General features: G+C 66.8%; 46 protein-coding genes and 1 pseudogene. 23 read left to right on the forward strand and 24 right to left on the reverse strand.

Annotated elements, in window-relative coordinates:
* Window positions 1-348: 348 nt before the first annotated feature.
* Window positions 349-1,572 carry an acyl-CoA dehydrogenase family protein gene (locus FHP25_RS35220; RefSeq protein WP_147851720.1) on the forward strand — a complete coding sequence of 408 codons (1,224 nt, stop codon included), beginning with the start codon at window positions 349-351 and terminating at the stop codon, window positions 1,570-1,572.
* A gap of 208 nt (window positions 1,573-1,780) precedes the next feature.
* Here the strand turns inward: FHP25_RS35220 and FHP25_RS35225 are convergent, their stop codons facing one another.
* From FHP25_RS35225 to FHP25_RS35240, 4 genes are all read right to left on the reverse strand, one after another.
* Window positions 1,781-3,277 (reverse strand): DUF3987 domain-containing protein, encoded by a 1,497-nt coding sequence (locus FHP25_RS35225; RefSeq protein WP_147851683.1) that lies wholly within the window; start codon window positions 3,275-3,277, stop codon window positions 1,781-1,783.
* A 331-nt stretch (window positions 3,278-3,608) separates the two neighbouring features.
* Window positions 3,609-3,941, reverse strand: coding sequence for a hypothetical protein (locus tag FHP25_RS35230; RefSeq protein WP_147851684.1), 333 nt, complete (start codon window positions 3,939-3,941; stop codon window positions 3,609-3,611).
* Window positions 3,942-4,848: 907 nt separating this feature from the next.
* The gene (locus FHP25_RS35235; RefSeq protein ID WP_147851685.1) at window positions 4,849-5,601 is read right to left on the reverse strand and encodes a Bax inhibitor-1/YccA family protein; all 753 of its coding nucleotides are present in this window, start codon (window positions 5,599-5,601) and stop codon (window positions 4,849-4,851) included.
* An 817-nt stretch (window positions 5,602-6,418) separates the two neighbouring features.
* A complete protein-coding gene (locus FHP25_RS35240; RefSeq protein WP_147851686.1) occupies window positions 6,419-6,622 on the reverse strand; it encodes a cold-shock protein in 204 nt (67 codons plus the stop codon).
* A 470-nt stretch (window positions 6,623-7,092) separates the two neighbouring features.
* On the opposite strand from FHP25_RS35240, the gene FHP25_RS35245 reads away from it, so the two are divergent.
* The gene (locus FHP25_RS35245) at window positions 7,093-8,118 is read left to right on the forward strand and encodes a fatty acid desaturase family protein (protein ID WP_231712592.1); all 1,026 of its coding nucleotides are present in this window, start codon (window positions 7,093-7,095) and stop codon (window positions 8,116-8,118) included.
* Window positions 8,115-8,462, forward strand: coding sequence for a DUF6481 family protein (locus tag FHP25_RS35250; RefSeq protein WP_147851687.1), 348 nt, complete (start codon window positions 8,115-8,117; stop codon window positions 8,460-8,462). Before FHP25_RS35245 ends, FHP25_RS35250 begins: the two co-directional genes overlap by 4 nt.
* 90 nt (window positions 8,463-8,552) lie before the next feature.
* Here FHP25_RS35250 and FHP25_RS35255 read toward each other — a convergent pair whose 3' ends face one another.
* Window positions 8,553-9,233 (reverse strand): hypothetical protein, encoded by a 681-nt coding sequence (locus tag FHP25_RS35255; protein ID WP_147851688.1) that lies wholly within the window; start codon window positions 9,231-9,233, stop codon window positions 8,553-8,555.
* 487 nt (window positions 9,234-9,720) lie between these two features.
* Here FHP25_RS35255 and FHP25_RS35260 point away from each other — a divergent pair, with 487 nt between their 5' ends.
* Window positions 9,721-11,124 carry a DUF1254 domain-containing protein gene (locus FHP25_RS35260; protein ID WP_147851689.1) on the forward strand — a complete coding sequence of 468 codons (1,404 nt, stop codon included), beginning with the start codon at window positions 9,721-9,723 and terminating at the stop codon, window positions 11,122-11,124.
* A 46-nt stretch (window positions 11,125-11,170) separates the two neighbouring features.
* The gene (locus FHP25_RS35265) at window positions 11,171-12,253 is read left to right on the forward strand and encodes a DUF1254 domain-containing protein (RefSeq protein ID WP_147851722.1); all 1,083 of its coding nucleotides are present in this window, start codon (window positions 11,171-11,173) and stop codon (window positions 12,251-12,253) included.
* Between the two features lie 160 nt (window positions 12,254-12,413).
* On the opposite strand, the gene FHP25_RS35270 is transcribed toward FHP25_RS35265, so the two are convergent.
* From FHP25_RS35270 to FHP25_RS35280, 3 genes are all read right to left on the reverse strand, one after another.
* Window positions 12,414-13,649 carry an MFS transporter gene (locus FHP25_RS35270; protein WP_147851690.1) on the reverse strand — a complete coding sequence of 412 codons (1,236 nt, stop codon included), beginning with the start codon at window positions 13,647-13,649 and terminating at the stop codon, window positions 12,414-12,416.
* Between the two features lie 142 nt (window positions 13,650-13,791).
* Window positions 13,792-14,724, reverse strand: coding sequence for an MBL fold metallo-hydrolase (locus FHP25_RS35275; RefSeq protein ID WP_147851691.1), 933 nt, complete (start codon window positions 14,722-14,724; stop codon window positions 13,792-13,794).
* A 118-nt stretch (window positions 14,725-14,842) separates the two neighbouring features.
* On the reverse strand, window positions 14,843-16,348 hold the full coding sequence (locus FHP25_RS35280) for a carboxylesterase/lipase family protein (protein WP_178134032.1): 1,506 nt from the start codon (window positions 16,346-16,348) through the stop codon (window positions 14,843-14,845).
* Between the two features lie 302 nt (window positions 16,349-16,650).
* Between FHP25_RS35280 and FHP25_RS35285 the strand changes: the two genes are divergently transcribed.
* On the forward strand, window positions 16,651-17,634 hold the full coding sequence (locus tag FHP25_RS35285) for an SMP-30/gluconolactonase/LRE family protein (protein WP_147851723.1): 984 nt from the start codon (window positions 16,651-16,653) through the stop codon (window positions 17,632-17,634).
* A 353-nt stretch (window positions 17,635-17,987) separates the two neighbouring features.
* Here FHP25_RS35285 and FHP25_RS35290 read toward each other — a convergent pair whose 3' ends face one another.
* Complete coding sequence (locus FHP25_RS35290) at window positions 17,988-18,863, reverse strand: DUF4743 domain-containing protein (RefSeq protein ID WP_147851693.1); 876 nt, start codon at window positions 18,861-18,863, stop codon at window positions 17,988-17,990.
* A gap of 102 nt (window positions 18,864-18,965) precedes the next feature.
* On the opposite strand from FHP25_RS35290, the gene FHP25_RS35295 reads away from it, so the two are divergent.
* Entirely contained in the window at window positions 18,966-19,235 is a 270-nt protein-coding gene (locus tag FHP25_RS35295; RefSeq protein ID WP_147851724.1) for a type II toxin-antitoxin system Phd/YefM family antitoxin, read from the forward strand.
* Window positions 19,232-19,618: a type II toxin-antitoxin system VapC family toxin gene (locus FHP25_RS35300; RefSeq protein ID WP_147851694.1), complete on the forward strand. Its 387-nt coding sequence runs from the start codon at window positions 19,232-19,234 to the stop codon at window positions 19,616-19,618. The genes FHP25_RS35295 and FHP25_RS35300 overlap by 4 nt, the downstream gene beginning before the upstream one ends.
* A 617-nt stretch (window positions 19,619-20,235) precedes the next feature.
* On the opposite strand, the gene FHP25_RS35305 is transcribed toward FHP25_RS35300, so the two are convergent.
* The gene (locus FHP25_RS35305; protein ID WP_147851695.1) at window positions 20,236-20,631 is read right to left on the reverse strand and encodes a hypothetical protein; all 396 of its coding nucleotides are present in this window, start codon (window positions 20,629-20,631) and stop codon (window positions 20,236-20,238) included.
* Between the two features lie 192 nt (window positions 20,632-20,823).
* Window positions 20,824-20,973 carry a hypothetical protein gene (locus FHP25_RS42760; RefSeq protein ID WP_178134033.1) on the reverse strand — a complete coding sequence of 50 codons (150 nt, stop codon included), beginning with the start codon at window positions 20,971-20,973 and terminating at the stop codon, window positions 20,824-20,826.
* A gap of 85 nt (window positions 20,974-21,058) precedes the next feature.
* On the opposite strand from FHP25_RS42760, the gene FHP25_RS42765 reads away from it, so the two are divergent.
* Together FHP25_RS42765 and FHP25_RS42770 are read left to right on the forward strand one after the other, a co-directional pair.
* Complete coding sequence (locus FHP25_RS42765) at window positions 21,059-21,259, forward strand: hypothetical protein (protein WP_178134034.1); 201 nt, start codon at window positions 21,059-21,061, stop codon at window positions 21,257-21,259.
* Between the two features lie 96 nt (window positions 21,260-21,355).
* Window positions 21,356-21,526: a transposase domain-containing protein gene (locus tag FHP25_RS42770; protein WP_178134035.1), complete on the forward strand. Its 171-nt coding sequence runs from the start codon at window positions 21,356-21,358 to the stop codon at window positions 21,524-21,526.
* A gap of 98 nt (window positions 21,527-21,624) precedes the next feature.
* Here the strand turns inward: FHP25_RS42770 and FHP25_RS35315 are convergent.
* Window positions 21,625-22,820, reverse strand: a pseudogene (locus FHP25_RS35315) (ISAzo13 family transposase).
* 708 nt (window positions 22,821-23,528) lie between these two features.
* On the opposite strand from FHP25_RS35315, the gene FHP25_RS35320 reads away from it, so the two are divergent.
* Window positions 23,529-23,834, forward strand: a complete 306-nt coding sequence (locus tag FHP25_RS35320; RefSeq protein ID WP_178134036.1) for a winged helix DNA-binding protein — start codon at window positions 23,529-23,531, stop codon at window positions 23,832-23,834.
* 14 nt (window positions 23,835-23,848) lie between these two features.
* Here the strand turns inward: FHP25_RS35320 and FHP25_RS35325 are convergent, their stop codons facing one another.
* On the reverse strand, window positions 23,849-25,042 hold the full coding sequence (locus FHP25_RS35325) for an MFS transporter (RefSeq protein ID WP_147851697.1): 1,194 nt from the start codon (window positions 25,040-25,042) through the stop codon (window positions 23,849-23,851).
* Window positions 25,043-25,079: 37 nt separating this feature from the next.
* The gene (locus tag FHP25_RS35330) at window positions 25,080-26,204 is read right to left on the reverse strand and encodes a CaiB/BaiF CoA transferase family protein (protein ID WP_147851698.1); all 1,125 of its coding nucleotides are present in this window, start codon (window positions 26,202-26,204) and stop codon (window positions 25,080-25,082) included.
* Window positions 26,205-26,312: 108 nt separating this feature from the next.
* Here FHP25_RS35330 and FHP25_RS35335 point away from each other — a divergent pair, with 108 nt between their 5' ends.
* Complete coding sequence (locus FHP25_RS35335) at window positions 26,313-27,575, forward strand: aconitase X (RefSeq protein ID WP_147851699.1); 1,263 nt, start codon at window positions 26,313-26,315, stop codon at window positions 27,573-27,575.
* Complete coding sequence (locus FHP25_RS35340) at window positions 27,572-28,006, forward strand: aconitase X swivel domain-containing protein (RefSeq protein WP_147851700.1); 435 nt, start codon at window positions 27,572-27,574, stop codon at window positions 28,004-28,006. The genes FHP25_RS35335 and FHP25_RS35340 overlap by 4 nt, the downstream gene beginning before the upstream one ends.
* A gap of 159 nt (window positions 28,007-28,165) precedes the next feature.
* On the opposite strand, the gene FHP25_RS35345 is transcribed toward FHP25_RS35340, so the two are convergent.
* The 4 genes from FHP25_RS35345 to FHP25_RS35360 form a co-directional block, all read right to left on the reverse strand.
* On the reverse strand, window positions 28,166-28,666 hold the full coding sequence (locus FHP25_RS35345; protein ID WP_147851701.1) for a RidA family protein: 501 nt from the start codon (window positions 28,664-28,666) through the stop codon (window positions 28,166-28,168).
* A 24-nt stretch (window positions 28,667-28,690) separates the two neighbouring features.
* Entirely contained in the window at window positions 28,691-29,089 is a 399-nt protein-coding gene (locus FHP25_RS35350; RefSeq protein WP_147851702.1) for a c-type cytochrome, read from the reverse strand.
* Between the two features lie 10 nt (window positions 29,090-29,099).
* Window positions 29,100-30,701: an NAD(P)/FAD-dependent oxidoreductase gene (locus tag FHP25_RS35355; RefSeq protein ID WP_147851703.1), complete on the reverse strand. Its 1,602-nt coding sequence runs from the start codon at window positions 30,699-30,701 to the stop codon at window positions 29,100-29,102.
* Between the two features lie 279 nt (window positions 30,702-30,980).
* The gene (locus FHP25_RS35360; RefSeq protein ID WP_147851704.1) at window positions 30,981-31,766 is read right to left on the reverse strand and encodes a class II aldolase/adducin family protein; all 786 of its coding nucleotides are present in this window, start codon (window positions 31,764-31,766) and stop codon (window positions 30,981-30,983) included.
* A gap of 188 nt (window positions 31,767-31,954) precedes the next feature.
* Here FHP25_RS35360 and FHP25_RS35365 point away from each other — a divergent pair, with 188 nt between their 5' ends.
* Together FHP25_RS35365 and FHP25_RS35370 are read left to right on the forward strand one after the other, a co-directional pair.
* Window positions 31,955-32,866, forward strand: a complete 912-nt coding sequence (locus tag FHP25_RS35365) for a protein-L-isoaspartate O-methyltransferase family protein (RefSeq protein WP_218578836.1) — start codon at window positions 31,955-31,957, stop codon at window positions 32,864-32,866.
* Window positions 32,867-32,982: 116 nt separating this feature from the next.
* Window positions 32,983-33,273 (forward strand): GIY-YIG nuclease family protein, encoded by a 291-nt coding sequence (locus FHP25_RS35370; RefSeq protein WP_147851706.1) that lies wholly within the window; start codon window positions 32,983-32,985, stop codon window positions 33,271-33,273.
* A 452-nt stretch (window positions 33,274-33,725) separates the two neighbouring features.
* Here FHP25_RS35370 and rpsD read toward each other — a convergent pair whose 3' ends face one another.
* Window positions 33,726-34,340, reverse strand: a complete 615-nt coding sequence (gene rpsD, locus FHP25_RS35375) for a 30S ribosomal protein S4 (RefSeq protein ID WP_147851707.1) — start codon at window positions 34,338-34,340, stop codon at window positions 33,726-33,728.
* 314 nt (window positions 34,341-34,654) lie between these two features.
* Complete coding sequence (locus tag FHP25_RS35380; RefSeq protein WP_147851708.1) at window positions 34,655-35,647, reverse strand: Bug family tripartite tricarboxylate transporter substrate binding protein; 993 nt, start codon at window positions 35,645-35,647, stop codon at window positions 34,655-34,657.
* Window positions 35,648-35,813: 166 nt separating this feature from the next.
* Between FHP25_RS35380 and FHP25_RS35385 the strand changes: the two genes are divergently transcribed.
* From FHP25_RS35385 to FHP25_RS35395, 3 genes are all read left to right on the forward strand, one after another.
* On the forward strand, window positions 35,814-36,185 hold the full coding sequence (locus FHP25_RS35385) for an EthD domain-containing protein (RefSeq protein ID WP_147851709.1): 372 nt from the start codon (window positions 35,814-35,816) through the stop codon (window positions 36,183-36,185).
* Between the two features lie 16 nt (window positions 36,186-36,201).
* Window positions 36,202-36,570 (forward strand): rhodanese-like domain-containing protein, encoded by a 369-nt coding sequence (locus FHP25_RS35390; protein WP_147851710.1) that lies wholly within the window; start codon window positions 36,202-36,204, stop codon window positions 36,568-36,570.
* 226 nt (window positions 36,571-36,796) lie between these two features.
* Window positions 36,797-38,005, forward strand: a complete 1,209-nt coding sequence (locus FHP25_RS35395; RefSeq protein ID WP_231712595.1) for an ABC transporter substrate-binding protein — start codon at window positions 36,797-36,799, stop codon at window positions 38,003-38,005.
* 430 nt (window positions 38,006-38,435) lie between these two features.
* Here the strand turns inward: FHP25_RS35395 and FHP25_RS35400 are convergent, their stop codons facing one another.
* A complete protein-coding gene (locus tag FHP25_RS35400; protein WP_218578837.1) occupies window positions 38,436-40,169 on the reverse strand; it encodes an AMP-binding protein in 1,734 nt (577 codons plus the stop codon).
* Window positions 40,170-40,191: 22 nt separating this feature from the next.
* Window positions 40,192-43,533: a carboxyl transferase domain-containing protein gene (locus FHP25_RS35405; protein WP_147851712.1), complete on the reverse strand. Its 3,342-nt coding sequence runs from the start codon at window positions 43,531-43,533 to the stop codon at window positions 40,192-40,194.
* A 132-nt stretch (window positions 43,534-43,665) separates the two neighbouring features.
* Here FHP25_RS35405 and FHP25_RS35410 point away from each other — a divergent pair, with 132 nt between their 5' ends.
* Both FHP25_RS35410 and FHP25_RS35415 read left to right on the forward strand, forming a co-directional pair.
* A complete protein-coding gene (locus FHP25_RS35410) occupies window positions 43,666-44,169 on the forward strand; it encodes a MarR family winged helix-turn-helix transcriptional regulator (protein WP_178134038.1) in 504 nt (167 codons plus the stop codon).
* A 65-nt stretch (window positions 44,170-44,234) separates the two neighbouring features.
* Window positions 44,235-45,860 carry an AMP-binding protein gene (locus FHP25_RS35415; RefSeq protein ID WP_147851714.1) on the forward strand — a complete coding sequence of 542 codons (1,626 nt, stop codon included), beginning with the start codon at window positions 44,235-44,237 and terminating at the stop codon, window positions 45,858-45,860.
* A gap of 160 nt (window positions 45,861-46,020) precedes the next feature.
* Here FHP25_RS35415 and FHP25_RS35420 read toward each other — a convergent pair whose 3' ends face one another.
* Together FHP25_RS35420 and FHP25_RS35425 are read right to left on the reverse strand one after the other, a co-directional pair.
* Window positions 46,021-47,196, reverse strand: a complete 1,176-nt coding sequence (locus FHP25_RS35420; protein ID WP_178134039.1) for a leucine-rich repeat domain-containing protein — start codon at window positions 47,194-47,196, stop codon at window positions 46,021-46,023.
* Between the two features lie 87 nt (window positions 47,197-47,283).
* Window positions 47,284-48,120, reverse strand: a complete 837-nt coding sequence (locus FHP25_RS35425) for an enoyl-CoA hydratase/isomerase family protein (protein WP_147851716.1) — start codon at window positions 48,118-48,120, stop codon at window positions 47,284-47,286.
* Window positions 48,121-48,219: 99 nt separating this feature from the next.
* Here FHP25_RS35425 and FHP25_RS35430 point away from each other — a divergent pair, with 99 nt between their 5' ends.
* The 3 genes from FHP25_RS35430 (at window position 48,220) to FHP25_RS35440 (ending at window position 50,990) form a co-directional block, all read left to right on the forward strand.
* Entirely contained in the window at window positions 48,220-49,260 is a 1,041-nt protein-coding gene (locus FHP25_RS35430) for a threonine aldolase family protein (protein WP_147851717.1), read from the forward strand.
* A 105-nt stretch (window positions 49,261-49,365) separates the two neighbouring features.
* Window positions 49,366-49,890: a hypothetical protein gene (locus FHP25_RS35435; RefSeq protein WP_178134040.1), complete on the forward strand. Its 525-nt coding sequence runs from the start codon at window positions 49,366-49,368 to the stop codon at window positions 49,888-49,890.
* A gap of 248 nt (window positions 49,891-50,138) precedes the next feature.
* Complete coding sequence (locus FHP25_RS35440; protein WP_178134041.1) at window positions 50,139-50,990, forward strand: xanthine dehydrogenase family protein molybdopterin-binding subunit; 852 nt, start codon at window positions 50,139-50,141, stop codon at window positions 50,988-50,990.
* The last annotated feature ends 70 nt before the right edge of the window (window positions 50,991-51,060 follow it).

The following is a 51,060-nucleotide window of genomic DNA, read 5'->3' on the forward strand; positions in this document are numbered from 1 at the left end:
GATTCGGAACTTGCCCGCACAAGCCACACCGGATTCGAATCTGTCGCCACCAAACCCTCAGCCCCCGCCCGCGAGCCGACTCGCGCTGCAACATCTGTGCTCAAATTAGCCCGCTTGCGGGAGAGGGGTTATGGTTTCGCGTCGCGGACCCTTGTGCAGCGGCTCGAAATCGGGTTTCGCGGACCGAAGGGACGATTCACGCAGCCAAAAATGATCGTTCATATGGCCGGGCGAACGGCCTACAGTCGCGCGCGGCGAGACAGAGGCATTGGCCGGGGCCTGCCCATCGGGGGCGGGCCGGGCGGCGTCGGCCAGACGCGCCAGAAAGAGGAGACGGAAACGATGGCGATGGATTTCGAATATTCGGATCGCACCAAGGACCTGCTGGAGAAGCTCGGCAAGTTCATGGACGAGGTGATCTACCCCGCCGAGGAGGTGTACCAGCAGCAGCTCGACAGCGCCAAGGACCGCTGGCAGCTGCCGCCGGTGATGGAGGAGTGCAAGGCCGAGGCCAAGAAGCGCGGCCTGTGGAACATGTTCCTGCCGAAGGACCGCGACAGCGGCGACACGCACGGCACGATGGGCCTGTCGAACCTCGACTACGCGCCGATCTGCGAGATGCTGGGCCGCTCCTCGATCGCGTCGGAGGCGACCAACTGCTCGGCGCCCGACACCGGCAACATGGAGGTGTTCGCGCGCTACGCCTCGCCGGAGTTGAAGAAGCAGTGGCTGACCCCGCTGCTCAACGGCGAGATCCGCTCGTGCTTCGCGATGACCGAGCCGGCGGTGGCCTCGTCCGACGCCAAGAACATCGAGTCGCGCATCGAGAGCGACGGCGACCACTACGTGATCAACGGCCGCAAGTGGTGGTCGTCGGGCATGGGCGACCCGCGCTGCAAGGTCATCGTGTTCATGGGCAAGAGCGACCCCAACGCGCCGGCCTACCGCCAGCAGTCGATGATCGTGGTGCCGCGCGACACGCCCGGCATCAAGATCGTCAAGATGCTGCACGTGTTCGGCTATGACGACGCCCCGCACGGCCACGCCGAGGTGATCTACGACAACGTGCGCGTGCCCAAGGCCAACATCCTGCTGGGCGAGGGCCGCGGCTTCGAGATCGCGCAGGGCCGCCTCGGGCCGGGCCGCATCCATCACTGCATGCGCGCCATCGGCGTCGCCGAGCGGGCGCTGGAGATGGCGATCAAGCGCGCCAAGAGCCGCGTCGCGTTCGGCCAGCGCGTGTCGGAGATGGGCGTGACGCGGGCGATCATCGCCGACTCGCGCATGGAGATCGACATGGCCCGCCTGCTGGTGCTGAAGGCGGCGTGGGCCATGGACAAGTACGGCAACAAGGAAGCGCGCCAGCAGATCGCGATGATCAAGGTGGCGGTGCCCAACATCACCAGCAAGATCGTCGACCGCTGCATCCAGCTGCACGGCGCTGGCGGCGTCAGCCAGGTCTTCAAGCTGGCCAGCATGTACGCCCATCAGCGCACCCTGCGCCTGGCCGACGGCCCGGACGAGGTCCATCGCGACCAGGTCGGCCGCATGGAGATCGCCAAGCACAACTGAGCTATCCGGCTTCGCATCAACGCGAAAGGGCCGCCACGAGCGGCCCTTTCTTCGTATGGGCTCCTGCCTTGACAGAAACGACAGAAACCGGTTTTGGCCCTGATTGCAGCGGCTTGGCCGCATCCGTCGTGCCCGACAGGAACTGACAGAAACCGACAGAAACCCTGTCGTCGTTGGCGCCCAGTCACCAGCAGCACAATGTCCTGCATCAACACCCCACATGAACGTCCGGCCGATGCAGCTCCGGATTGACGGCCCATCGCAACGGCGGCCGACCGCCTGAGCTGCTCGAGGCGATCTCGACGGGGCGTAGCCAGCCGCCCGTCACGAGCGACTCGGCGATGCGCTGGGTCTCCGCTGCGCTGCAGCTCAGGCCGAGCGCCTTGCGGCGCAACGTCGTGCGCGAGATCTCCGCCGTGCCCTGCCGCTGCAGCCAGCGCAGCGCCCGCTGGGCCTTGCTCTCGCGTGCATCGCCACCGGCCGTCCGGAACGCCGCCTGCGCATGCGACCAGAGATAGCCCTGCCATAAAATGGATGCCGCCTCGACCGCCCAGGCGGGCACGCTGTCCGGCTCCGCCGTGCCGGACGGCCTGCCGGCCCAGTCGAGGAACGTCAGCACGCCGGCGAGACGCAACACCAGACCAGCGCCTTTCCCCCACCAGCCGGCCTCACGTCCTTCGCGCTCGCCGGCTTCAGCATGGTGCATGCGCCTGAAGCCGTCGAAGGCGGCCAGCGCGCTGGGCGCCAGCGGCAGATCGCGTCTCTCCTCCGGCATGTCGCGCAGGCGCGACAGCGCCTTGAGAACCGCCGTGCCGTCGGGCAGCACCATGTCGGTCAACGCGTGAAATGGCGGCGATTGTGGCCAAGTGAACAGGAATCGCGCCGCCAGGCTGTCCGTGTCGTCATCGCCGTCGAGGCTCGACGACAGGGCTTCCGGCCGGATCGTGCCCAGGATCGACACGGCAGGATGAACGAACTCGTCATCGAGCCACTGGTGGCTGCGGTCGGCCCTGAAGGCCGTCGCCGACCATGCCGCCAGCCAGAACGGGCGGTCACGACGGGTTGCAGCGCTGCGCACCATGTCGACGAGCCAGGGGCCGTGCTGGTCGCGCGCCAGCAGAGCACCGCGCGGCGTGCCGGTCATGACGTCGACCACTGCCCGGATGGCCACATCGCTGATGGTGATCCTGCGCGGCACGAACGGTGGCGGCAACGATTCAACGCGGCTCCCGGGCTTCATCCAGCCATCTACTATGGCTTTCGCTTCGGCCGCGTGCCGCTTGCGCGCCGCTGCGTTGATCGACTCCAGCTGCTGCTCCAGCACCGCCATCAGGCGCAGCGCCGTCTGCGCAGCCGGCGTCTTGCCGGACGACGCCGACCCGACCAGGACCGTCCACAGGATGCACGGCTCCGCCCAGGACGGCACGGGCGCTACATACCGGGCAACCCCGATCAGGCTGGCGGCCGCCGTCGCCAGCGACAGCGCGACATGATCGACCGACGCGCCCGCAGCGCGCGCAGCCGCCTCGACCCAGGCGCGCCAGAAACCAGGCAGCACGTCTGCCGGGAACGACGGCAGGTCGCCACGTCGGCTGTCGAGCAGCGACAGGTCCGGCTCGGGCCATGTCTTGTCGACGCCACCGGCACTGGAACCCGGCGCCAGTGGCGGTTCGGCCGACTGCTCATCCACCGGCACCGCAATCATCCGCTGTACCTCCGCGTCCGCGTGGTGGCTGCCAGCGCCACGACTCGACCACGCATGCACAGGTATATAGCTCGTTCCCGTTTCAAGAACAAGAACAATTCGTAAACGAGCGTTATGTTATCGGGGCAGCTTCAGTTGCGGTCCGCATCCATGCGCCGACAGGCGATCTCATCGGCCAGATCCACATCCGCAGACTTGCACCATCCGGCTAACACCGCCCGCCGGGCCGCCAGCCGCACAGGATGGTGCCGATCGGCAAGGCAATGGTGATCGGCAACATGTCCAGAGGCTCAGCACCGGCGCCCTGCAACACTGATGGATTGTCAACCAGTCAGGCCGGCAGGATGCTCGTGCTTTCGCTGGCCGCAGACAGCCCACAGCACCATGCTTTGGCCGCCGCGAGATTCGCCCTCAGGCCGAGGTATCGCCCATCGCAGTAGCAGCCATACTTGCCCGCGAGGGGAGAAGCGCTTGGATATGCGACAATCCGGTAGGTTTCGCCGCTCATGACTGCCGTTTGATCACCGTACTGGTCAGCCCAGGCGACGGAGGGCCGAGCAGCATTGCTATCGCTCGATGACAGCATCTTCGTGTCGTCGCCGCGGTCGAGCACGGTCTCAGCAGAGCATACCGTGCAAACAAAGGTCTGCAGTTCCCACGGCATACCTCTCCTGGGATGTGTATGTCGGCCAGCAAACATCGTTTTGGCGCCGCACCGCTCGCAGGCCGGGCGGATTGGAGTAACGCCGATAGGAAGTCGCATGTGTTTCCCGTCCGTGCCGGCAGGTGAGAGCGTGTGGTCTCTCAGCCGCAGCACCAGTTTCCGTCGTTGCCAATAACACCCCGGACCGCGGTGGATAGCGATCGCAACATCAGGTTGAAGCTTCCAGTCAGACTGCTTCCCGCCGCGCGCGTCGGTCACCCGGATAGCCAGCTGTCCCGACCGCAGCAAGCGCCGCTCGAAAGCTCACGAACAGACTGGCTGGCGAAGAACAGGCGTGACGTCGACTGTATCAGCAGACATGGGGACGAATCTGCGCATTGCGAGGATTATTCGTTCAATATTCTGCATTGGCTCGGCCTATTCGCTCGTGCCGTCTACACCGCGTTGTCGACCGTTCATGGTGCCCCGCTTTAGGCGGAGGGTTCAGAGACGAGATACGATGCCTCGAATTTGAGACATGGTGGGCATGGTTCCTCCGGTTGGCAGTGTTCAAAACGGTACAGCGCGAGCGCCGCTCATCCCTCATTCTCGCAAGGAGAGGTGAGGCCGGCAGGCGTACTGTCCCCGTGCGACGACGAGATTCCGATGCACGCAACGACTGACAATCTCGCTGGTGTTAGGGCTGATGCTGGGGTCCGGTCTCCTTGGCCTACATTTGGCGGAACAGGCCGCGGCTCGCTGGCCAGACCCGCATCAGCTGCCAATCATGATCCGCAGGTGACCCTCGCTCGCAGGCTTGCTGAATGTCGGACCACCGTCTCACGACGACCTAGAGCACGTTGCGCGAATGTCACGAATAACCATCCGGGCCTTGCCTCGCGGGTGATTGGCTTGCATGCTGAGCCACCTAGCGCCGCTGGCCCAGGAAGCTCATCAGGAACTGGAACAGGTTCACGAAATCCAGGTAAAGGCTGAGCGCTCCGAAGATCGCGACCTTCTGGGCCGCCTCGTTGCCCAAGGCCTCCGCATACTGTTCCTTGATCTTCTGAGTGTCGAAGGCAATCAGGCCCGAGAAGATCAGGACGCCGGCGGCCGAGATGACGAAGCTCACTATGCCGGACGGCCAGATCATGTTGACGATGCTGGCCAGGATCAGCCCGACCAAGCCCATGAAGAAGAACTTACCTACGGCCGTGAGATCACGCTTGGTAGTGTAACCATAGAGGCTGAGCGCACCGAACGCGGCGGCCGTCACGAAGAACGTCCGGGCGACCGAGGCCCCCGTGTAAGTAAATAGCAACAACGACAGGCTGACGCCCATCAGGGCCGTGATCGCCCAGTAGACTGCCTGCACCGATGTCACGCCCATCTGAGGGGCGCGGAAGGAGGTCAACAGCAAGAGGCCGAGTGGCGCGAAGATTGCGACCCACCCCAGCATGTTGAGACCGACGACGCGATTGCCCGGAGCTACCTGGAAGAACACATCCGCCAAGTCGGGCAAGCTGAACAGCGCGTACGCCACGGCGCCCGAGAGCGCCAGCCCCGCGGCCATGTAGTTGTAGACGCGCACCATGTGGGCGCGCAGGCCGGCATCGAACGTGGCCTGATTGGCCGTGTCCGATCCGCCGCGACTGGAGATTTTGATGTTTTCGTTCGCCATGCGCTCGCCTCCGAGGGCCTCGTTGAGGATCGACGACGAGGGCAACCACCGCAGCACAAGTGGGCATGCACATCGCCCGAATCAACGATAGAGCCGCATTGCGCATGTGAAATCGGCCGACCAGCTGCAACGCGCCCGACGTGAACCGTTTCGCCATCCACGGCTGCCGCACAATGCGCCGCGCCTCGAGCGACGCCTGCCACGGGACAGATTTCTCATCCGCCCACGGTGATCCAGGAAGGACGACGTGCAACGCCGTGCCATCACGATGGCTTGATCGAAACGCGCAACAGGGCCCGACAACCTCGTCGCCCGGCACCGTTCCATCCATGTCAACCGAGGCACGCAACCACCCGCGCTTGCATGATCTGCCGGCGTATGCGAGCACCCGTGCCCGGTGACCCACTCGTGCCGGCCGACCGCACAAGGACAAGCCATGGTAGCGGTTGGCAGTGCGAGAACAACTCAGGCACCGACGCAGCTAACCTGTTGGCGGGGATGACATTGAGCGCGACTGCCAAGTTCTCAAATTGGTCCGCTCACGCGCCGTGCTGGCAAAGCTGGTAAGGGTGCGGCATCGCGATCTGGCTGTGTCGATGCTGTTCGCGACACCCTTGTACTGACCATCCAGGTAGCAGCCATACCTACCCGCCAGCGGCGAACTGGCCGGATACAGGACAATACGGCATCGTCGTCCATTGAGGATGGCATTGTGGGTGCCGTGCGCAACTTTCCAGCGGATGGTATCAGCCATGACACCTCAACCCGTCGGCGTGTCGACTGTTCATGGAGCGCGGTGCAATCGACCTGCCGCGGCTTACGCCAATTGCAGGTTCACCGCCGCCAAGTTTCCGTCCTCGGTATTCACGTCGAAGCTCACCCTCTGGCCTTCGTCGAGCGCTCCCACGGCCGCCCCTGCCACGGCGCTGATATGGAAAAAGACATCGGCCGATCCATCGGCAGGCTGGATGAACCCATAGCCCTGTTGAGCATTGAAGACCTTCACTGTTCCGGTCGTCATAGCGATCTCCTGAGGCAAGAAGCAATCCAGGCCGGCCCGACGATGGGGCGGCCCGAAACAATCCGTATGCTTAGGAACTCGGAGAACAGGCCCGCGAACGGCGAGACCGACAGAACCGGCCGAAGCGCCGATTGTCAGCAGGGAGAACATGGCTATCGCATTGTCAATGTTCAATGGCAGAAGTAGCAACCCGCCGCTCAGCGCGTGTAATTTTCCGGGCCCGGCGTATTTATTTTCTGATTTCTACTGCGGGATGCGGCAGTAGTGACTATCTACGCTGTGGGCTTCTGCTGCTTGACATCAAAAATTCAAGATTGATGGTCGTCATCAGCCTTTGAGCGGCAGCTTCAACGCCTGGCTGAAGACCGCCCGTCGAAAGCAACTCGTTGACTGACATCGCCACAACACCCCCGCCGTTGGCGGCCGCCCCTTCCCCACGACCGGTCACGACCGGCCCTACCACCGATGCAGTGGCCAAGGCCACTGATCTTGCGGCGCTGCGACAAACGTTATCGTCCCACCAGACGGCCAGTCCGGCACGCAGCCTGGGTCAGATCGCCTCGTCATTCCTGCCCTTCCTCGGGCTGTGCGGGGTGATGTACGCCACCCTTGGCGTCTCGTTCTGGCTGACGCTGGCGCTTTCGGTGCCGGCCGCCGGGTTCCTGGTCCGCATCTTCATCATCCAGCACGATTGCGGGCACGGCGCGTTCTTCCGCTCCCGTACCACCAACGACTGGGTCGGCCGCCTGTGCAGCCTCGCGACACTGGCGCCCTACGCGAACTGGCGGCGCCAGCACGCAGCCCATCACGCCAACTGGAACAACCTCGACCGGCGGGAAAGCGGTGAAGACATCTACTCGGCTTGCCTGACCACGCACGAGTACCGGCGACTCAGCCCGTTGCGGCGCGTCCGGTACCGTTTCCTCCGGCACCCGGCCGTCGCGCTGATCATCCTGCCGCCGCTGGTGTTCCTGCTTGTCTACCGCTTTCCGTTCGATACGCCAGCGCACTGGCGGCGAGAGCGCCTTTCGGTTCACGCCACCAACCTCGTGCTGGCGGCGGCCATCGTCGGGCTCGGTCTCGTTGTCGGTTTCGGGGCCATGGCGCGGGTCCAGCTTCCGATCATGGTCATTGCCTCCGTCATCGGCGTCTGGCTGTTCTCGGTGCAGCATCGCTTCGAGGCGGCGCACTGGTTCGTGCGCGACGAGTGGTCAGTCGCCGGGGCGTCGCTGCGCGGCACCTCCTATCTGCGCCTGCCCGCCATCCTGCAGTGGTTCACCGGCAATATCGGGTTCCATCATGTACATCACCTCAATCCGCGGATTCCCAATTACCGCCTCGCGGCCTGCCATGCGGCGAGTCGCCAGCTGCAGCAGGCACCGACCCTGACACTGCGCGATGCGCTCAAGGCCGCGGCCTACTGGCTCTGGGATGATGCGCAGGGACGCATGGTGCGGTTCCGCGACTGCCCGACCAATGGAGATCGACAGCGATGAGGGACAGAGAAACGAGCCTGGCCGAGCGGTTGACCACGGCGGCCACGGCAACGCAGGCCCGCCTCCTCAGGGCACGTGCCGGCGATCCGTCTACAAGCCCCGGCTTCGCGCGACAGCAGGAAGCCCGCCGCGCAGCAGCGATGGCACGCGACGTCCGTATCGCTGAACGCAAAGCCGCCAGACGCGCCGCTGAGGCGCTCGCGGCGGCGGCGCGCGCCGCCGCGACAGCGGCGCAGCGGGCGGCGCACGACGCGGAAGCGAAAGCCCGCGATGCCGCGCTCGAGGCCGAGCACAAGGCAGCAAGGGACGCCCGCTATGCGGCGCGCAAGGCGCGCGGAAAATAGTGCGGCGGGCTCCGGAGGAACGTGTCGCCCCAATTGCCTCCGTGACTGCCCGGATACTTCCGTTGGCTGTCATCCCGAACGCGGCGGGCGTCAGAAGATCGCGATGCGCGGGGACGGCGTGTAGGTGTGCGTCTGCCGGCGCCCCTGGGTCAGGGCGGCGCGCAGGGCGCGCATCTGGTTGTTCTTGACCGGCACGCCGCGGCTCTTGGGATTGCCCATGTCGGAGGGCTTGATCCTGGCGTAGAGCGGCATGCGGTGCACGTCGGTGGCCAGCTTCCAGATGTCGAGGTCGCTGATGCTCACGCCAAGACCCGTCGGCTGGTGCAGGCTGTATTTCTGGATGACCTCGCCCATGGCGACGACCAGCCGGCCCAGGGGACCGGCGCCCTTGGCCGAGGCCGGGAACGGCCCCGGGTTGGCGAGGTGCATGTAGGTGAGCTGGGCGAGGTAGCCCGCGACCTCGTCGTTCAGGCGCGGCACGGCCAGCGCGTTGATGTCGGCAATGGCGTGCGTGCATTCGTGCAGGATCTGGGCGCGGTCGGCGAGGCCGAGGGGCCCGTTCCCCTGCTGGGTCTCGATGGTGTTGAGACGCCCGTCATAGTACGCGACCGGGTCCTTGCCGGGAATGACCCCGATGTCACCGTCGCGGATATACTCGGCGACCTTGCCGTACTCGCGCGCGTTCACGAAGATCTCGCCGATGGAGAAATTCATCCGGCTGAGAAGCGGGTCCGCAAGGACCGCGAGGACATCGTCCCTGGTGATCGGCATGCACGCCTCCCCTCGGCAGTGGTGAGGATCGCCGGCCTTCGGCGAGACACCATTGGAGACGACGGTGCTAACGAGCGCGTGCCCCACCCTATTCCGTGCGCCACGCGCAGCGTGCCATTTGTTCTGCTGATCGCGGCGATAAGGGTTTCTTTCGGCAGGGCTGCGGCTGTCCGCCTCCCTTCCCGCGCATGCGCAGGGCTGTCCGGGGAAAATGTCCGGTAGAATCTGGCACTTTCCGCTGCAGCAACGCTTCATGGTGAGCTTGTCGAACCATGAAGCGTCTCGCACCAGCCGCCGTGCGCGGCCTTCATGGTTCGACAAGCTCACCATGAAGGCTTTTTCCCCGGGCAGCCCTGCGTGCAGGCGGGGCCACGATCGGTTCGTGTTTCGGATAGTTCCGGACAGGCCCACCGCCTAGCGTCGAGCCGGTTCGGCCGCCGTTCCGCGGACCCGGATCCATCACACGGCGGTTCCGGGGGAGCGCTTCATGAAACGACGACAGACGCTTCTCGGTGCGTCCGCGCTGCTGATCAGCCCATCCGTGGCGCCGGGAAGCGCCCGGGCCGTCACCCCGGACGAGGCCCGGGCCATTGCCAGGGACGCCACCATCTACGGCTTCCCGCTGGTGGACAGCTACCGCATCCAGCATTCCTACTTCGTGGACCGCGGCAATCCCGAATTCAAATCATCGTGGAACACGCTCACCAATACCGCGCGGGTCTACACGCCGCAGGACAAGGCGATCCAGACTCCCAACTCGGACACACCCTATTCGTTCGTCGGTGCCGACCTGCGTGCCGAGCCGCTGGTGCTGACGGTGCCGGCCGTCGACAAGGGCCGGTACTATTCGCTGCAGTTCATCGACATGTACACGTTCAACTTCGCCTATGTCGGCAGCCGCGCCACCGGCAACGATACCGGCAGCTATCTCCTGGCGGGGCCTCGCTGGAAGGGCACTGCCCCAAAGGGCGTCAAATCGGTGATCCGGTCGGAAACCGATTTCGTGTTCGTGCTCTACCGGACGCAGCTCTTCAATGCGGACGACATCGAGAACGTCAAAAGGATACAGGCCGGCTACAAGGTCCAGGCCCTGTCGCAATTCCTCGGCCAGCCGGTGCCCGCTGCCGCGCCGGCGGTCGACTTCATCAAGCCGCTCAGCACCGAGCAGGAACGCACCTCACCCGACTTCTTCGCCATCCTGAACTTCATCCTCCAGTTCTGCCCCACGCACCCCTCCGAGCAGGCGCTGATGGCGCGCTTCGCGAAGCTCGATATCGGCGCAGGCAAGACCTTCGACGCCAAGGCTCTCCCCGCCGAGACGCGCAAGGCCGTCGAGGACGGCATGGCCGACGCGTGGAAGGCCTTCGGCGAATACAAGGCGACCCAGCTCGATACGGGAAAGCGCACCAGCGGCAGCGGCTTCGGCACGCGTGCCTTCCTGAAGAACGACTATATGAGCCGCATGGCCGGGGCCGCGCTCGGCATCTACGGAAACGCGCAGGACGAGGCGATCTATCCGGTCTACTTCGTCGACTCCGCAAAGCAGAAGCTCGACGGTGCCCATCGCTACACGCTGCGCTTCGCCCCGGGCCAGCTGCCGCCGGTCAATGCGTTCTGGTCCCTGACGCTCTATGAGCTGCCGGCGAGCCTTCTCTTCGCGAATCCCCTGAACCGGTACCTGATCAATTCGCCCATGCTGCCCACGCTCAAGCGCGATGCCGATGGCGGCATCACGCTCCACATACAGAACGAGGCGCCCGGCACCGGCAAGGAAGCGAACTGGCTGCCGGCGCCGAAGGGGCCGTTCTTCATGGCCATGCGCCTGTACTGGCCCAAGCCCGAGGCATTGAAAGGCACGTGGAAGGCACCGGCGCTGCAGCGCTTGACCTGACGTCGGCAGGGAGAACCGCATGAATCTCGTACCCGGACGCGTCGCGATGACAGCGCCCAACCATCGGCGCGACCCGGCTCGATCGAAACACGCTCTCGCCGCTGTCGCCCTGTCCGCCGCCTTGATCGCGACCGGCGCCGCGACCGCGCAGCAGCCCGCCGCGCCGGCTCCGCCGGGCAATCCCCTGCCCGTCACCGTCGACAACTTCGTCCGCGCCGAATCCGATACGTATATCGCCCGGCTGGCTGGCGAGGCAGGCCTCGGCAAGCTCGCGCATCGTCGCGAGCCCGCTTCGATCGACAACCAGACCGTCATCCGCCTCAACCGCGACACGCTCTATTCGTCGGCGGTGTTCGATCTTGACGCCGGACCGGTGACGATCACGCTGCCCGACGCCGGCAAGCGCTTCATGTCGATGCAGGTGGTCAACCAGGACCATTATGTCCCCGAGATCGTCTACGGCGCCGGCAGCTACACGCTCACCCGGGCCAAGGTCGGCACCCGCTACGCCTTGGTCGGCATCCGTACGCTGGTCGATCCGGCAAGCCCGGCGGATGTCCAGCAGGTCCACAAGCTGCAGGATCAGATCAAGGTCGCCCAGAAAGCCCCCGGCCGTCTGGAGCTGCCGGCATGGGATCCGGCCAGCCAGAAGAAGGTGCGCGACGCCCTGCTGGTCCTGGGATCGACGATGCCCGATTTCAAGAAGGCATTCGGCTCGAAGGCGCAGGTCGACCCGGTGCGGCACCTGATCGGGACGGCGCTGGGCTGGGGCGGCAACCCCGACAAGGACGCCACCTACCTCAACGTCACGCCGGCGAAGAACGACGGCACCACCGTCTACCGGCTCAAGGTCAAGGATGTGCCGGTCGACGCCTTCTGGTCCATCAGCCTCTACAACGCGCTGGGCTACTTCGAGAAGAATCCCTACAACGCCTACACGCTCAACAACCTCACGGCGAAGAAGGATGGTGACGGCTCGATCACCATCCAGTTCGGCGGCTGCGACGGCAAGTCCGCCAACTGCCTGCCCACGGTCAGCGGCTGGAACTACACGGTGCGCCTCTACCGTCCACGTGCCGAGATCCTGAACGGCAAATGGAGCTTCCCGCAGCCGCAGCCCGTGCCGTGAGCCACAGGGATTCTGGCATACGGCTCTGCCGTCATCCCGAGCGCAGCGAGGGATCTCCCGCGGCAAGGCGCACGGTGCGCCATTCGCGGGAGATCCCTCGCTGCGCTCGGGATGACAGAAAGGAGGGCGGCAGGGCGTTGCGACATATGCGCAGGGACCACTATGCAGCTCTCAGCACTGGCGGCGGCTGCGACGGGCGGATCAGCGCGAACGTGATCTGGATGATGCCGCCGGCCAGCCCCAGCGCGACGCCGATGCGCCAGGCCATCGTGTAGGAGCCGAGCGCGTCGTAGAGCAGCCCTCCCCCATAGGCGCCGAGGAAGCTGCCGAGCTGGTGAATCATGAAGGAGAGCCCCTGGATCATCGCCTGCCAGCGCAGCCCGAACATCTCGACAACCGCACCTGCCGTCAGCGGGCTCACGCCCATCCAGAGGAAGCCCATGAGGGCGCCGAACAGCAGCGTGGACCCGGGTGTCGCCGGCAGCATGAAGTACCAGGCGATCGTCAGCGACCGCAGGATGTAGATCGAGCCCAGCAGCGCAAGCTTGTTCCAGCGCTGGCCGGCCCAGCCGAAGAACAGCGAGCCCAGCACGTTGAAGCCGCCGATCATGCCGAGCGTCTGCGCGCTCAGCATCGGATCGAGGCCGCAGATCTCCAGATAGGACGGCAGGTGCGTGGTGAGGAACACGAGCTGCATGCCGCAGACCATGAAGGCGCAGCTCATCACCACGAAGGAGATGTTGCCGAACGCGGTCTTCACGACCGTCGCCGCCGTGACGTCGCCGATATCGTTGGCCGTGGGCTTCGGCATCGGATTGCTGTCGATGCGACCGGCGTACCAGGCAGCGGGGATCATCAGCAGCGACAGGGCGACGAAGCCGGCAAGGCCTACGCGCCAGCCAAAGCCTTCGCTGAGCACCTGGCCGATCGGCGCCGACACCAGCGCGCCCAGCGAGCCCATGGCCGAAACGATGCCGAGCACGGTCGAGCGCACCGTCTCCGGCACCGCGCGCGCGGCCACCGACATCGAGACTGCCGTCGCCGTGCAGGTGAGCGAGGCGCCGATCAGCACGCCGCCGCCGACCATGACGCTCACGACGCCGTGCGCGCTCGCCATCAGGGCAAGCCCCGCGATATAGAGCAGCGAGCCGATCAGCATGAGCGGACGAAAGCCGTACCGCGCCACCAGGGCGCCGGCGAATGGCTGCAGAAATCCCCAGGTGAGATTCTGGACCGCAACCGCCAGCGTGAAATCGGACACCGAGATCTGAATGTCGCGGGTCAGCGGCTGCATGAAGATGCCCAGGCTCTGCCGCAACCCCATGCTCAGCGTCAGCATGACGGAAGCACCGATCAGGATCGGCAGCGCGGGACGCAGGACTTGCAGCAAGGGCATCGTTCTTCTTCTCTCTTTGTCAGTGCGCACAGCGATACGGCGGCGGCTTTGTTTCAGTCCTCACCCAGAGGCGAGGCGCCCCATCTTCCTCGACCGGGGCACGCAGCTTGTTTCGTGTTGTGTGAAGTGAAAGCAGCTTGGGCTATCCAAGCCGATAGATGCCTTGCTCGTCCGCGTGCACCCGCCCGTCGGCGAGGAGCTCGGCGAGATGCTGCGAAATCGTCCGCATTTCGGATGCCTTCACCCACGGACTATCGAAGTTCGGCGGGTAGAGCAGCCGCTGCTCGGCCAACTGCTCAAGTGTCCTCGGCGCTTCGCCCAGGAGCGCCAGAAGGCGCTGCTCGCGTTCGTCGATCTTGGCCGCAAAGGCGGCGAGATCACGCATGAAGCGCTCGCGATCGGTATAGATGCCGCGGTGGTGAGACGTGACCCATACCTTGGCCGGGACGTCGGGCAGCCGCGCCAAGGTGCGGCGGAAGTCGTGCAGGCTCGAGGATGCGTCGCCGTAGTAAGGCCCGAAGCCGGTCAGATCGATGTCGCCGATGAAAACCACGCCCTGCGGCTCGACGAGCAGAACACAGTGGCCAGGGGTGTGGCCGGGCATGTGGAAGGCGCGAACCTGCACCTGCCCGAGGTCCCAGGACGCACCATCCTCGTAACCCTGTGCGTCGGGCCGCGGTGCGTAGAAGAAGTCGCGCCGGAATTGGGTCAGCATATCCTGGGCACGAGCCTCATCAGTCACACCGAAGGCGGCAAGCAGCCCATCCCAGCTACGGGCCGCCGGCAGATCGGCCTTGTGCACGTGGACAGGCGCATCGGGCAGGCGGTGCAGGCCAGCCATATGGTCCTCGTGGACGTGGCCCATGATCACCAGTTCAGTGGCGTCGAACTCAGGTCCGATGAAATTCGAGACGACCGGCGTGTCGAAGGCCGCGCGGGTGTCCGAGCCGCGGATGAGCACCTGGTTTCCGTCTGGATATTTCCCGTTCTTGGCGCCCATGAAGACCGAAACGCGGCCGAAGTCGACGCGTATGGGCTGTACGTTTGAACCAAGCTTGTTCTCAATGAATCCCATATCGATCATCCTTCGTCAGTCGAAATCCTGCCGCGCGTCGTGCCCCTGGACCCATGTCCGCCTTCCTCGCCGGCTCGCATCATAACGTCTGTTGCAATAAATGTAGCTGCGGCATGCATCACGACGCGCGCAGCAAGGTTCGCCAGGTGCTGCCGGCCGGATCGCTCATCGGCGCGATGTAGCGGTCGAACGTCATGGTCTGACGCGCCGGCTCCTCGTATCGCGGCCAGGCCAGCAGGCCGCCGGCATTCGGATCGCCGGTGCGGGCGAAGCCGGCCCAGTAGGCGCGCATGGTACGGCTGATGTGGCCGTAGTCGGCATCCGTCGCGCCGCGGAACATCGGGGCCTGCGCCCATGCCTCGCGGGCGCCGAACAGGAACGGCAGCTCGATGCAGTGGCTGGCGCCGAAGTCGGTGGCCGGCGACGGCCAGTTGAACTGGTAGACGAAGGCGGCACGGCCGGCCCGGGCCTGATGTCGCGCCAGCGCCAGGGCGGGCGCGATGAAGCGACGGTCGCTGGCGGCATCGGCATGCAGCGCGCCGGCATCGCGGTAGCCGCGCAGCGCCTCGTATTCGGCCATCAGGGCCTCGGCCCTGTCGCCGAACTCGGCGTGCAGGGCCGCGCGCAGCTGGTCGCGGGTCATGGCCTTGAAGGCAGGATCGATGGCCGAGAAGACGCTGCACTCCTCGCGCGTGTAGCCCACGATCATGGGGCACCACGACGCCGCGCCGGCCGCCGTCGCTTCCAGCAGCGGCGCCTTCAGCAGATCGCCGTCCAGGCAGGGCACGAAGGGCGGCGTCGAATCGCCGGGGCCGCGCGCGAAATGCTGCGCCACGGCGCGCGCCGACACCAGCAGCCTGTCGACCGGCACGGCACGCAAGGCCTCGGCCTGCGGCCTGACGCCCAGCGCATCGGCAAAGATGCGGCCGCGCTCCTCGGCGCGTGCCGGCGGCTCGGGCTCGAGCCCGTAGGGGCCGCTTTGCAGGATGGCGCGCCGGAACAGCGAGCGCCCCTCCTCCGACACGACCAGCGCCAGCACCGCGAAGGCGCCCGCCGACTGGCCGGCGATGCACACCGAGTCGGGATCGCCGCCGAACGCGGCGATGCAGCGCTGCACCCAGCGCAGGCTGGCGCGCTGATCGTGCAGGCCGAGATTGCCGTCGCTGACGCCGGCCAGCCGCAGATAGCCCAGCGCCCCCAGCCGGCTGTTGACCGACACCACGACGACGCGGCCGGTGCGCGCCAGCGCCGCGCCGGCATACCACGGCAGCGACCCGGCACCGCTCATGAAGGCGCCGCCGTGGAACCACACCAGCACCGGCACCTTCTCGCCGCCGAGGTCGGCGGGCGCCCAGACCGTGAGGCTCAGGCAATCCTCGCCCTGGGTGCCGGCGCTGGGCCCCATGGCGATCTCCAGCCGCGAGGGCAGCTGCGGCGGAATCGGGCCGTCGGCGCCGGCGTCGACGGTCTCGTCCGACAGCGGCAGCGGCTCGGGCCGGGCAAAACGGCGCGGCCCGACCGGGGCTTGGGCGTAGGGCACGCCACGGAAGACGTCGAGATCGCCATCACGACGCCCGACGAAGCGGCCGAAGGGAGTCGTTGCCACGGGCTTCATGTACGTCATGCCTGTCCCTCTCCGCTGCCGGCTGCTCATGGTTGTCCTCCGGTTGATCCCTAACCTTGCCGGGAAACCTGAAACGGTCCAGTCTGCGGCTGCGTTCATCCGTGAAAATGTCATCCGGGGCGCGGTCGCACGGATGTTTGCCCCGATCGCGTACGGGCTACCTGAGCACGCTTGCGTGTCGTCCGGTCCTGAGGCCGGGCGGCGTCTGGCTGTTGGCAACCCAAGCCATCCAATCAAGGGAGGAACAGGCGATGGAACGACGCGCTTTCCTGGCGGGCACGGCCGCGGCTGCTGCCGGCTTCATGGTCAGGACCGCACAGGCGGACACGCTTCCGCTCGGCGATCTTCCAAACTGGCGCTACCCCGACCCTCGCGTCGAGGTGCTCGACAAGCGGTTCAAGGCCAAGGTCGGCAATGCCGCCATCGAACGGATCGCCACCGGATTCCGATGGGCCGAGGGCCCGGTCTACGTCCGCGACTATCGCTGCCTGATCTGGAGCGACATCCCCAACAACCGCATGATGCGCTGGAACGAGGAGGACGGGCATCTCAGCATCTTTCGCCAGCCGTCGAACTACACCAACGGCAATACGCGCGATCGCCAGGGCCGGCTGCTGAGCTGCGAGCACGATTCGCGCCGCCTCGTCCGCACCGAGCATGACGGCACGATCACGGTGCTGATGGACAGCTTCGACGGCAAGAAGCTGAACGCCCCCAACGATGTCGTCGTGGCCTCCGACGACTCGATCTGGTTCACCGATCCGGGCTACGGGATCTTCGGGTTCTACGAAGGTCACAAGGACACATCCGAACAGCCGCCGCGCGTCTACCGCGTCGACGGCAAGACCGGCAAGGCGTCGATCGTGATCGACAGCTTCGACAAGCCCAATGGGCTTGCCTTCGCGCCGGACGAGAAGAAGCTCTACGTCATCGACACCGGCCTCACCCATGGCGGCCGCTCCAACATGCGCGTCCTGGACGTGGACATCGGCACCGGCAAGGTGACGGCCGACAAGGTCTTCGCCGAGAACTTCGCGCCGGGCTTCACCGACGGCGTGCGAATCGATGTCGACGGCAATGTCTGGTGCAGCATGGGATGGGCCGATCCGAAGGAGGATGGGGTCCGCATCTATGCCCCGACAGGCGATCTCATCGGCAAAATCCACATTCCGGAGACCTGCGCCAACCTGTGCTTCGGCGGACCGAAGCGGAACCGGCTGTTCATCTGCGGCAGCACCTCGGTCTATGCCACCTACGTGGAGACCCAGGGCGCGCTCGTCCCGTAGTCGCCAACTTTGACCACAAGGGTCGAAGCGGCGCATGGTGGCGGGATCAGACGCTGGTGACGCGCCACCTGGTGGCGCGTCACACTGTGTGATCTCTGTGTCTCTGTACTACTGACCTCAAGAATCTTCGCAAGCCGCGATGATTTTTGTAGCCTTCATGGTGAGCACAGGTGAATGCGAAGCATTCACCGAGTCGAACCATGAAGGCGTCGCACGGGCAGTGGTGCGCCGCTTCATGGTTCGACAGGCTCACCATGAAGCGCTTTCCCCGCATTTGGTTGCGGCCAGAGCTGCGCTGTGTCTCTGTGGTTTGCCTTCCTGGCGCTGCAGGCGAGCGCACTGCCGCCTTGCTGTCAGCCCGGCGCGTCGCCGGGTCCGAACGGGTGGCGCCGCAGGCCGGCGACGATGGCGAAATAGTCGGGATCGTCGGCGGCGATCAGGCCGTGGCGCACGAAGAAGTCGATCAGCACCAGGTTGCAGTTGTACTTGAAATCGAACGTGTCGCGCACGCGCGCGATCACGTCGGCGACCGGCCACAGCTCGAAGGATTCGGCCTCGCCGTCGTTGCTGCGGCAGATGAAGCCTTCGGGCAGCTCCAGGTCGAAGACGTATTGCACGTCGGGCTTCAGCTCCATGCCTGACTGGTGGCAGTAGGTGATGGCGCCGACGGCCTTCGCCTGCCGCGCGATCCCGACCGGGATCGAGGCCTCCTCGAAGCATTCCTTGACCACGTTCTGCAGCAGGCCCAGGCCCTCGGGATGGCCGCCGGCCACGGTGTTGTCGAGCATGCCGGGATAGGTCGGCTTGTCGCGCGCCCGGCGCGGCACCCAGACATGCAGGCCATCGGCGCGGCGGACATAGCCGGTGAGGTGCACGCCGAAAGCACGCACGCCGAAATACGGCACCGCCGCGCGCTCCATCGCCATCAGCGCCGGCCGCTTCAGGTCGGGCGTCACCGGGTAGCGCTCGTCGCGCCAGGCGGAGAACCAGCCCTCGCGTGCCAGATCGCGCAGGAAGGCGCCGACCGCTTCCGTGCGCCGCTGCGGCGCCGACAGAGCCTCGGACAGATGCCAGAAGTCGGCGCCCGGGGTGAAGAGATCCGGCCGCCTGCCCAGGACGGCGGCAAAATCGCGATGCACCCAGCCGGCGCGCGCCGCGCCAATCAGCCAGGGCTGAAACTGCGAGAGGTCATGCGCGTTGCAGCGCGCGATATGGTCAAGGAAGGACATCGCCTACCCTTACCAGCTGGCGGCGCCATCGTCTTCACGGCGTGCGCACCGCCTCACGTGGACCACTTGACAATGTAGCCACATGTGGCCACAATCATGACCATGAGGACCGTGTCCATTCGCGATGCCAAGAACCGCCTGACCGAGCTGGCCCGCGAGGTGGAACGCGGCGAGACGATTGTCGTTACCCGCAATGGCCGGCCGGTCTTCGATCTCGTGCCACACAGCAAGCGCGGCGGCTTGAACCTCGCCGCCGGCGAGGCTTATCTGAGGGCGAAGGGGATCAAGAGCCCGGTGCCCTTCATCGCGGAGGATTTCGATGCGCCGCTTCCGGAGGACTTTCTTCTCCGCAAGCTGCCCCGCCCTCGATGAGAGTCCTTCTTGATACGCATGTTGTCCTGGGACTGCTGCGGCGGAGCCTGGGAAAGCAGCATCCCGACATCGCGCGCCGCCTCGCCGATCCATCGATCACGGGCTTTGTCAGCGTCGCCAGCCTCTGGGAAGCTGCGATCAAGACTCGGCTTGGAAAGTTGGACCCTGGCATGCCGCTCCAGGACATCGCCGGGTATCTCGACGCGCTCGGGATTTCCATCCTGCCGATCCAGACGAGCCACGTGGTCGTTGCTGCTGTCCCCGAACCGGATACCCGCGATCCGTTTGATCGCCTCCTGCTGGCTCAATGCCAGGTCGAAAACCTGAAGCTCGTGACGGTGGACCGCGCGCTGTTCACTCATCCCTTGGCATTGATGACCTAGTGCTGATCGCGCTGGTGCGGATCATCAGTTAGTCAATCAGCCAGCCGTGGACCAATTCCAACGATCGACGCTGCACCGATCCGGGGCATGCTCCATGGCGCTTTTCCGGCGTGATCCTGATGCAGTACCTTCGCTCGTCACTCGTCGCTAGCAGGGGTGTCCCATGAAGTATGTGGTTAGAGGTCCGAGAGGATTTCTGGCGCCCCCACGCTGATGAAGTTCAGTGGACCAAGGACAAGCGATGGCGATGCAGTACGGCGAAGGCGTTCAGTTGCTGCCATATGACAAGGCATGACCGAAGGTAGCCGCCGATGCGGTTCGTCCGATCCGTCGCCATCCACACCCTGTTGCCGCCAGCGCCGTTGCCTTCATCGCCGCTGCGGCAGCAGAGCCGCGCGTCATCACAGGCACTGTCACGCATGTGCGGAATGGTGACACCATCGTGGTCGGAACCACGGGCTGGGCCGCGACTGCCCGCACTTTCTCCCATGGCGGTTAGGCCGCTCTTTGATCAGTCGCGTGCGGTCGCGGCGATGTCGCTGCCGGCCTACTACTTCAGGCGCTGATGACTGTGGCCGGTTGATCCGGTCGAACCATCAGTCTTTGCCTCGTCGGCTTCAGCTTGCGGGAGTTGCGACGCTGAAAGGCGCTGGTACCAAGCCGGCGCCGATGGCCGCCTGAAGCCTTTGATGATCCAGCCGGCTGGTAACGCCGACCAGCCATCCCCCTACCAGCAGGATCACGGGAAGGGTGAGCGTGCGGGTGATGACGTACCAGATGAATGTCCATCGGGCATCGATATACTGGGCTTCCTTGTCGATGGCGCAATCAGCCCACGTGTTGAAATCTGCCTTGCTGTCGTGGAGCGCGTCGCACCAAGCCATGGCCCGTTGCTGGGTGGACTCGAACACATCGGACCACCCGGGTACGTCGCGACCCCCCCACAGGCTGAAGCCGACAAGGCAAAGGCTGACGATCAGCCAGAGCCGGAAAAAGCCGACTCGCCAGTTCATGGATTGATCGGTACCCCCTCTGTCAGCGGGGCGATTGTATCACAGCTGCCAACCAAGATCGGCCGTGTGCTGCTCGCATTGGGGAATTTCCGCCTCTACTCGTTCCACGCGGTCGCGCGCACAGGAAGTCGATCGTGATTAGACCATGAGCCGGGCCGCAGAAATGGCGGAAAGTACGGGTTGTCGCGAGCTCTATAACGGCAGGAGTTCAAGTTTGGGCGCGCTGATCGGACCGGACTTGCGAACTTCGCCGCCGAGATAGCTTTCGGGCGATCTCCTTGAACCAGGCCTGCCCGACCGCGCCAGCGTGGTGGTGGTGGTGGTGGTGGTTTTCAGGCTCATAGGTCCGCTCTCTTGAGAATGTGCGCCTGCTATAGCAGGCGCTTGTTGAGCCGGGTGGCGATGTGGCGAAGGCTGGAGGGTGCTGATGCCAGACTTTGCCGTCGAGAGTGGCGCCGCCTTTCTCCCCCTCGATCTTTGCGCGGCCGGTTTTCGGATCTCGCACGATGCCGGCCTCGCGCTCGCCGCGGCGGATGGCGCGGCGCACGCGATCAATGTGCAGAGAGGCCTTGCTCTCGCGATAGAGCGGATTGTTGGTAAGCGCTGTTGTGAGCCCACCTTGGCTTAGGCCTGTCTGATTTCCGATGATGCCGGTCCTCAAGGAGGCATTGGGCATCATCTCTTCGCCGGCAGCGACGGCGGCGCCGAGCCCTGGGTCATCCTTGTGCCGCTCATTGAGACCTGCAAGCTCAACGCCATCGACCCCGAGGCCTATCTCGCCTGGCTCTTCGGCAAGCTCGCTCATCCGCGGCGCCTGGCCGACGTCGACGAGCTGCTGCCCTGGGCTTACGCGGCCCCTCTCAAAGCCACCCGCGCTGTCTCGGCTGCCGCGTAGGCCCGCGGCCGGCCTGTGGTGCCGGAACAACGCTTACGCTTAGGGTCTGACGCGAAACGAACGCGTCAAGGTGGGGGTCGCTGCCGTGGCGCGATGATCTAGTTCCAGTCGCCGTGGAAGGCATGGTGCTGGAGGTTGAGGGTGGCCATCTCGGCGTCGCTGACCTCGATGCCTTTGGGGTAGCGGCCGCGGTCGATGTCGCAGGCGACGGTGAGGCCGGTCGCGGTGGTTGTGGCACTGATCAGCTGGATGATGACCTGATGGCTGACGAGCGGCTTGCCGCGCCAATTCTGCGAGATGTAGGCGAAGAGGCGATGCTCGATCTTGTTCCACTTGCTGGTGCCGGGCGGCAGATGAGCGACCGTCACGGCCAGCCCGGTCTCGTCGGCAAAGCGCTGCAGCTCGCGCTTCCAGAGGCGGACGCACACACCGTTGCTGCTGCCGCAGTCGGCGGTGATGGTGAGGCGCCGGGCCCGGGGATAGCGCGCCGTGCCCAGCCGCTGCCACCAGCGCCGGATGCTCTCGACCGCGAAGGCCGCGGTATCGGCATCGATCCCAACATTGATCCAGCCGGCATTGGCGGCGATGTCGTAGACCCCATAAGGGGCGACCCTTGCCCAAGCTCTTGATCTCGAAGTCGTGAACCCGCACCGCCTCGGGATCGCCGGCCCGACGCAGCTCGCGACCGCCATTCTTGAAATCGCCGACCAACTCCTTCTTCTTGGTGTCGACCGAGATCGCCGGCTCGCCGGCGACGATCGTCGCCTTCACCACGGCATTGATGTGCGCGAACTGCGCGTCGCGGTCGGGATGGTTGGTTCCCTCCCGGGTCTTGCGGTTCGCCTGACAGCTGTACTTCAGCTCGCGCAGCAAAAGCCCGACCAGCTTCTGGCTCACCTCGAAGCCTTGCCCGCGCAAGGCCGCCACAAGGTGGCGCTGGCTCCCCTGCGCTGGGTGAGCCGCAGCCAGCGCAGGGGAGCCTGCGGATCGCCGCGGATCGCGTCCTCGATCAGCCCTTCCAGGGCCGCCACCAGTCCCGGCTGGCGCTCCACCGCCCTCTTGCGCCCGGCGCCGCCACGACGCACCCGCCGACCAAGCGCGTTGCTCGCCGTCTTCAGCTCGGCAATACCCCGATTGATCGTGCTGCGCGCGATCCCCGTCGCCGCTGCACCGCCGTCACGCCGCCATACCCAAACGCGATCGCCTCGTTCGCCGCATACAACCGGCGCCCGCGCTCGTCGAGGAACGGCTCGATCCGCGCAAACTGCGCTTGAAGGCGGGCAATATCGATCACCCATCCAACATATCGCCATCGCACCGCCCACGGCAGCCATATCTCGATTCCATCCTGGCGTTCTTACCGCCCGATCGATTCGACAATTTCGCGGCGGATCCTTACCAGCTGACGGCGCCACCGTCTTCACGGCGCGCGCCGCCCCGGCGACAGACAAAGCCTGTGGCAAAAGGATTCTTCGTTTCCAACCTGCGGCCTACAGGGCGTTGACGACGCAAAGCATGATGCAATCGACAGCATTGCAGGCTGCTGTATTTGCACACTCCAGAATCCTACCTGGAGAGGGCATGCTGCACCGGCCAAGAACGATTGGAAGATCTTCTGCGGCAGCGGTCCTATCAAGGATCCGATGGCGGCCGCCATCATTTCCACGGAGGAAAAAATACAACCGAAACCGGACGAAATGGCGCTGGCACCACTTGTTATCGTCATAGTATCTGCGGCAGTGGTGCCCTGGCACATCCCTGGATATGCAAGGGAAACGGTTCGTGTGAGTCTGGTTCGGTGCCGTCGCGTGCTCACCTCAAGCCTCCCCGATCACGCGCGCGAGCATCGCTCAGCGTCCCTGCCATCGATGACGTCCCGCCGCGGTTGGGCCGCGAAGAATTTCCGCACGCCCAAAAGCTGGCCGCGCGGCGGCCGGTGACAGTCGGGCCGTCCACCGCCATGCGAGCCGTGGCGCCGGAAAGATCGGAGCGGATCCGCGCCATGCTGCGCGAGCACAAGGTGCGCGCCCGCATCTTCGGCGGCAGCGCATTGAGCGATCCGGGCTGGACGATGCTGCTCGACCTCATGCTGTCGCATCTCGAGGGCCGGCAGACATACCTGACCAGCCTGTGCGTCGCCTCGGGCCTGCCGACGACCAACGCCAAGAGGCGCGTCACACAGCTGATCACTGACGGCCTGGTGCAGCGCGAGAACGACCGGTCCGACCGGCGACGGGTGCTGCTCACGCTGACGGACCGCGGCCTGGAAGGTTTGTCGGCGTATCTCGACCAGATCGAGCGCCGCTGAGGCCGTCGCGTCCGTCAGCGCCCGCCGGCCGCGACCGGCTTCGCCTCCCGGATCAGCAGCCCGCCCTGCCACCGTCGCGCCAGGACGACCGCCGCGACGAGCCCGATCACCGTCAGCACCGTCATCGCCAGGTAGGCCTGCGTGCCGACCCGCTCGTAGAGCACGCCCGACACCTGATAGATCAGCGCCACCGGCAATCCGTTGGCGAGGCCGTAGTAGAGGCTCTGGGCCAGGGTCATGGCGCCGGCCGGCACCGCACGCTGCAGGAACGTCATCGCCGCCAGATGCGTGGCGCCGAACGTGAGGCCGTGCAGCGCCTGCAGCACCAGCAGCGCCGGCAGCGATTCGCCCAACACCGGCATCAGGGTCCAGCGCACGATGCCGGCACCGGCGCCCAGCAGCATCATGCGCACCGCGCCCAGGCGCGCCGTCACCGCGGCGGCGAAGAAGAACAGCGCGATCTCGGCCAGGATGCCCTCGGCCCAGAGCACGCTGATCATGCCGTCGCTGATGCCGGCCGCGCGCCAGGCGATGGTGCCGAAGCTGTAGACGACGGCGTGGCTGGCCTGCGTGCAGCCCACCGCGATCAGGAACAGCACGAAGGCCGGCTGCCGCAGCAGGTCGCGCGCCGCAACCGCCCGCGGCGGCGCGCTTGCCGACGGCGGGTCCGGCCGCGCCGGCATCGGCAGCCACAGGATGCAGGGCGCCAGCAGCAGCGCGCCGATCAGCGACAGGTAGAGCACCCAGGGCACGCCGATGCCGGCCACCGCGGTGCCGGCCGCGACGGCGCCGGCGATGAAGGCCACAGAGCCCCAGACGCGCACGCGGCCATAGTCGAGGCCGTGCTGGCGCGTGGCGTTGACGGCCACGCCCTCGCCCAGCGACAGCAGCGGATGCCAGGTCGCGCCCCACACCAGCGTCGCCAGCCACAGCGGCCAGAAGCCGTAGGCCCATTCCTGCGCCGCCAGCGCCGCCACGGCCGCGGCCAGCAGCGCCAGCATCAGCGGCCGCTGGCGCGCCATGCGATGCGCCAGCCAGCCGATGGCCAGGGTGGCCACGACCGTGACCAGCTGCCGGCTCATGTAGATCGTGCCGATCTGGGCTGCATCGGCGCCGTGCGACTGCAGCCACACCGACCAGTAGCTCATGCCGACGCCGGCAACGAAGAAATAAGCGGCGCCGTATGAGGCCAGACGCAGCGCGATCATGGTCTCCCCCCGCCGCCCGCGAAGCGGGGGGGAGAGCTCACGCCGCGAACTCGGCGCGGACCTTGGCGGTGTGCTCGCCCAGGGCGGGGACCTTGGCCAGGGGCTGGACAGCGCCGTCGACCGTGGCGGCCAGGGACGGCAGCGAGACCATGCCCTGGTCGGTCGCGATGGTCGTGCGCCGCACCTGCGGGTGCGTCGCCAGATCGCGCAGCGCGCTGACGCGGGCATAGGCGATCTGCGCCGCGTCGAGCCTGGCGGTGATGGTGTCCCAGGTGTGGCGGCGGAAGACCTCGCTCACGATGGCATTGGTCTCGTCGCGCACGGCGTTGCGGGCGGCATTGGTGGCGAAGCGCGGATCCTTCACCATGTCGGGCCGGTCGAGCACGCCGGTGCACAGGCGCAGCCACTCCTTGTCGTTCTGGATCGAGATCAGGATCGGCACCTCGTCGCCCGTCGGGTAGATGCCGTAGGGCGCGATGAAGGGATGCGTCAGCCCCAGCCGCGGCCAGTCGTAGGAATCGTATTCCCACGACATCAGCGGAATCGCCATCCACTCGGCCATCGACGAGAACAGCGACACGTCGATATGCCGGCCCTGCCCGGTGCGCGCCCGCGCCAGCAGCGCCTCCAGGATGGCGGCATGAGCGTACATGCCAGTGCCGATATCGGTGGCCGAGATGCCGACGCGGCCGGGCGCGTGCGGCGAGCCGGTGATCGAGGCCAGGCCCGATTCGGCCTGCACCAGGAGATCGTAGGCCCGCCTTTCGCGGTAGGGACCGAAATCGCCGTAGCCGGAGATGTCGACCGTGATCAGCCGCGGGTGGCGGGCGCGCATATCGGCGGCGCCGAAGCCGGCGCGCGACGCGGCGCCCGGCGCCAGGTTCTGGATCAGCACGTCGGCCTTGGCGATCATGCGCTGCAAAAGCGCCAGGTCGCCGGGCTGCTTGAAGTCGAGGCAGACCGACTCCTTGCCGCGATTGAGGAAGACGAAATAGGCGCTCTGGCCATGCACGTGATGATCGTAGCCGCGCGCGAAATCGCCCTCGGGCCGCTCGATCTTGATCACCCGCGCGCCGGCGTCGGCCAGGCGGGCTGCGCAATAGGGCGCCGCGACAGCCTGCTCGACCGAAATCACCAGGACGCCATCCAGCGCACCGGACATGATGGTACTCTCCGCCTGTAGGAAAAAATGCGATGCGGCCGGCACCATGCCGGCCGCGGGACGGTTTGACAATTGCCCCCGGCGCATGACCGAGGCCATAGTCGGCACATGGTACAGCTTACCGCCGAGGAGCAGGCGCTGCGTGACGGTCGCGAGGGACCTGCAGCGGCGCTGGCACTGCGGATTGTGGCCGAGGCTGCCCGCATGCTGGGCGCCGAGCGCCTGGTGCCGATCGAGTCGGCGCATATCGACGGCTGCCTGTACCATGGCGATTCCGGCACGCTGTTCGCAGAGCGGCTCGTCGCCGGCGACGGCCGGGTACGGGTGCCGACGACGCTCAATGTCGGCGCGCTGGACCTGCTGCATCCCGAACGGGCGCGCCTGGAGGCCCACCAGGCCGCCATGGCCCGGCGCATGATGGACGCCTACATGGATCTCGGCTGCCGGCCGACCTGGACCTGCGCGCCCTACCAGGCCGGCCACCGGCCGGCGCCGGGCACGCATGTCGCCTGGGGCGAAAGCAATGCCGTCGCCTTCTGCAATTCGGTGTTGGGCGCCCGCAGCGAACGCTACGGCGACTATCTCGACATCTGCGCCGCGCTGGCGGGACGCGCGCCCGACACCGGCCTGCACCGCGACGAGAACCGCCGCGCCACGCTGCTGATCGACACGGGCGGCCTCGATCCGCGCCTGATGGCGGAGGATGCGTTCTATCCCGTGCTCGGCGCCTGGCTGGGCGCCACCGCCGGCGCCACGATCGCCGCCATCGACGGCCTGCCCGCCGGGCTGTCCGACGACCGGCTGAAGGCGCTGTGCGCCGCCGCGGCCACGACCGGCGCCGTCGGCCTGTTCCACATCATCGGCACCACGCCCGAGGCGCCCGACATCGCGACCGCCTTCGGCGGCGCGCCGCCGGCCGGGACGATCCGGCTGACCGGCGCGATGCTGCACGCCGCGCGCGACCGGCTGTCGACGGCCGAGCCGGCGCGCGGCGCTGCGATCGATGCCATCGCCATCGGCAGCCCGCATCTGTCGGTCGACGAGTTCTGGCGGCTGCTGCGGCTGCTGGACGGACGGCGCAGCCGGCTGCCGTTCTATGCCTGCACCGGCCGGCACACCATCGACAAGCTGGAAGAGTTCGGCCTGATGGACGAGGTCAAGGCCGCCAACGTCACGGTGGTCGCCGACACCTGCGTGGTGGTGACGCCCATCCTGCCGCCGGGCGGCGGCGTGCTGCTGACGAACTCCGGCAAGTTCGCTCACTACAGTCGCCCCAACACGGGCTACGACGTCGTCTACGGCTCGCTGTCGGACGTCGTCGAGACGGCGGTGGCCGGCCGCCTGGTGCGCGACGAGGCGCTGTGGCGATGAGCGGCAGCCGGGTCCTGGCCTTCCCCGTCGCGCGCGCCGATGTGGTGCAGCGCGGCGCCGCGGCGGGGCGCGCGCTGAAGATCGATACCCTGAGCTTCTGGGGCGGCGTCGACCCGGCCACCGGCCGGCTGAGCGACCCCGCCACCGCCCATCATGGCGAAGCCCTGGCCGGCCGTGTGCTGCTGGTGGCCGAGCCGCGCGGATCCTCGTCGTCCAGCGCCGTGATGCTGGAGCTGCTGCGCACCGGCCGCGCGCCCGCCGCCGTGGTGCTGGGCCGCATCGATGCCATCCTCGGGCTGGGCATTGTCGTTGCCCGCGAGATGAGCTGGCCGACGATCCCGCTGTACCGCCTGCCCGCCGACGCGCAGGCCAGGATCCCGGACGGCGCCGCGCTGCGCATCAACGCCGACGGCGTGATACGGCTGGCGTGATTGCTCCCTCTCCCGCATGCGGGAGAGGGAGGGGCCCGTCGCGCGCAGCGCGATGGGAGGGTGAGGGGCACAAGTCGAGGTGATCGGCGTCGAGTCCGGACGCCCTCATCCGGCCGCCGCGTCGCGGCGGCCACCTTCTCCCGCAAGCGGGAGAAGGAATCACGGCCGCACGGCGGTCACCTCGATCTCGACCAGCCAGCCGGGATTGACCAGGCCGGCGACCTGCATCACCGAGCGCGCCGGCAGGTTGGGCTGCTCGGCGGTGCCGAAGAACTGCTTGTAGCCGTCCATGAAGCCGGCGAAGTCCATGCCGCCCTTGGCCGGATCGCCGACCAGGAACACCTGCATCTTCACGACGTCGCGCATCGACAGGCCAAGCCGCTTCAGCGTCCCTTCGATGGCCTTCAGCACGCCGACCGTCTGGGTCCTGGTGTCGCCATAGGCGGCGACCGTGTTGCGGGCCGCCTTGTCGTCGGCCACCGGCGGCACCGCGCCGCTGACATAGACCGTGGTCTTGCCGGCCGGCACCTCGACAGCGAGCGCGATCGGAAAATCCGAGCTCGGGATCTTGTGCCGCGTGATGTCCTGCGCGACGGCGGGCAGCGCGCCGCACAGCATGGCGGCGACGACGGCGGTCCTGGCGAACGGGGCGATGGTCATGTCTGTCCTCGCAGGAGGTGAGCGCTATCGCACCGCCTTTACATCGTCGGGCGATACCTTGTCCTGGTAGTCGTTGCCCAAATGGCTGCGCACGTAGTTGACGACGGCGGCAACCTGCTCGTCGTCGAGGTACGGGCCGAAGGGCGGCATGCCCCGCAGGCCGTTGAGGACGACAAAGACCGGATAGCCGCTGGCTTCCAGCTTCTCGTTGCGCGCCAGCGCCGGGTACTTGCCGGCGCCGGTGGCGCCCTGCCCCTCAGGCATATGGCAGCCCTGGCAGATGCTGCGGAACAGCACCTCGCCATCCTTTGGCAGGAAGCGCTGGTTGCTGGCGAAGGTGCCGTCGGACGGCTGGGCCATGGCGTCCGATGCCAGGACGAGCGCCAGCAGCGCCGAGGATACCGGTGGAACGACGCGCGGCATGGTGGGTCTCCTACCGGCTTGCCATCACGCGCTGGTGCAGGCGCGTGACCGTGTCGATGGCGGACAGCACGGCGCCCTCCTGCCAGGCCGGCAGGTAGGAGGCGTGCTCGCCGGCAAGCGCGATGCGGCCATCGATCTGGCACAGGTTCTGGTAGTGGATCTTGCGCGCCGCATCGCTCCACTGCCCGTAGCAGCCGAGCGTGCCCGGCACGCGGTGCCACGCCACGGCCATGCCGCTGTCGAACTCGTCGCGGTATTGCGGGTGGATCTGCGCACCCCACTCGACCGCCTTCCTGACCCGCTCGGCCGGCGGCAGCGCGGTGAACTCGTAGGCGAAGGGCGCGTCGAAGACATAGGCGCCCAGCACCACGGCCTTGCCGCGATCGCCGTAGCCGTGGTTGGGATAGCCGATCAGCCCGATCGGCAGGTCGGTGTAGCTGATGCCGCCGTAGATCGCGTCGTCCTGCTCCCAGAAGCGGCGCTTGAACTGCAGGCCGATCTTGATCGCGGAGCCATAGGGCACGGCGCTGATGGCATCGGCCATCGCGGCGCCGACATTGATCTCCATCTGGCTGAGGATCGACAGCGGGATGGTGCAGATGCACCACTGCGCGCTCGCGGTCCGCGGGTTGTCGCCCGTCCTGCTGTCCCGGTAGCGGACGGTGACCTGCCCGTCATCCTGTCGGATCGAGGTGACCTTGGCGTTGAGCTGGATGACGTCGTCGCCCACCGCGCGGGCGAAGGCCTTGGCGATCATGTCCATGCCGCCGACCGGCTGGAGCAAGGTGGTGTGGAACTCGTAGAGATTGCCGGTCGCCAGATAGCGCCACAGGCCCGATTTCAGGAGGTCGCCCAGCCCGACGGGCTGCGACACCTCCGGCTCCGCCGACAGTCCGCCGCCCGGGTCGCGGGCATAGCCGCGCCGGTCGCTGGTGCGCAGGCTGGCCCGGTAGGTGAAGTTCTGGTTCAGCGCGCCCCAGCGACGCAGCGCCTCCAGCAGGATCTCCTTGTCCTCGCGCGAGACCATGTCGTCGAGCTTGTCCTGGCTGACGGCCTTGCCGAGCAGCTCGGCGACATGGCCGTGGAAGTCGGACAGCACATGGCGCAGGCGCTGCTTCTGGCCGCCGAAGGCGCGCTGGCCGTGCAGCCAGGCGTTGTAGTTCACCTGCACGAAAGGCTCGAGCGCCACGCCCAGGCGATGGCAGTAGTCGAGAAGCGCGTAATGGTGATAGGGGATCCGCCACGGACCGGGATTGAGGTAGAGGTCCTTGTCGAAGTCGCAGCGCTGCTCGGCGCCGCCCAGCTCGGTGTAGCGGTCGCCGCCGCGCAGGCTCCAGCAGCGGCCGCCGATGCGGTCGGCATACTCCAGCACCTGGACCTTGTAGCCTGCCTTGCGCAGCTCCAGCGCCGCGGTCAGGCCGGCCAGGCCGGCGCCCAGGATAAGCACCGATGCGCCTCTGGGATCGCCGTCGAGCTTGAGCGGCCCCTTGTGCGGCGAGTCGGCCGCGAAGCCCAGGCTCGCCATCGCCTGGTACATCACGGCGCTGCCGGCCAGCGTGCCGATCAGGGTCAGCAGGTCGCGCCGGCTGACCGGTGGTTCCGTGTCGCTCATCGTGTCGCTCCCCTCTTCCTCCCCGTCTAGCCGAGGGCTATCGCATATGCTGCCGTTCACCCCTCGCCCCGCGGCAGCGGGGAGAGGGAGGGGCCCATCGCGAAGCGATGGGACGGTGAGGGGTACGAGCGATCAGTCCCTGTTTTTGCCGCATGGCTTGATCGTTCCCACCCCTCACCTTCCCATGCCTTCGGCATGGGCCCCTTCCTCTCCCCGCTCTCGCGGGGCGAGGAGACATGCATCGCCCTGCCATCTAGCCGGAGGGGGCCGGTTCGGGTGTCAGTGCCGCCAGTGCGGATCGGTCTTGTCGAGCTTGCGCAGCAGGGCGGCGAACTCGAGGTCGCCGATCCCGATTTTCGATTCGCGCTGCGAGAACGCATCCATGTCGGCGCCCGAGCGGCGTGCCGCCTGATCGTCGAGCACGCGCAGGCGGCCGGCGGCGGCGGCATCGATCTGGATCTGGCAGGCGCGCTCCAGGCGCCACAGGCGCAGGAACGCCTCGGGCACGCTGCTGCCGGTCACCAGCAGGCCGTGGTTGCGCAGCAGCATCGCCTGGTTGTCGCCGAGATCGGCCTGCAGCCGCGACCGCTCGTCGAGATCGAGGCTGGGTCCTTCGTAGTCGTGGCTGGACAGACGGCCGGTGAAGCCGGTCGACACCATCGAGATCGGCAGCAATCCCTCCTCCAGCGCGCAGACGGCCATGCCGGCGCGCGTGTGGGTGTGCATCACCACCTTGTGGCGCGCGGCATTGGCCATGTGGATCGCCGAGTGGATCACGAAGCCGGCATGGTTCACGGGATAGTTGGTCGGCTCGACGGCGGTGCCGTCGACATCGATCTTCACCAGGTTCGAGGCGGTGACCTCGTCATAGTTCAGGCCGTAGGGATTGATCAGGAAATGCAGCTTGTCGCCCGGCACGCGCGCCGTGAGATGGCCGTAGATCAACTCGGTCCAGCCGAGCTGGTCGACCAGGCGGTAGGCGGCGGCAAGCTGCCGGCGCAGCACCCACTCGCCCTGCTCCGGCGGCAGGGCATAGACATCGATTCCGGTCAGCGGCAGGTCCATCGAATCCCCCCAGCGCCAGCATGTCCGGCGTGATCGTACGCCCAACCCGAGCACCCGTACATGGGCTGGGCAGGCCAGGACGGTCCTCTGGGACTTCAAGATGCTGCGGTTTGATGGTATAAAGACCCCACGTCATGGTGGTCTACAACAATGCCGGCCGACCGGCTTCCGAGATGAGTCCCGCCCCGATGCATCGACGCTCCTTCATGCTTTCGTCGCTGGCGACGGCCGGCAGCCTGCTGCCCGGCATGGCCGCCGCGGTGCCCGCGCCGCCCGCCAAGGGCTGGGGCTACGACTCCTATCTCGCGGCAATGAAGGCCTGCGACCGGCCCACGACGCTGACCCGCGAGCAGTTCGATGTGGTGCGCGGCCGGCGCAGGGGCGCGCTGGCCACGATCGAGAGCGTGCTCAAGGCGCATTTCGGCGAGGCCGACCCCAACGTGCTGCGCGCCTTCGACGAGGTGCCGCGCGAGTTCTACCACTACGATTTCGCGGCCCGCTCGGCCTTCGCCACCGTCGCCTACGAGCAGACGTCCAAGCCCTGGCGCATCGGCTTCGGCTCGGCGCTGTCGGATTATCGCGGCCAGGCCTACATGACGCAGCTGTGCAAGCCGACGGCCGACAGCGTGGCGCTGGAGGTCGGCACCGGCTCGGGCTTCCAGATCTCGGTGCTATCGCGCATCGTGAAGAAGGCCTGCTCGATCGAGATCGTCGAGCCGCTGGGCAAGGAGGTCGGCCGCATCTTCGCGCCGCTGGGCTACGACAATGTGCAGACCCGCATCGGCGACGGCTTCTTCGGCTGGCCGGAGGAGACCGGCGGCTTCGACCTGATCATGGTGACCTGCGCCGCCCAGTTCGTGCCGCCGCCGCTGCTGGCCCAGCTCAAGCCTGGCGGGCGCATGGTCATCCCGATGGGCCAGCCCTTCAAGCGCGAGCAGTTCCTCTACGTCTTCACCAAGGACGAGGACGGCAAGGTCCACTCGCGCAAGGATGTCGGCGTCTATTTCGTGCCCATGACCGGCAAGATGATGGCCGACAAGAAGCCGGCCGCCGCCGACAAGCCCGCCACCGGCGGCGAGAAGCCGTCGGCGCCGCAGTAATAGCAGGACGTAGCCTTCATGGTGAGCCTGTCGAACCATGAAGGCTACGCACGAACCGTGGTGCGCCCCGCTTCATGGTTCGACAAGCTCACCATGAAGCTATCCTGAGATCTCCGATGCCATTCTGGGTCTACATGGTGCGCTGCGCCGACGCGAGCTACTACGTCGGCGTTGCGCAGATTGACCTTGAGCAGCGCATCGCCGAGCACAACGCTGGAAAGTACGAGGGCTATACCTACAAGCGACGTCCCGTCGAACTCGTCTGGTCGGAGGAGTTCCAGAGGGTGACGGACGCGATCGCCTCCGAGCGCCAGATCAAGAAGTGGTCACGCGCGAAGAAGGAAGCGCTGATCGCCGGTGACTGGGAAAGGCTCAAGCAGCTGGCGCGGTCCCGAAGCGCCCAATAGCCTTCATGGTGAGCTTGTCGAACCATGAAGGCCTCGCACGGAACACCGGGCGTCGCTTCATGGTTCGACAGGCTCACCATGAAGCTGTTCTTGAGAGCGGCTGATACCCCTGCCCAATGGCCTTCATGGTGAGCTCGTCGAACCACGAAGGCCTCGCACGGACCAACCGTGCGGCGCTTCATGGTTCGACAGGCTCACCATGAAGCTGTTCTTGAGAGCGGCTGATACCCTGCCAAATGGCCTTCATGGTGAGCTCGTCGAACCACGAAGGCCTCGCACGGACCGACCGTGCGGCGCTTCATGGTTCGACAAGCTCACCATGAAGCTGTTCTTGAGAGCGGCTGATACCCTGCCCAATAGCCTTCATGGTGAGCTTGTCGAACCATGAAGGCCTCGCACGGAACACCGAGGGTCGCTTCATGGTTCGACAGGCTCACCATGAAGCTACAGGCTTAGCGGCTGTAGAACTCGACCACCATCGAGGGTTCCATCTGCACCGGGTAGGGCACGTCCGAGAGGCTCGGGGTGCGCAGGAACTTGCCCTTCATGTCCTTGTGGTCGACCTCGACATAGCCCGGCACGTCGCGCTCGGCGAGCTGGGTGGCCTCCAGCACGACGGTGAGCTGCTTGGCCGAGGCGGTGAGCTCGATCGTGTCGTTGTCGCGCACCTGATAGGAGGCGATGTTGACGCGCCGGCCGTTGACCTTGACGTGGCGGTGGCTGACGAGCTGGCGCGCGGCGAACACGGTGGCCGCGAACTTCATGCGGTAGATGACCGCATCCAGCCGGCGCTCGAGCAGGCCGATCAGGTTCTCGCCGGTGTCGCCCTTGCGGCGGATGGCTTCCTGGTAGTAGCGGCGCATCTGGCGCTCGCTGACGTTGCCGTAGTAGCCCTTGATCCGCTGCTTGGCCATCAGCTGCTTGCCGAAGTCGGTCGGCTTGGTGCGCTTGGCGCCATGCTGGCCGGGGCGGGTCTCACGCTTGTTGATGGGGCTCTTGGGCCGGCCCCACAGGTTCACGCCCAGGCGGCGGTTGATCTTGTACTTCGAATTCTCGCGCTTGCTCACGCTCGGTCTTCCTTAGCCATGTATGTCCGGATAGGCCGTGATCGGGCGCGGCTGCGCCCGGGCGGGAACGATGCCTTGCGGCATCCATCCACGTTCTCCGGAAGGAGGCGCGACTATACGCATCGCCGCCATGAAGTCAAACGGCGATATTACTGGAAGATCAATGAGTTAGGCACATATACCCTTCCTCACTTTGCCGGGAAGGTGGCCCGAAGGGCCGGATGGGGAGCGCTCGTGGTGCTGACCAAGAGACCACGTCGGCTCCCCTCCGGCCCTTCGGGCCACCTCCCCAACTTCGTCGGGGAGGATTCTGCTTAATCGACCTTGGCGCCCGCCTTTCGGATGATCCCGGCCAGCCGCGCCTCCTCGCTGGCGCGGTAGGCGGTGACATCTTGCGGCGTCGACCACCACGCGGTGGCGCCGAGGTCGATATAGGCCTTGACCAGGTCGGGGCTTTCGAGCGCCTTCCGGCTGACGGCCGACATGCGCTCCACGACCGGGCCCGGCAGCTTCGCCGGGCCCACCAGGCAGGTCCAGGAGCGGATATCGAAGCCGGGCAGGAACTCGGCCAGGGTCGGGATATCGGGGGCGGCGGCGCTGCGCTGCAGGCTGGTGACGGCGAAGCCGCGCACCTTGCCCGGCCGGTACTGCGCCAGCGCGCCCGGGATGTTGTCGAAGATCATGTGCACCTGGCCGGCCATCAGGTCGACCATGGCCGGCGCCGCGCCGCGGTAGGGCACATGCAGCATGTCGACCTCGGCCAGCTGCTTGAAGAGCTCGCCCGAGAGATGCAGCGTCGTGCCATTGCCGGCCGAGGCGTAGGAGTACTTGCCGGGGTTCTTCTTCAGGAGCGCGATCAGCTCCGGCACCGTCCTGGCCGGCAGGTCCAGGTTGGCCACCAGCATGTTGGGCAGCCACCAGAGATTGGTGACGAAGGTGAAGTCCTTCTCGGGATCGAAGGTCAGCTGGCCCTTCTTCAAGGTCGGCGAGATCGCGTGCGAGGCGATGCCGCCCAGGCCGATCGTGTAGCCGTCGGGCGCCGCCTTGGCGACGACGTCGACACCGACATCGCCGCCCGAGCCGCCGCGGTTCTCGACGACGAACTGCTGGCCGGTCAGCTCCGTCATCTTCTGACAATAGAGCCGCGACAGGGTGTCGGTGGCGCCGCCGGCCGGGAACGGGTTGATGTAGCGCACCGGCCGCGTCGGCCATGCATCCTGGGCGCGTGCCACCAAGGGAGCCGCAAGCGCGCCGCCCAGCGCGGCCAGCGCCGTGCGGCGGCGGATGGTGGCATGATCAGTCTTCATCAGCTGTCCTCCCCAACCGGCGGCGTCACGCCGGTACTTCGTGCTTGGCCGCAAGGGTCGAGCCGCCGGCAGCGCAAGTCAATGGCGCCGTCGCCCTCGGCGCGCGCGCTTTCGCGCTATGACGCGACGCCGGCCAATGGCATCGTGGACCATGCGAGGATTGCCCATGATCAAGCTCACCTTCTGCCTGCACCGCCTGCCGCATCTGAGTCCGGCGCAGTTCCACGACTACTGGCTGAACAGCCACGGGCCGCTGGTGCGCAGCCACGCCGCGGCGCTCGGCATCTGCCGCTACGTGCAGACGCATGCGATCGAGTCGCCGTTCAATGCCGGCCTGCGCCAGTCGCGCCAGGCGCCGGAGCCGTTCGACGGCATCGCCGAGCTGTGGTGGCAGGACGCGGCGGCGTTCGAGCGCGCGATGAGCGCGCCGGCCGCGCGTGCCGCCGGCAAGATCCTGCTGGCCGACGAGCAGACCTTCATCGACCTGCCGCGCTCGCCGATCTGGCTCAACCACGAGCACACGATCGTCAGCGCCTGACACCGAGGGCTGCCGCATGTGGTCGACACTCAAACGCCTGCTGCGCCCCACGCCGCCGATCACCTGGGTGGCGTGCGCCGACCTTGCCGGCCGCGCCGGCGGCACGCCGCCGGCCGTGGTCGATATCCGCGGGCCCGACGAGTTCGACGGCCCGCTGGGCCATATCGCGGGCGCGCTCAACGTCCCGGTCGACACGATCATGGACGGCACGGCCGATCTCGCCGCCCTGCGCAGCCGCGAGGTCGTGCTGGTGTGCCGCACCGACAAGCGCTCGGCGCGCGCCGCCGACAGCCTCGCCGCATCCGGCTTCACGCGCGTGTCGGTCCTGCGCGGCGGCATGGAGCAGTGGAACGCGCTCGGCCTGCCGGTGGCGCGCGGCAGTTAGCACCTGGAATCGCTGGCCGCTGATACACCTGTCATCCCGAGCGCAGCGAGGGATCTCCCGCGAATGACGCACCGTGCGTTCCTCGCGGGAGATCCCTCGCTGCGCTCGGGATGACAGGGTGTCAGTGACAGAATCGCCCGATAATGTAAATAACTTGACGTATCTCGGGCGGCGTGAAACTCTCCGGCCGCCTCAGGCAAGCAGCAGATATCAGGGAGTGATGAAGATGGTGCGTGGACTGGCGCCGGCCTTGGCCGGACTGCTGGCATCGATCGCCGTGGCCGGCAGCGCAGCCGCCCAGGATAAACCCGTCAAGATCGGCGTCCTCAACGATCAGGCCTCCGTGTACTCGAGCATCACGGGCCCGGGATCGGTCGCCGCCGCGCGCCTGGCGATCGAGGATATGGGCGGCTCGATGTTCGGCAAGCCGATCGAGCTGGTGCATGCCGATCACGGTCACAAGCCGGATGTCGGCTCGACGATCGCCCGGCGCTGGTTCGACGTCGAAGGCGTCGGCGCGATCTTCGATATCTACAGCTCCGGCGTCTCGCTCGCCGTGCAAGGCATCGCCGAGCAGAAGAACAAGATCCTCGTGGTCTCCATGGCGTCGAGCCGTGACATCAGCGGCAAGTCCTGCTCGCCCAACGGCATGCAATGGGGCAACGACGGCTACGAGGTCGCCAACCTGACCGTCAAGGGCGCGTCCGACGGCAAGCCGGCCTCGTGGTATTTCATCACCGTCGACTACACCGCCGGGCATTCGATCGAGAAGGATGCCCGCGCGATGATCGAAGCAGCCGGCGGCAAGTTCATGGGCGCCGCCAGGTTCCCCCTCAACACGCTGGATTTCAGCTCCTTCCTGCTGCAGGCGCAGAGCTCCGGCGCCAAGAATATCGGCTTCATCGGCGGCGGCGCGGACATGAGCAACGCCGTCAAGCAGGCCGCCGAGTTCGGCGTCGGGCGCACCGGCCAGCGCTTCGTGCCGTTCTCGCTCACGACCGTCGACGTCGAGGCGCTGGGCAACGCCGCGACGCAGGGCATGCCCCTGGTGCTGAGCTACTATTGGGACGAGAACGACAAGACCAAGGCCTGGGCCGAGCGGTTCAAGAAGGCGTTCGGCAAGATGCCGAGCGATCCGCAGGCCAATGTCTACAGCGCCGTGCTCCACTACCTGAAGTCGGTGAAGGCTGCCGGCACGACCGATACCGATGCGGTCCTCGCCAAGATGAAGGGCACGCCGGTCGAGGATTTCTTCACGAGCGGCGCGCGGATCCGGGCCGACGGCCGGCTGATGCGCGACATCTACTATGCCGAGGTGAAGAAGCCGGACGCGATGAAGGGGAAGACCGACCTCATCACGCTGGTGCGCAAGATGCCCGGCTCGGAGGCCTTCATCCCGGCCGCCGACAGCGACTGCAAGCTGCTGAAGAACTGAGGCGGCTGACGACCGTGGCGACATGAAAGCTAACCACAGAGACACAGAGGCACAGAGACAACACAGAGAACAAGGAGTTGCGCGCCTTCGGCGCGCCGTGGCGTCTTCCTCTGTGTAACCTCTGTGTCTCTGTACTACTGACCTCAAGCATCTTCGCAAGCCGCGGTGATTTTTGTAGCCTTCATGGTGAGCACAGGTGAATGCGAAGCATTCACCGAGTCGAACCATGAAGGCGTTGCACGGACAGTGGTGCGGCGCTTCATGGTTCGACAGGCTCACCATGAAGCACTCCTCCGCCATTTGGTTGCGGCCAACGGCTGCGCTGTGCCTCTGTGGTTCGCCTTCTGACGGCTCGGCCGATAGTGCCATATGCGATAGCCCTGCCCCGTAGGGGGAAGGATTACGTCAGACGCCCGGCTCCCACGGCCTGTCAGGCATACAGCGCCGCAAGCTCTTCCTTCTTGACCTTGCCTGTCGCGGTCATCGGCAAGGTGTCGACGATCCTGATCTCCGGGATCTTGTAGACGGCCAGCCGCTCGCGGCAGAACGCCGCCAGCGCCTCCTCGGTCGCCTTCGACCTGTGCTCCGGCAGCACCGTAACGAAGGCCACGGGGACCTGCCCGCGCGCCTCGTCGGCGCGCCCGATCACGCCGCTGCCCGTCACGGCCGGATGCTGACCGAGCGCCGCCTCGATCTCGGACGGGAAGACGCTCATCCCCTTCACCTTCAGCATCTCCTTGCGCCGGCCCAGGAAATGGACCGTGCCGCGCTCGGAGATCATGCCGATATCGCCGGTGCGCAGCCACCCGTCGACAAGGCTTTCGGCGGTCGCGGCCGGCTTGTTCCAATAGCCCCTGAGCAACGACGGGCTGCGCACACAGAGTTCCCCCTCCTGCCCAAGGGGAAGAAGCCGGTCGGAGCCGAATTCCAGGATCTTGAAATCGGTCTGCGGCACGGGAATGCCGCAGAATATCTGCTGCTGCTTCAGGTCCGTGTCACCCTCCTGCCAGCCGCGGGTGAACGTATCGTAGGAGTGCGTCTCGGTCATTCCCCAGGCAGCTTCCCGCAAGGTCGTGCCCGTCAGCTTGCGCCAATTCTGGCGAAACGTCGGATTGAGCTTCTTGACGAAGGACGCGACCATGACCTCGCGCAGGGACGTCAGATCATGCTGCTGCGCGTCGCGCCGGCCCATGATCTCGACGGCGTTGTCGACGACCATGTTCGAGACCGTGACGCGATGGCGCTGGACCGCAAGCATGTAGGCGGCCGGATCCCAGCGCGCGAGCAGCACGCAGGTCGCGCCCGTCACCACGGGAAGGATGATGCCGACATCCTCGCCCGCGACCCAGAAGACCGGCCAGTAGTTGATGATCACGTCGTTGGCGGTCACGGCCATCGAGATCGATGCCATGACGGCGCCCGTGAAGAGCATGTCGAACTGGGTATGCACGCAGCCCTTCGGCATGCCCGTCGTCCCGCCCGTGTAGTTGAGCGCCGCGATGTCATCGAGCGCCACATCCACCTGCGGAGCGGTATCAGGCTCCTGCGCCAAGGCGCTCATCAGGTCGATCGACTGAGGCACCGGCACGCGCGGCGCTGTCAGCGCCGGCGGCAAGGGACCTTCCGCCTCCTGCGGCAGCATGTCGTGGAAGCTGGTGACGATCACCTGCTCGATGCCGCATTCGCCGCGGATCTCCGCCACGAGGTGCGCCACCTGGTCGTGCGCGATCACGATGCGCGCCTGCGTATCGTTGACCTCGTACGCCAGCTCGTGACGGGTGAACATCGGGTTCACCGGCACATGCACGCAACCCGCCTTCAGGATGCCGAAGAAACAGACGTGAAATTGCGGGCAGTTCGGCAGGAACACCGCCACGCGATCACCCTTGCGGGCACCGAGGCGCAACAGCAGATTGGCAAAGCGATCGCTGAGACGGTCGAGCTCGGCGTAGCTGACGGCCCGGCCATAGAACAGAACCGCCGCCTTGTCCGGCTGGCGGCGCGCCCATTCACGCAGATAGTCCGTGAGAGGACGGCGCCCCAGCGGGAACACAGGGTCGCGTGGCGCATCCGCCGGCCACAAGGCGCCCTGCAAGGCGCGGACATGCGCCAGATAGCTTTGCTCGTCGCGCATGTAGTCCGGGCTCGGCCCTTCCTGATTCATCGTCGTCTCCTGATTGGGTGCATCACCACACGTCGACGCGCGTCACTTTCCGGTTGCTGAAGCGATTGGGCGCGGCCGTGGCCTTCAGGCCGCGAACGATCCAGCGGCGGGTCTCGAACGGATCGATCACGTCATCCACCTCGAGGAAGGTCGCGCCGCTCAGCGCCTTGTTCTCCTCGTAGGACTTGGCAACCATCTGATCGAACCACGCCTTGCGGGCCGCCGCATCCTCTATCGCCATGAGCTCCTTGCGGTAGGCGAGCTTGACCGCGCCTTCCAGCCCCATCGCACCGAACTCGGCGCTGGGCCACGCCAGGACAAAGAACGACGCATGGCTCGAGCCACCCGCCATGGCCAGGGCACCGAGCCCATATCCCTTGCGCAACACGACCGTGAAGTGAGGGACGCTCGCCCTCGAGGTCGCCACGAGCATGCGCGAGACATGCCGCACCTGCGCGACTTTCTCGATCTGCGGCCCCACCATCATCCCCGGCGTATCGCAAAGCGAGACGATGGGAATGTCGAACGCATCGCACAGCTGGATGAAACGTGCCGCCTTGTCGCCGCCATCCGCGTCGATGGCGCCGCCGAGATGCCGCGGGTCGTTCGCGATCAGGCCCATCGGCCTGCCCTCGATCCGGATCAGCGCGGTGATCATGCCCTTTGCGAAGGCCGGCCGCAGCTCGAGCACGGAGCCCTCGTCGGCCAGGGTCTCGATGATCGGGCGGACGTCGTACGCGCGCAGCCGGTTCTCGGGCACGGCATGGCGCAGCAGGCGCTGGTCGGCACAGGACCAGCCGTCGACACGGCCCTGGAAATAGCCGAGATACTTCTTGGCGACGGCGACGCCTTCGGCCTCGTCCGCGACCAGGACGTCGATCACCCCATTCGGGGCCTGCACATCGACCGGCCCGATATCCTCGGGCCGGAAGGCGCCGAGGCCGCCGCCTTCGATCATCGCCGGGCCTCCCATGCCGATGTTCGATGTCCTGTCGGCGATGATGACGTCGCAGGCGCCGAGCAGCGCCGCGTTTCCGGCGAAGCAGCGTCCCGAGACAATGCCCACCAGCGGCACCTGGCCGTTGAGCTTGCCGAACCGTGCGAAGGTCGTGGTTTCGAGCCCGGCGGGCGTCGGCCATTCGTCGCCTGGACGCCCGCCACCGCCTTCCGCGAACAGGACCACGGGCAGCGCCCATTTGTCGGCAAGCGTGAGCAGGCGATCCTTCTTCTTGTGATTGACGACCCCCTGCGTTCCGGCAAAGACCGTGTAGTCGTATCCCATGATGGCGCAGCGCGACGCCTCGTCGCCGAACAGCGCGCCATTGACGGCGCCGACCCCAGTGATCATGCCGTCGGCCGGGCTGAGGCGGCGCAATTCATCGGGCGTCCGCCGCTGGCGCTGCGCCGCCAGCGCCAGCCCGCCATACTCCACGAACGAGCCTCGATCGCACAGATCCGCGATGTTCTCGCGAGTGGTCCGCTGATTGGTCTTGCGCCGGCGGGCCACCGCATCGGGCCGGCTGTCGTCGAGCAGCTCGGCGTGGCGTGCGATGACCTCGGCGAGATCACCGCGAATATGGTCGAGATCGATGGCCTGCGCGGCGGCCGCGCTGGCGCCGGCATCCTCCGAAGGCGACACGTGCAGCAGCGTTTCCCCTTCGAAGATCGTGTCGCCGGGGGCGGCGAGAATGTCCTCGACGGTGCCCGCCACCGGCGAGACGACGAGGTGCTCCATCTTCATGGCCTCGATGACGAGCACAGGCTGGCCGGCATGGACCCGCTCGCCGCGCGCCACGGAGCAGGCAACGATCGTGCCCTGCAGCGTGGCCGGCACGGCCACGATCCCTTCCGGGACCGGTGCGGCCTGACGAGGCTTCGGGGCATCGGCCCGAGGCGGTGCGATGGCCGAGGCTGCATCGAAAATGCCGAGTGGGTCGATCTCGCGAACATCCCGTGACCTGGGCGGCGCGGCCTCAGGCTCGTATCCCGCGGCCACCGCGAGGATCGGCCCGATATGCGCCTCCAGAAAATTCGTCGAGATGCGATCGGCGATAAAGTCGTCATTCTCGACGATGGCGCGCAGGACCGGGATGTTCGTCGCGACACCTTCGATACGAAACTCCTCCAGCGCCCGACGGCCGCGGCGGATGGCGTCATGCATCCCTTCCGATGAATAGGCGATGACCTTCGCGAGCAGGGAATCGTAGCGCGGGCTGGAGCGATAGCCCGCATATCCATACGTATCGACGCGTATGCCGGGCCCGCCCGGCGGCGCGAAGCTTGTCAGGATGCCGCCGCTCGGCCGCGCGCTGCCGTCGGCGGCCATCTTCTCCATGTTGACGCGAAACTGGATCGCCGCGCCGCGCGAAACAGGCGGGCGGTCAAGGCCGAGGTCGGCGAGACGCGCGCCGGCAGCGATGCGAAGCTGTGTCTTGACCAGATCGACCCCGTAGATCTCCTCGGTGACGGTGTGCTCGACCTGCAGACGCGGATTGGCCTCGATGAACACGTAGCCGCGTCCCTCGGACGGCACCAGGAACTCGAATGTGCCCAGCCCGCGATAGGCTATCCTGGCCGCCATGCGGGTGGCCGCGCCATAGAGCGCTTCGCGGAGCTTGCCGGGAATGCTCCGGCTCGGCGCCATTTCCACGACCTTCTGGTGGCGCCGCTGGATCGAGCATTCGCGTTCCCCGAGATGAACGACGGATTGCCCGTCGCCGACGACCTGCACCTCGATATGACGCGCGTTCGGCAGGTAGCGCTCGACGTAAAGCCCGTCGGCACCGAATGCCGCCTGGGCCTCGGAGCGGCATCTCTCCCAGGCGCCGGCGAGATCGGCTTCGGCCGGGACCACCCGCATTCCCCGGCCGCCGCCGCCCGCGACCGCCTTGATCATGATCGCGCCGCCGGCTCCCAGCCCGGCGAGGAAGGCGGACGCCTGCGCCATCGTGACCGCGCCATCCGATCCTTCGAGCACCGGAACGCCGTTGGCGCGGGCAAGCGATATCGCTGCCGACTTGTTTCCGAACAGCTCGAGCGTTTCCGGCGCCGGTCCGACGAAGGTCATGCCGGCGTCGGTCACGGCCCGCGCAAACTGCGGATTTTCCGACAGGAAGCCGTATCCCGGGTGCACCGCATCGCAGCCGGTCTCGAGCGCCGCCTGGACGATCGCCTCGATGTCGAGATAGGCCGCAGCACCCGCACCCGGCAGCTCCCGTGCCTTGTCGCCGGCCTGCGCATGCGCGGATCCCGCGTCGTCAGCAGGAAAGACGGTGACGGTCGCAATATCGAGCTCGAAAGCCGCGCGCGCGATGCGCAGGGCGATCTCCCCCCGATTGGCGATCAGAATCCTACGCAATGACATTTTCAATCCTTCAGGCTCGACGGCGGCCGGACCGCATCTGCGCGTTGCCATGGACCCAAACGCGGATGTCGCTAAAAAACTATGGACCCAGGGAAATTATGTCAATATCATTACTCAATAGGCGGAGCCCAGATGAAACGGCAAGCGACGGTCAAGAGCGGCGAGGCAGGATCGGGCATAGATGGCCGAAGCGACGCCGGTCAGCGCCATGACCTGAACAACCGGCTGTTCTTCAGGCTCTTCCAGGCCGCCAACATCTACGAGGCGCAAGCCGTGCGGCAGCTGAACCTGTCCGCCGTGCAAGGCGCCACGCTGGGCGCGCTGTCGCGCGACGCCAACGGCATGCCGTTCTCGGATCTGTACACCTACCTCTCCGTCAGCCGGCAGAATCTCGACGCCGTGCTGAAGCGGCTGGAGCAGGCGGGCCTCGTCGAGCGGCTCGAAGGCAAGACCGATCGTCGCCAGAGGGTGGTGCGGTTGACGCCGGCGGGCGTCGACGCCTGGGCCGATATCCGGCAGCGCACGATCGACTTCTACCGCCAGGGAACGAAGGGCCTTTCGGCAGAAGAGGTGTCGACCTGCGCCGAGATGCTGTCGCGCATCGGGCGCGCGCTGAAGACCATGCAGTTGAAATGAAGCGGGGCCGTCAGCGCGGCGCGACGCCGCGATGATTGCCCGAAGATGAAATGGGAAGCCGGAGAATGACGACCCAAGCAGATACGACCGACACGCGCATTCCCCCTCGCGAAGAGTGCGTGCTGCGCTACGTGCTGGAAAGGCGGGCGGCGGCGCATCCCGATCGCCCCTACCTGAAGCTGCCGGACGGCAGCGCGGTCAGCTACGGCGCGTTCTGCGATGCCGTGCGCCGCACCGCGGCGGGCCTCGCCGCGCTCGGAGTCAAGCAAGGCGACTATGTCAATGTCTGGCTGCCCAACACCGTCGATATGGTACGCGTCTGGTTTGCCATAAACTGGCTCGGCGCCGTCTACGTGCCGATCAACACGGCCTACCGCGGCGGCGTCCTGGCGCATGTGATCGCCAATGGCAACGCCGAGGTCATGATCGTCGCCGCCGATCTCGTCGGACGCCTCGGCGACATCGATCGGTCGCGGCTGCGCACCCTCGTCATCGCCGGCACGATGCCGCCGGCCATTCCCGGCCTCGCGTACACGCCACTCGAGAAGCTCGACGCCGATCCCGCGACCCTGCCGCCGCTCGGGCAGCCGATCGAGCCCTGGGACACGCAATCGATCATCTACACGTCGGGCACGACCGGCCGCTCCAAGGGCGTGCTCAGCTCCTACGCCCATCTGTGGCACATGAGCGGCGCGCAGGCCTTCCCGATGCTCGCCGAGAGCGACTGCTATCTCGTCTATCTGCCGTTCTTCCATGTCGGCGGCACGCTGCCCGTCGTCGCCATGCTCAACCGCGGCGGCGCGATCGGCATGGGCGGCGATTTCACCACCGAGGCGTTCTGGCCCACGGTCCGCGCCACCGGCGCGACCTACACGATCCTGCTCGGCGTCATGTCCACCTTCCTGTCGAAGCGTCCGCCGCAGCCGGACGACCGCGACCATTCGCTCGCAAAGGTGACGATGATCCCGCTTCCCGACGACTCCCAGGCGTTCGGCAGCCGCTTCGGCTGCACGATCTACACGCTGTTCAACATGACGGAAGTGAGCGTGCCGATCGTCTCGGAAGCCGACCCGCAGACGATCGGCACCTGCGGCAGGCAGCGTGAGGGCGTCGATCTGCGTATCGTCGATGCCCATGACCGCGAGGTTCCCGTCGGCCAGGTCGGCGAACTGATCGTGCGCACCGACGCGCCCTGGGCGCTGAACTCCGGCTATCACAGGAACCCGGAAGCGACGGCGCCGGCCTGGCGCAACGGCTGGTTCCATACCGGCGATGCCTTCCGCAAGGACGATCAGGGCAACTATTTCTTCGTCGACCGCATGAAGGATGCGATCCGGCGGCGCGGCGAGAACATCTCCTCGTTCGAGGTCGAGGCCGAGATCCTCGCCTATCCGAAAGTGCGCGAATGCGCCGTGGTCGCGGTGCGCAATGAAATCGCCGAGGACGACGTCCTGGCAATCATCGCGCCGGCGCCGGGCGAGACCATCGATCCGCTGTCCCTGCTCGAGTTCCTCAAGCCGCGGCTCGCGCACTTCATGCTGCCGCGCTACTTCCGGATCATGACCGACCTGCCCAAGACGCCGACACAGAAGGTCGAGAAGTACGTCCTGCGCCAGCAGGGGCTTACCGCCGAGACCTGGGACCGGGAGAAGGCGGGCGTCACCATCAAGCGCGAGAAGATCGGCGGCTAGGCCTTTCCTTCTCCCCGCCTGCGCCTACGGTATTCACACATTTTCACTGTCATCCCGAGCGCCAGCGAGGGATCTCCCGCGAATGGCGCACCGTGCGTCTTTCGCAGGAGATCCCTCGCTGGCGCTCGGGATGACAGTCCTATTTTTCGGGACTGCCCCGTCACCGGGCGATGCGCAGCTTGGGGAGCGCCTTCTTCGCCGCGTCGATGCCGGCTTCGGTGAACCGGGCCTTGCGCGCGCTGATCGCCACCAGGGTGGGAATGCGGCTCAGCATCGCCAGCCCCGCGTCGCCGACCTGGGTCTCGTCCAGCGTGATGCGGCTCAGCGGCAGGTCGACCAGGGCCGCCATGCCGGCATCGCCCACGGCGGTCTCGCTCAGCCACAGGGTCTTGAGCTGCTTGAGGTTGACGAGCGCCTCCAGCCCCTTGTCGGTGATCCGGGTGCGGTTGAGGTAGAGCGTCTCCAGGTTCACCAGCGCGCCGATCGATGGCATCGCTGAGTCGGTGATCGAGGTGCCCCAGATGAAGAGGCGCCGCAGCGACGTGATCTCCGCGAGCGACGCAGCGCCCCTGTCGTCGACGGCGCTGTTCATCAGGCTGATCTGCTGCAGGTTCTTCAGCGAGACAAGGTAGGCAAGGCCGGTGTTGATGCGCGTGAAGTTCAGGCCCAGCGCGCGCAGGTTCGCGAGCGCCGCCAGCGGCCGCAAGCCCTCGTCGGTGATGTTGGGCATCTGCTGCAGCGACAGGACCTCCAGTCCGGCGGCCGGAGCCAGCGCCGCCAGGCCTGCATCGCTGATCTCGGCGCGATCGAGGATCAGCGACTTCAGGTTCCGGATCCGGGCGACATGCGCCATCCCTGAATCGGTCCAGCCCGTGGTGCTGCCGAGGTTGAGCGCCGCCAGCCTGGGCGCCGTCGCCAGCACCTCCAGCAGCCTGTCGTCGATGGCCAGGCCATAGAGGCTGAGGCTGCGCAGCTCCGGCAGCCGCACAAGCGCGGCGATGCCCTTGGTGGTGACGCGGCCACGCCCGACATCGATGCTGGCCAGCCGCGGCAGCAGCACGAGCTGGGCCATGTCCTCGTCGGTGAGATGCTGCCAGGCGCGGCTGTCGATGTTCAGGCTGGTGGCACGCAGCGCGTTCTCGACCGTGAGCGGCTGGTTGCCGCTCTTCACGCCCAGGTCGTTCAGACGCCGCACCAGCGCCTCCAGCGCCGCGCTGGCGGGCGGCGCCGCCTCCGTCGGGGGCCGGCCCGGCTTGGCCTGGACCGCCGACGCGATCCCGGCCGCCGCCATGACAACGGCCGCGCAGATCCCGGCCCATCGCCGCACTTGCTGCATCCCTATCCTCGGCCTGTGCCGGGCGCCCGACATGGTCACGATATCCCACGCCGGCCATGCCGGTTCAACCGCAGCGCTGCCGCAGCGTCACCGCCCCGTGAACCGGGGGGCGCGCTTCTCCATGAAGGCGGCAATGCCTTCCTTCATGTCCTCGGTGCCGAACAGCGGCAGCAGCTGCAGGAAGACATGATGCACGTGCTCGGTGAAAGGCTCGTTCCAGCCCATGCGCATCATGCGCTTGGCGGCCTGCACCGCCAGCGGCGCGTTGGCGGCGATCTCGGCCGCGATCTCGCGTGCCGCCGCCACGGCGCCGCCGTCGTCGACGACACGCGACACCAGGCCCAGCGCCAGGCTCTCCTCGGCCGAGAGCGTGCGGCCGGTGAAGATCAGCTCGGCCGCCTTGGACCAGCCCAGCAGGCGCGGCAGATACCAGGTGCCGCCGGACTCCGGCAGCACGCCGCGCCTTGCGTAGCTGGCCGCCAGCTTGGCCGATCGCGTCATGACTCTGATATCGGCGCCCAGGGCGATGTCCAGGCCATAGCCGGCCGCCGAGCCGTTGAGCGCGCAGATCACCGGCTTGTCGATGTTGTGCAGCACCGTCGGCGGCGTGTTGCGCAGGTCGATGGTGGTGCGCATGAAGCCCTGGCCCAGGCCGATGCTGTCGGTGCCGGTCTTCTGCGCCTCCAGGTTGAGGCCGGCGCAGAAGGCCTTGTCGCCGGCGCCAGTCAGGATCACGGCCCGGACGGCGGCATCGTCGCCGGCGCGCACCAGGGCAGCCGACAGCGCATCCAGCATCGGCCGCGAGATCGTGTTCATGCGCTGCGGGGCGTTGAGCGTGATGGTCGCGATCGCGCCGTCGGCGGTGTAGACCACCTCGTTGGCGGCCGCGGCGGCCGTCGCGTCAAGGGCGTCAGGCGGGGCCATGCGGAACTCCTATGGAAGCAAGCCGGTTGCGTCTATTGTTCGCCCCGCGGCCGGCGATGTTCAATGGCGCCGTCATCCTCTTCGCGACCCGGGTCCACCATGCAGAACCGCTTCATCGACCTCTACAGCGACACCAAGAGCAAGCCGACGCCGGGCATGCGCAAGGCGATGGCCGAGGCCGAGGTGGGCGACGAGCAGAAGTTCGAGGACCCCACGGTCAACCGCCTGCGCGAGACAGTCTGCACCCTGCTGGGCAAGGAGGATGCCGTCTTCCTGCCGTCGGGCACGATGTGCAACCAGATCGCGATCCGCGTCCATTGCCGGCCCGGCGAGGAGATCATCTGCGACAAGCAGGCGCATATCATCACCTCCGAAGGCGGCGGGCCGGGCGCGAACTCGGGCGTGGTGTTCCATCCCCTCGACGGACCGCGCGGCACCTTCAGCGGCGCCATGGTCGATGCCGCGGTCAAGGACCCCGCCAACCGCTATGCGCCGCGCTCACGCCTGGTCGAGGTCGAGCAGACGTCGAACCGCGGCGGCGGCGCGGTATGGCAGCTGGCCGCGATCGAGGACGTCGCGGCGGCGGCACGGCGGCACGGGCTGGCGCTGCATATGGATGGCGCGCGCCTGCCCAATGCCTGCGTCGCGTCGGGCGTGGCGGCAGCGAGCTTTGCCGCCCCCTGCGACACGCTGTGGCTCGACTTCACCAAGGGACTGGGCGCGCCGGTGGGCGCCATCCTGGCCGGGCCGAAGGATTTCATCCATGAGGCGTGGCGCGTGAAGCAGCAGCTCGGCGGCTCCATGCGCCAGTCGGGCATCATCGCCGCCGGCGCCCTGCATGCGCTCGCCCACCACTGGGACCGGCTGGCCGAGGACCACGACAACGCCAGGCGCCTGGCCGCGGGACTGGCCGAGATCAAGGGCATCGGCCTCGATCCTGCCGGCATCGAGACCAACATCATCTACTTCAACGTCACCAAGCCCGGCTGGACGGCGCCGCGGCTGATGCAGGCGATGAAGGCCGAGAATGTCGGCATCGGCGCCTTCTCGCAGAGCATGATCCGCGTCGTGACGCATCTGGACATCACGCGCGAGGACATCGACGCCGCGCTCGCCGCCTTCCGCCGTGCGCTGGCGTGAGGGCAAGCCTGCCCCGCCTCATCCGATCGGGTGACGCCGCCGCACGGGCCGCCTAGTAAGATAGCCGGCGACGGTGGTCACCGTCGACAGGGGGGGGTTGAGCTCATGTCAACGATGCGCGAGGCGGCACGCGTCTTGATGACCGTTGCCGTCCTTCTGGGCCTGGACGGCCCGGCCCTGGGGCAGGTCCTTGCTCCGACGGCACGGGAAATCGTCCCGGCGACACCGGTCCGATCGGACCAGACCTTCATCGCCAGGTCGAACCATTGGACCGCCTGGCTCGTGGACGGCAAGCTGGTCTTCATCGAGGACGATGGCGGTGGCTTCAACTCGGCCATCATCGTGAACCCGGACACGATTGATTTCGGCATCACCAGCGAGGCCTGGCAGGTGACTCCCGGCGCGTCCTACGACATGCAGATCAGCATCGATGGCCAGGTCTTCTCGGGAACCGCCATCGGGACCAACAACACGACCGTGCAGATGCGCAACATCAACCGGGCCTTCCTGCAGAACCTGTACTGGGGCCGCAGCGCCCTCATCCGCGTCAACCAGCACGACCTCGTGCTGTCGCTGACCGGATCGAAGGCCATCATCGACGCCGGGCTGCGCTATCTGCGCGGCGGCTGACCAGGAAGAAGCTTGGCCTTTGGCCGGGCCGCGGCGCTCCAGCGCCGCATCCGGCGCGCAGCGCCGGACATATGAGCGGCGCTGGAGCGCCGCGGCCCGACCACAGGACATGCAGGAAGGCCGCCTTCATGCCCGTTCGCTCGCCATTGTCGCCCCGCGGGCGGGATTGTAGGCTGGGCGCCTGTTTTCCCGCCAATGGAGGCCTTGCTCGGGAGGGCAGAGATATCCCCTACCCGCGAAGGCCAGGCATGCCCGATACAGCTCCTGTCGGACTCGGCGCTCCCGTCAAACGCCTGGAGGACGCCCGGCTGCTCACCGGCCAGGGCCGCTTCACCGACAATCTCGCGGCGCGCGACGCCCTGCACGTCTACTTCCTGCGCTCGCCCCACGCCCACGCGCGGCTGGCGCGGATCGACACGCAGGCGGCAACCGCCGCGCCGGGCGTGGCCGCTGTGCTGACCGGCGCCGACGCCGCTGGCGAGGTCGGCCACCTGCCCGCGATCAGCGAGATCAAGGGCCTCGACGGGCTGCGCCATCGCGAGCCGCTGCGGCCATCGTTGGCCTGTGGCCGCGTGCGCTATGCCGGCGAGATCGTGGCCATGGTGGTGGCCCGGTCGCTGGCGCAGGCGCGCGATGCCGCCGAGCTGATCGCGGTCGACTACGAGGCGCTGCCCGCCGTCGTGGCCGGCGACGATGCGCTCGCGCCCGGCGCGCCGCTGCTGCACGATGACGTGCCCGGCAACCTGATGTGCGCCTGGGGCAAAGGCGACGCGGACGCGGTTGACCGGGCGTTCGCCGGCGCCGCCCGCGTGGTGTCGCTGTCGCAGCGCTTCAACCGCATCCTGGCGAACTACCTGGAGCCGCGCGCCATCGGCGCCACGCACGACGCCGCCTCGGACGTCACGACCGTGACGTTCGCCTCCCAGAGCGCCCATATCCCGCACAAGCTGCTGTGCGATCGCGTGCTGAAGCGGCCGCGCGACAAGCTGCGGCTGGTGACGCCCGATGTCGGCGGCGGCTTCGGGCCCAAGTTCACGCTCTATCCCGAAGTTACCCCTGAGGGAATTGAGCAAGTTGTTGTGATCGCAGGGATTTGTTGACTGCGAAGTGTTTCGTGCTGCCTACAGCGAGGGTGTCAGGTCGAGCAGATCGAAGGCGCGTTGCTGGACA

Source organism: Vineibacter terrae (assembly GCF_008039615.1).
GTDB lineage: Bacteria > Pseudomonadota > Alphaproteobacteria > Reyranellales > Reyranellaceae > Vineibacter > Vineibacter terrae.

What these genes read in the sequence shown, in the direction of transcription:
- FHP25_RS35220 (WP_147851720.1), top strand. Translation starts at nt 349, where the DNA reads ATGGATTTCGAATATTCGGATCGCACCAAGGACCTGCTGGAGAAGCTC.
- FHP25_RS35225 (WP_147851683.1), bottom strand. Translation starts at nt 3,277, where the DNA reads ATGATTGCGGTGCCGGTGGATGAGCAGTCGGCCGAACCGCCACTGGCG.
- FHP25_RS35230 (WP_147851684.1), bottom strand. Translation starts at nt 3,941, where the DNA reads ATGCCGTGGGAACTGCAGACCTTTGTTTGCACGGTATGCTCTGCTGAG.
- FHP25_RS35235 (WP_147851685.1), bottom strand. Translation starts at nt 5,601, where the DNA reads ATGGCGAACGAAAACATCAAAATCTCCAGTCGCGGCGGATCGGACACG.
- FHP25_RS35240 (WP_147851686.1), bottom strand. Translation starts at nt 6,622, where the DNA reads ATGACGACCGGAACAGTGAAGGTCTTCAATGCTCAACAGGGCTATGGG.
- FHP25_RS35250 (WP_147851687.1), top strand. Translation starts at nt 8,115, where the DNA reads ATGAGGGACAGAGAAACGAGCCTGGCCGAGCGGTTGACCACGGCGGCC.
- FHP25_RS35255 (WP_147851688.1), bottom strand. Translation starts at nt 9,233, where the DNA reads ATGCCGATCACCAGGGACGATGTCCTCGCGGTCCTTGCGGACCCGCTT.
- FHP25_RS35260 (WP_147851689.1), top strand. Translation starts at nt 9,721, where the DNA reads ATGAAACGACGACAGACGCTTCTCGGTGCGTCCGCGCTGCTGATCAGC.
- FHP25_RS35265 (WP_147851722.1), top strand. Translation starts at nt 11,171, where the DNA reads ATGACAGCGCCCAACCATCGGCGCGACCCGGCTCGATCGAAACACGCT.
- FHP25_RS35270 (WP_147851690.1), bottom strand. Translation starts at nt 13,649, where the DNA reads ATGCCCTTGCTGCAAGTCCTGCGTCCCGCGCTGCCGATCCTGATCGGT.
- FHP25_RS35275 (WP_147851691.1), bottom strand. Translation starts at nt 14,724, where the DNA reads ATGGGATTCATTGAGAACAAGCTTGGTTCAAACGTACAGCCCATACGC.
- FHP25_RS35280 (WP_178134032.1), bottom strand. Translation starts at nt 16,348, where the DNA reads ATGACGTACATGAAGCCCGTGGCAACGACTCCCTTCGGCCGCTTCGTC.
- FHP25_RS35285 (WP_147851723.1), top strand. Translation starts at nt 16,651, where the DNA reads ATGGTCAGGACCGCACAGGCGGACACGCTTCCGCTCGGCGATCTTCCA.
- FHP25_RS35290 (WP_147851693.1), bottom strand. Translation starts at nt 18,863, where the DNA reads ATGTCCTTCCTTGACCATATCGCGCGCTGCAACGCGCATGACCTCTCG.
- FHP25_RS35295 (WP_147851724.1), top strand. Translation starts at nt 18,966, where the DNA reads ATGAGGACCGTGTCCATTCGCGATGCCAAGAACCGCCTGACCGAGCTG.
- FHP25_RS35300 (WP_147851694.1), top strand. Translation starts at nt 19,232, where the DNA reads ATGAGAGTCCTTCTTGATACGCATGTTGTCCTGGGACTGCTGCGGCGG.
- FHP25_RS35305 (WP_147851695.1), bottom strand. Translation starts at nt 20,631, where the DNA reads ATGAACTGGCGAGTCGGCTTTTTCCGGCTCTGGCTGATCGTCAGCCTT.
- FHP25_RS42760 (WP_178134033.1), bottom strand. Translation starts at nt 20,973, where the DNA reads ATGAGCCTGAAAACCACCACCACCACCACCACCACGCTGGCGCGGTCG.
- FHP25_RS42765 (WP_178134034.1), top strand. Translation starts at nt 21,059, where the DNA reads ATGCCAGACTTTGCCGTCGAGAGTGGCGCCGCCTTTCTCCCCCTCGAT.
- FHP25_RS35320 (WP_178134036.1), top strand. Translation starts at nt 23,529, where the DNA reads ATGCTGCGCGAGCACAAGGTGCGCGCCCGCATCTTCGGCGGCAGCGCA.
- FHP25_RS35325 (WP_147851697.1), bottom strand. Translation starts at nt 25,042, where the DNA reads ATGATCGCGCTGCGTCTGGCCTCATACGGCGCCGCTTATTTCTTCGTT.
- FHP25_RS35330 (WP_147851698.1), bottom strand. Translation starts at nt 26,204, where the DNA reads ATGTCCGGTGCGCTGGATGGCGTCCTGGTGATTTCGGTCGAGCAGGCT.
- FHP25_RS35335 (WP_147851699.1), top strand. Translation starts at nt 26,313, where the DNA reads ATGGTACAGCTTACCGCCGAGGAGCAGGCGCTGCGTGACGGTCGCGAG.
- FHP25_RS35340 (WP_147851700.1), top strand. Translation starts at nt 27,572, where the DNA reads ATGAGCGGCAGCCGGGTCCTGGCCTTCCCCGTCGCGCGCGCCGATGTG.
- FHP25_RS35345 (WP_147851701.1), bottom strand. Translation starts at nt 28,666, where the DNA reads ATGACCATCGCCCCGTTCGCCAGGACCGCCGTCGTCGCCGCCATGCTG.
- FHP25_RS35350 (WP_147851702.1), bottom strand. Translation starts at nt 29,089, where the DNA reads ATGCCGCGCGTCGTTCCACCGGTATCCTCGGCGCTGCTGGCGCTCGTC.
- FHP25_RS35355 (WP_147851703.1), bottom strand. Translation starts at nt 30,701, where the DNA reads ATGAGCGACACGGAACCACCGGTCAGCCGGCGCGACCTGCTGACCCTG.
- FHP25_RS35360 (WP_147851704.1), bottom strand. Translation starts at nt 31,766, where the DNA reads ATGGACCTGCCGCTGACCGGAATCGATGTCTATGCCCTGCCGCCGGAG.
- FHP25_RS35365 (WP_218578836.1), top strand. Translation starts at nt 31,955, where the DNA reads ATGCATCGACGCTCCTTCATGCTTTCGTCGCTGGCGACGGCCGGCAGC.
- FHP25_RS35370 (WP_147851706.1), top strand. Translation starts at nt 32,983, where the DNA reads ATGCCATTCTGGGTCTACATGGTGCGCTGCGCCGACGCGAGCTACTAC.
- FHP25_RS35380 (WP_147851708.1), bottom strand. Translation starts at nt 35,647, where the DNA reads ATGAAGACTGATCATGCCACCATCCGCCGCCGCACGGCGCTGGCCGCG.
- FHP25_RS35385 (WP_147851709.1), top strand. Translation starts at nt 35,814, where the DNA reads ATGATCAAGCTCACCTTCTGCCTGCACCGCCTGCCGCATCTGAGTCCG.
- FHP25_RS35390 (WP_147851710.1), top strand. Translation starts at nt 36,202, where the DNA reads ATGTGGTCGACACTCAAACGCCTGCTGCGCCCCACGCCGCCGATCACC.
- FHP25_RS35395 (WP_231712595.1), top strand. Translation starts at nt 36,797, where the DNA reads ATGGTGCGTGGACTGGCGCCGGCCTTGGCCGGACTGCTGGCATCGATC.
- FHP25_RS35400 (WP_218578837.1), bottom strand. Translation starts at nt 40,169, where the DNA reads ATGAATCAGGAAGGGCCGAGCCCGGACTACATGCGCGACGAGCAAAGC.
- FHP25_RS35405 (WP_147851712.1), bottom strand. Translation starts at nt 43,533, where the DNA reads ATGTCATTGCGTAGGATTCTGATCGCCAATCGGGGGGAGATCGCCCTG.
- FHP25_RS35410 (WP_178134038.1), top strand. Translation starts at nt 43,666, where the DNA reads ATGAAACGGCAAGCGACGGTCAAGAGCGGCGAGGCAGGATCGGGCATA.
- FHP25_RS35415 (WP_147851714.1), top strand. Translation starts at nt 44,235, where the DNA reads ATGACGACCCAAGCAGATACGACCGACACGCGCATTCCCCCTCGCGAA.
- FHP25_RS35420 (WP_178134039.1), bottom strand. Translation starts at nt 47,196, where the DNA reads ATGCAGCAAGTGCGGCGATGGGCCGGGATCTGCGCGGCCGTTGTCATG.
- FHP25_RS35425 (WP_147851716.1), bottom strand. Translation starts at nt 48,120, where the DNA reads ATGGCCCCGCCTGACGCCCTTGACGCGACGGCCGCCGCGGCCGCCAAC.
- FHP25_RS35430 (WP_147851717.1), top strand. Translation starts at nt 48,220, where the DNA reads ATGCAGAACCGCTTCATCGACCTCTACAGCGACACCAAGAGCAAGCCG.
- FHP25_RS35435 (WP_178134040.1), top strand. Translation starts at nt 49,366, where the DNA reads ATGTCAACGATGCGCGAGGCGGCACGCGTCTTGATGACCGTTGCCGTC.
- FHP25_RS35440 (WP_178134041.1), top strand. Translation starts at nt 50,139, where the DNA reads ATGCCCGATACAGCTCCTGTCGGACTCGGCGCTCCCGTCAAACGCCTG.